Below are 57671 nucleotides of genomic sequence, written 5' to 3'. Positions count from 1 at the left end.
CGGTCAATCGGGTGCCTTTCGCGCCATGGCCCAGTAGTCGAGATTCCGGCCACCGCCCTGGCCGGGAGCAGGTTCGTTAACGGAACCTCGATCCCACACGTGCCGACCTGCAAGGCCGTCCGCTTACCCAGGCGGACGGCTGATTGCACACACACACACACACACACACACACACACACCGATGACGGTCACGTTCAATTTCACTGAATATTTGCGCGCTGCGAGATCCCTGCACATCATCCCGTTGCCTCTTGATATGACGCTATTTAGCGTCTATATTGGAGGCAAGGCAACGAAAGAAATGGCGATGGGACTGGTTCAATACTCGGACAACGGGTTCTTCGCGCCTCGTAAAATCGCCGAGGCGTTCCGCACGACCAGCGAAGAGGTCGCACGCACGGCAGGCCTTGGAAAAGACGCCGTACAACGCAAGGATCGCGTTCGTTCGGACAAGACACAAAAGCGGCTGCGGGAAATGATTGAAATCATCAACAAGACGGAGCCACGGTTTGGTTCCGGGCTGATGGCCTATGCATGGTTTCGGTCGGAGCCGCTTGCCGGATTTTCCGGCCAGACGGCCATGCAACTCGTTCGCAATGGTCGTGCAGAAGAAGTTCTCGACTACATCGACGCCGTCGATGCCGGCGTGCACGTCTGATCCCGGATGCGTTACGCCGGTCCAGTCTATCGGGCGCTCAACCCGGTCTTTGCACGCGAGCCTCTGTCAGGTCGTGGTGCCCAACTCTATGGCGGGCGCTTTAATCCGAAAGGAACGCCAGCGCTATACGCATCTCTCTCGATGATCACCGCATTGCGCGAAGTCAACCAAATCGGCAGCCTGCAACCAACCACGCTGGTTTCCTACGATGCAGAGATAGAGCGCATCTTTGACACCCGTGACACGGCAGCGCTCCAAGCGCGCGGCATGGACCATTCCATGCTCTCGGCCAACACCTGGCGCGATCAAATGAAAATCGAAGGTGAGGCGCGAACGCAGGCATTTTCGCGTGAACTGATTGCAGCCGGCTACTGTGCGCTGCTTGTCAGAAGCTTTGCTGCCGGCGCGGTCGAGGAGGACCTCAATCTGGTGCTCTGGCAATGGGGCGCGACCGCGCCATCCCGACTGACACTCATTGACGACGAAAACCGGCTTTCCAGGTAGCATCGGCAGCAGATGCCACTGCCGACAAATCAACATGTTCCATAATGCTGATTATGCCACAAATTCTTGTAGCCGCAAAGTTAGAATATCCTATTTTAGCAAAGTTAGAATGTCACACTCCCCGCATCTGATTGATGCGTGGGAGAATGCAGATGGGATTGATAGCGATGAGCGAGCGCGATCTGCAGCGGATTGAGGTTTTGTCGAAGGTAACGGCTGGCCGTATGACGATGGTCTCGGCAGCGCATGTGCTTGACCTGAGCGAGCGCCAGGTGCGCCGGGTGCTGCAACGGATGCGCACGGACGGCGCGGCGTCGATCCGACACAAGGCGATCGGCCGGCCGTCGAACAACCGGATCAGCGACGGCGTTCGGGATTACGCGGTGACCCTGGTTCGGGAATGTTATGAGGCTTACGGCGAGTTGGTGCAGATTGATGGCTCTGACCATCGTTGGTTCGAGGACCGTGGCGATCCATGTTCGTTATTGGTGTTCATCGACGATGCGACCGGCAAGTTGATGCTGTTGCGGTTTGTGCGGTCGGAAAGTGCGTTTTCGTACTTTGAAGCACTGGCACTGTATCTGCGCGAACATGGCGCCCCGATTGCGTTTTATTCAGACAAGCATTCGGTGTTCCGGGTGGCAAAGAAGGATGCCAAGGGCGGCCAGGCGATGACCCAGTTCGGGCGTGCGCTTTGCGAGCTAAACATCGAGATTCTCTGCGCAAATTCAAGCCAAGCGAAAGGCCGTGTCGAACGGATGAACCGGACATTGCAGGATCGTCTGGTCAAGGCACTACGACTTGCCGGGGTCGACAACATGACGGCTGGCAATGCATTTCTGTCGAGTTTCATGAGCCGGTACAATACTCGATTTTCGGTCGTCCCTGCCCGTTCTGATGATTTGCACCGGCCGCTGAATCTGGCGCCGGATCGATTGACCGAGATCCTGTGCAAACGCGAGCAGCGTTATGTCGGAACACAGCTGACGTTTTCGTTTGAACGCAAGCGGATCATGCTGAAAGAGACCGAGGTGACGCGTGGTCTGGTTGGTCGCTATGTCGAGACCTATGCCTATGCGGATGGTCGGCTGGATGTGCGTTGGAAAGGCTATTCCCTGCCCTACACAGTCTTCGACAAGGACCAGCGGGTGACGCATGCGGCAATCACCGAGAACAAGCGGCTTGGTGATATTCTGGCTTACGTCAAGGAGCGCCAGGACCAACAGGTGCCGCCGGTCGTCAAGACCAACAGCGAGAAGATTGGCTACCAATCACGGGGTCGAAAGCCGGGCAGGAAAACGGAAGAAGGCGCTCTCGCGGCAGGACGCCGCGGAGTGAGGCGTCGGTCCATCGTCTTAAAGCTAAAGCCGAAGGGCTGTGCCCCACCCGCCCCGATCTGATCTTGCAAGCGTATCTGCCGCTCAGATCGGGGCTGATCGTGGTGCCCGGTGGTGACCAAAAGGACATTTCTACTTTGCACCACCGCGGACATTTCAACCTTGCTGCCACAATTCTTGTAGCCGGGGCAGATTCCATTTCCAAGTGCGACATGCCCCATCACGTGAAAGCCGCCGACCGAAATCTCGGCGGCGGCCTTCTCAGATGACAACGATAGTTGCTCTATGCTGCAAGCCTTGCGGCATTCAACGGGATCTCGACATCGATCTCGAGGATGGAGACGTCGTCATCGCGGTCCATCTTGATCCGCACTTTGTCGCGATCGAACTCCACATGTTTGGCGATCACGGCGAGGATCTCCTCGCGCAGGATAGAGACCAGATCGGATTCCAGTGATGCGCGCTCATGTGCCAGCAGGACCTGGAGCCGCTCGCGGGCCATCGGTGCAGACCGTTGCTGTTTGCGAAACAGAGAGAAAATGCTCATGCGGCCCTCCGCGCGAAAATCTTGTCGAGGAAGCTGCGCTTCTCGCCCGGAATAGTGATCGGCAGGCTTTCGCCGGCGAGACGACGGGCCGCATCAAAATAGGCCTGTGCGGGAATGCTGCGGGCGTCGGCCAACGTGACCGGCGCACCGATATTGGATGCGCGCAGCACGTCCATGCTCTCCGGAATGATGCCGAGCAACGGGATCGACAGGATTTCCAGCACGTCTTCGACCTTCAGCATGTCGCCGCGCTGGGCGCGGTTGGCATCGTAGCGGGTCAAGAGAAGATGTTTCTCGATGCGCTCGCCGCGCTCCGCCTTCAGTGTCTTGGAATCCAACAGACCGATGATGCGGTCGGAATCGCGCACGGAAGAGACTTCCGGATTGGTCACGACCACAGCCATGTCGGCGTGGCGCATGGCAAGCGTCGCACCGCGCTCGATGCCTGCGGGGCTGTCGCAGATGATCCAGTCGAAATACTTCTTCAGCTCGGCAATGACCCGCTCGACGCCTTCGGCGGTCAGGTTGTCCTTGTCGCGGGTCTGCGAGGCCGGCAGCAGGAACAGGGTTTCGAGGCGCTTGTCGCGGATCAGCGCCTGCGGCAGCTTCGCATCGCCCTGGATCACGTTGACCAGATCATAAACGACCCGGCGCTCGGCACCCATGACGAGATCGAGATTGCGCAAGCCGACGTCGAAATCGACGACAACGACCTTCTCGTTTCTTTGCGCAAGAGCCGCTCCCAGTGCGGCAGTCGACGTGGTTTTACCCACCCCACCCTTGCCTGACGTTACAACAACAACCTTGCCCATATGTCTCTCCTGTAAAGCCCCGCTCGAATTCATCATCACATCATCTTCTCAACTTGGATCGCATCGCCCTCAAGCCACAGTTGAACCGGTTTGCCACGCAGGTCCGGGTCCATGTCTTCGGTCATCGCGTAGACACCGTCGATCGCGATCAGTTCGGATTCGAATTTACGGCAAAAGATCCGCGCCTCGCCATTGCCGAGACACCCGGCAAGGGCCCGTCCGCGCAAGGCGCCGTAGATATGCACGGACCCACCGGCGATCACCTCGGCACCGGACGCGACGGATCCGAGCACGGTGATGTCACCCTGTGCGAAGACGATCGACTGGCCGGATCGCACCGGTTCCCGCACCATCAGCGATGGTGCCGAAGCGGGCTGCTCGACCACGACCACGGGCTCGGCCGCCGGCTGTGCCACTGGCTTGGAACCTTCGACCGGTATTACCGTCTGCGGCACCTCGTAGTCGGCCGCAGCCCGCCCGCCTTTCAGCGCCGGCGGCATGCCGGGTTCGATCAGTGAAGCACGTCCGCCCTCGATGCCCATGATGCTGACATTGCGCGCCGAAAGCTCGGCGATCAGTCCCTTCAACTGGGAACGGTCGATCTCGATGTCTGACACATCCAGAACAACCGGCCGCCCGAGGAAGAAACCTGCGGAGCGCGCAGCCAGGTCGTCCAAGCGGATCAACCAGTCGTCAAACGGCAGGTCCGGCGCCAGTACGACTGCCAGGAAGGATCGACCTTTGATGCGGATGGAACGGGAATCGGTTAGCACTTTGGTCATCTACGTAAACAAATCGTTTACGATGACTAGCGCGGATTTGGTTAACAAATGGTTAACACGCGCGTCTTGCCGGCAGGAAAATTAACCGGCTCGCCGACGGCAGTCCGCCCGGCGGCACCCAGATTACCGCTATTCGAAGCGCGATTGCCGAATGATGCCGGCCATCACAGGCCCCTGAATTTATTGTCGGATGTCGTAGTCAGCGGAAGAATTTCGCCACCCACCTCGCCGTTTCGCATGCCGCCTCGAACCGTTGCGCCGGAAAGCGCTGAGCGACGCTTCAGATGGTCGGCGAGACGCAAAGCCAATGTCACGATCATCAGGGTCGGATTGGCATGGCCAGCCGTCGGAAACACCGAACTTCCGGCAATGAACAGACCGTCCACGCCATGCACCATGCTGTCGGCATCGACAACGCTGGTGGCCGGATCATCGCCCATCCGGGTAGTACCGGACGGATGTGCCATATCCATGAACGCACCCGCCTGATCGTCATCTGCCAGTATCCAGTCTGCCAGGCGTGGCTCCGGCAAGGCAGCCGTCTTGAATTCCGACTGCATCAGTCGTGCCAGTCGCTTGACGCTCTGCCGTTCCAGCGAACCGATACGCCAGTCAACCTGGGCCATGGGAATTCCAAGACGGTCGGTGGACGACGAAAGGGTGACCCTGCTTTCCGGGTTGGGCGGCTGCTCGACCATCACATCAAAGCGCAGTTCGTCCGACTTGCGCGGCAGGCCCCGTTGCAGGACCTGCCGTTCGTAGAGGCCGCGCGCCAGCATTGCCGGCGAGCGCAGCACGGTCAGCAGATCACGCCCCGGCGTCCTTGACCCTCGCGCCATGCGCTTCAGTGCAGCCCAGGGATCATCGGATGACAGGGTCTGGACGGGATAGGCTGCGCAATTGAGCAACCCTTCCCGCGCCTGAATGTCCGCACTCAGCGCCAGCCCATGCAGGTAGAAATGTGTATTGCCCTTGTGGGTCAAACCGAAAAAGCCGAACTGTCTTGCGACGGGCTCCAGAGTAGCGCGAGGGAAACGGGCAATCACCGTGCGCGGGTGATCGGCAAGATATCGTCCCACGACATCCCGGCCGTTTCCGATGCCGTGTGGCATGACGGCATTCGACGACAGAAGCAGCCTCGCATTTTCAACACCGCCGGAACAAAGAACAACGGTGCGCGCCTGGACCAGAACCCGGTGGTCGGTCAGGCTGCGAACCTCCAGCGAGGTCACGGCACGACCGGACGGTTCGACATTGATGCGTGTCACCGTTGAATGGGTCAGGATCTCGATATTCGGCGCGTTGAGGCTGCGGGCAATCTCGACGAACCGAAATGGCTCACGCTTGACCGCACTCTGATGGCTGAACTGCCAGAAGAAGGACCGCAGTTTTGTCTGGTCAAACTGCAAGTCTTCGGGTGGCGAACGAAGATGGTCGCGCAGCCGGGCATCGTAGAGATTAGGGCCAAGGTTGAGCAGATCGCCGGCACGGTCAAAGAACGGCTCCAGGCTGTCGCGCGTGACCGGCCAGCCCGAACCGGGGAGCCATGAACGCCGCTCGAAATCGATCTTGTCGAAGGCCGCGCATTTGCCAACCCAGGTGTGGCTACTGCCGCCGACACAACGATTGCGCAATTCGAAGGCCGGAATGTCGTTGAGCCAGGCAAGACTGCCGTCATATCCGCGCCCGGGCGAAACGACACCGTCTCTTAGATGGGGTTCGCCAATATTCTCGACGCGATTGAGGCTTTGGGCATCCTGTTCAAAATTAAATCCGCCACTTTCAACAATCAGCACGCGGATCTTCGAATTGGCCAATTCCCGCGCGATCGCAAGACCCGCCGGCCCCGCGCCGATGATGGCGACATCGGCGTGAAACAGGGTATCCTTTGCAGCGGTTCGCAGATCACGCACGCCCATGCCATCGTCCTCGGCCATCGCCTCGCAACTGCGGTTGTGCGGGCAGCCTGAGTGCTAACAAAACGGCTGAAACGTTGAAATTGTCCAATATGCTTAGCCCGAACTGCCATTCTACCCATTCAGGTCAGGCTGCTGGAGCGGCGCTGACGTAAACCTAAGCCGGATATCCATTTTGAATTGCACTCCGACAAATCCTAGACTTCCAGCCCGGACATAGATGGCCAGAGACATCGGCCAGGGGTTGGAGTTACGAATGGCAAAGGTAGGCTTGCGCGAGTGGTTGGCAATTGCTCCCGTCATTGCATCAGGACGGTTGTCGCGCTACGGCGGAAGTGCCGGTAGCCCGCTCAACCGCTTCGAAAGCGATTTCTCCGCTGCCTTCGGTGTCCAGCACACATTGGTGGTGAGCAGTGGCACAGGCGCCTTGATTGCAGCCCTTGCCGCCGCCGGCATCGGCCCGGGCGATGAGGTGCTGGTTCCTGCCTATACCTGGATCGCCACGGCCGCGGCCCCCCTCGCCGTCGGGGCCGTGCCGGTGCTTGTCGAAATCGACCAGAGCCTGACGATCGATCCGGCAGACATCCTGCGCAAGATCACGCCCAACACGCGCGCGATCATTCCAGTTCACATGGCCAATGTGGTCTGCGACATGGACGCCATCATGCAGATCGCCAGGGATCACAATCTGCTGGTCATCGAAGATGCCTGCCAGGCGGTCGGCCTGACCTACAAAGGCCGAAAAGTCGGCACGATCGGTGACGCTGGTGCTTACAGTTTCAACCAGTTCAAGAATATCAATGTCGGCGAAGGCGGCGCCATCGTCACCAATGACGACCAGCTGTTTGCCCGCGCGCGCATGTACCACGACATCGGCGCAGTCTTTCGGGGACATCTGGACAATGCCAATGCGCCGCTGATCCCCGGCATCAACCTGAAGGCCAGCCAGATCCAGGGGGCCATGCTCAATGTCCAGCTCAAGAAACTTACACCGATGCTGCGCCGCATGCGGCAACGCTATGAGGCCATGGCAGACATTCTGACTTCACGGGGTGGTTTACGTCTCATTCCCCAGCACGACGCGGCAAACGCCGCGGGGCTGCATGTGGTGTTCGACACAGAAGAAGAGGCCTGCGATTTTGCGGCCCGCAACAAGCGCGGCGTGCACCGGGTCTATGATTCAAGCCGGCATGTCTACACATTCTGGCAACCGATCCTGGAGCAGAGAACCGTACATCCGAAACTCAACCCATATGCCTGGGCGGCGCGCCCGATGGACTATTCGCCGAAAGCCTGTCCGCGCTCGCTCGACATTTTGAAGCGGACATGTCGCATCACGGTTGGAGAGAACTATCCGTTGGCTTTCATGCGATACATGGCACGACGCATGGTCAAGGACCGGAGCATGTCTCTCGCGCCGCTTGCTACCAGCCCGGGACTGTCCTGAAACATGCCTGTCGATGAGCCAGTGACCGGCATTCGCCAGGTCGATATCTGGAACTGGTCTCTCGATACCACGGCCAGCGACGATGCGCTGTCTGGCACAGGCCTTTCACAGGACGAACTGGAGCGGGCGCAGCGATTTGTAAAGCCACGTGATGCCCGGCGTTACATGGCAGGTCGAGCCGGCCTCAGATCCATATTAGGCGACTATCTCGGCATTGCGCCGAAGGATGTGCGTTTTTCCTACACCGAGTTCGGCAAACCGCACCTCGACACGACAGGTGAATGCCCGCTCGAATTCAATCTCAGCCATAGCGCCGATCAGGCCCTGCTCGCGGTATCCAGAAATTTTGCCCTCGGGGTCGATATCGAAGAAATCAAACCAATCGCGGAAGACGTGGCAGGCCATTTTTTCTCAGCCGCGGAATGCGCCGAGCTGAGGGCCTATCCGCCCGTTGAGCAAATGCCGGCCTTCTACCGCTGCTGGACCCGCAAGGAGGCCTTCGTCAAGGCGCATGGTGCGGGGCTGTCGCTTGCGCTGGACTGTTTTGATGTTTCGCTTTCAGCAAGGCCGCAACGGATCCTTCGCAGACTTGATCCGGCTGTGGGAACGGCAACGGATTGGACGATCACGAATGTCGGCGTGGCCGAAGGTTTTTGTGCCGCCGTTGCAATCTTGACCCACGGAAAGGCTGTTGAATTGCGCTATTGCGGCGAATGGCGCGAGCGCCCGCGCATCGCATCGATCACATAACGCCCGCCGGCCGCATCCAGATGGTGGCAGGCCACAAGACCTGGGCTGAAGTCGGGCGTGATGGTTCGCACACAGCGCTCCTGGAAGCTATCAAGATCCAGCTGCTCGATTTCCATGATGTTCAGGCCATAGCCATACACCCCGAACTCATTGCGCTGCGACGGCCGGTAGAGTTTGCCGTCTTCGACGAAGGGACGCCCGCCATTGCGCGCAGTGGTGCTGTCGATGACAACAGGGTTGTTCCTATGCGCCACTACGGACTTCAAGTCGGGTCCATCCACTTCAAATATGTGCAGCTCGCTGCAATGGTCCTCATAGGCATGAAAATCAGACAGGTTTGTCAGCAGCCACCACCTGCCATTGAACAGCGTGAGCGTGCTATCGGCAGAAGACAGGCCCTCAAGGGCAGTGGAGTGCAGTTCCCAGCGCAGCGGAAACTCAACGCAGCGCCAGATTTCCAGACGTCGTGCCTGGTTCGTCTCCGGCATCATGAACAACTGGCCGTCATGGCGAAAGATGAACGGATAGGACAGGTGATGTTCGCAGTTCAAGGCAATGCCCAGCCGTTCGACCTGGTTGCCAACGAGGCGGCTGACCGCAATATGGGCCTTGCCGTCTCCGGGCGCATAGGCCTCATAAAACAGGTAGATCTCACCTTCGTGCTCGAGCAGGAACGGATCGGCCCGGATCTCGTCCTTGTCCGGCGCAATCAGCACCGACTGGCGCGGATCGAAATCGCGCGGGCTCCCCTGCCCGACATAAAGCGCCCAGACGGCTGCGCCGCCGCCGAACTTTGCCTGCACAGCCTTGCTGCTGCGCACCAGAAGTTCCGACGCCAGACCCCATCCATAGCGCAAGAGCTGTGAACCAGACGGAGGTTCCTCAGGGGGATTCGAGCGGGCCTTTTGTGTGGGCAGGTCAGCAGAGGGCTCGATGCGACTTGTATCGGCAACGCGTCCAAGCTCCCTCATGACGAGGGTTACCGCACGTTCCTTGATGAAATCCGCGTTGCGTATTGCACTGAACTTGGTGTTGAACGCTGCAGCAACAAGATTGGCATCCCCCACCGGATCGCCGCGGCGGATGTCGATGCGCATCTCGGTTGCCGGCCTGTTCTCGATCACGCCGGCATAGCCGGACCAGTCTGTTCCCTCGCATGCCTCAGCGGAAAACGAAAACCGCCACTCTCCAAAACGAAGGCCCGCGACCAGGCGCTCAGGCAGTTTGCTGGAGGCGAGATTCAGCACAAGGTCAAGTTTCAGGTCGCTGATGTCAGCCAGCGCCGCCTTGCCGTCACTGACCCCGTCACCGCGCCCCAACGCGATCTGCCGGAACGGCAATGCTGCGGGGTCGAAATGCTGCGGCAGATAAGCGGACTGACGCGCAAGGGCTGCACGTTCAAGTGCCGCCGCAAGCCGCAACAGCCGTGACGGCTTGGCTGTTGCGCCCGAAGGCGGACACACCAGAACCGACACGAGTGCAAACCGGCTGTCAGCCAGGATCCGATCGACGATCCGCAACTGCCAGTTCTCCAAGCCCTGTTGCCGATTGACCAGAATTCCGATCCTCAGAAGCGAACGATCCGATCGCGAGAGCGTGTCAGCCGGCTTGGCAAAGCTGTCCATATCAGACGCGCTCCAGCAAAAGCGCGTCCTCGATCGACACGGCAAGCGTGTGCATGCCATCGACGGTCAGCGAGTCTTCGTGCCAGCCTTCGAGGTCGATCACCCGCGTATTGGCAGGTGCCGCCTGTCCCCAGCCGAACAGCAGCTTCTTGGCACGCGGATGATTGGCCTGGCTGCGGAAGAGCATAAGCTCGCCGCTCGGTCGGGCTCGATAGGCGCGTGCGGCGCGAACCAGGAAGTCGGTCACCCGCGAGTTTGCATTTTCCTCCGCCGTCGGCTGAGCGGCCCCGATGCCAAGTTTTTCCATCAGCCAAAGCGTCGCGTTGAACTCTTTCAGGAAAACGACCGGCTTGATGCGGCCCGACAGCAGCTTGTGGACAAAATAGCCGACCCGCTTGTAACGTCTTTCCATATTCCACAGACGTTGGCGCCACTTTGATTGCGCGCGGAAGTAGCCGGGTGCCCAGGCATCAATAATGGCGGTGAAAGCAACATCGACACCGGCTTTGCGCAATTGCCGTGCAACCTCCACGGCCAAAACGCCGTTGACGCACAATCCGACAATCGCAACAGGACCATGACGTTTGTCGATCTGCATGGCCTCGATAGCCTGTGCCGCAATCTCTTCGAGTGATGCGTCTGATGCCGTTTCATCGTCAGACGCGCCGAACATGTTGACGTTATGCACCGAGATCGCATCGTCCAGCGTATTGGCCAGCCGATAGTAGAGGAACGGATGGTTCAAGGTGTAGACCGTACCGGGACCGGTTCCGGTCTTGTAGGTGTTGACCTCCCAGGAAATGCCGGGTGAAGGCGCCGGCGGCAAGGCTTCGACCGCGATGCCGCCGAACAGCGTTTGTGTAAAACCCTTGAGAGTCGGCTCCTTGAACAGCAGCGCAAGCTCGGGCTTGATACCGAATGTGTCTCTGACGGTGGCGAGCATGCGCAAGGCAAGCAGGGAATGACCGCCCAGCGCAAAGAAATTTCCGTCCGGTTCAACCTTTTCGACATCAAGCACATCGGCCCAGATCTCGCCCATCCGCAAGATACGGTCAGACGCAGACAGAGCCGCCGGGTCTTCCGGTGCAAATGTCGTATCACCGCCAGCCGCAGGTTGCGGCTGTTTGCGGGCAATATTGATCACCGGAGCTTCAGCGCCGCGCGTTTCGATGTTGCCCCGCCGTTCAAATGCAGCCCCGGATGAGAGAGGCGCCATCGGATTGCTCAATGCCTGTTCATAGACATCCTGCCACAGCTGCAGCAGGCGCTCGATCGTGCTCTTCTCGAACAGGTCTGTGTTGTATTCGACCGACATGCGCCAGCCAGATGGGCGTCCGACCATGCCGAAGCTGATGTCGTAGATGACGCCGGGCGACTGTGACGGCGCGCTGATCAGCTCGAAGTCGCCGTAGTGGCGATCTTCCAGGAAAGCCTTGGACAGATTGAAGTTGACCGAGATCAGCGGGTTGCGGGAAGGATCGCGAACGGGATTGACGAATTCGACCAGCTTGTTGAACGGCATGCGCTGGTGATTGACTGCGGCCGTTACCGTTTCGGTCGACGTGCGAAGGTGATCCTCGAACGTCGATTGTGGCTGCACCGGCAGGCGCAGAACCATGTTATTGATGAAGACGCCGATCATCGGCTCGAGATCGGACTGCTCGCGCCCTGCTATCTGCGTGCCGAACAGGATGTCCTCGGCGCCGGTAAAGCGATGCAGCGCCGCACTGACCACGGCAACGCCGTAGGCATAGAGCGATACCTTATGATCGCGCGCCGCCTTTTCAATGCGCTCGCCAAACTCCAGTCCCTTGACCGCCGACAGGATATTGCCATTCGTGCTTTTGACCAGCGATCTTGGGTGATCGCTCACCAGTTCGAAATAGGGCGCGCCGACCAGTTTCTCTTTCCAGAAGGTCTTTTCCGCCTCGAAGCCATAACTCGACAGGTATTCCTGCTGCCACAGGGCAAAATCGCCATATTGCAAAGGCAGTTCCGGCAAGTCCGGCACCCGCCCGGCGTCGATGGCAGATGCGAACTCGCCAAGCTCGCGCCCCAGCACCCGAATTGACCAGCCATCGAAGCAGGTTTGATGGGCCGTGATCAGGATGAAGGCGCGATTGTTCTCGACCATCAACAGCGCGACGCGGAAGAGCCCGCCCTTGCCGAGGTCGAACGGGGCTGACGCCGTCTCTTCGCCGATCGACAAGATACGTTGCTCGCGTTGATCGGCCGGCATGTTGCGCAGGTCGATCACCGACATCTTGAAGTCGACGGCATCGAGGACCTGCTGATAGGGACTGCCGCGTCGTTCGACGAAGCGTGTCCGCAGGATTTCATGGCGCTGGATGATCTTACGGAAGGCCGCCTCGATCGTTGCCGTCTTGAACGCCCCGCGGATTTCCCACCTGATGGCGACATTAAGCGCCGGGTTTCCGGGCTGGAGCTGGTCGAGGACCCAGCATCTCAATTGGGTTTGCGTGCAGGGAAACTCGCCGATGACCTTTGCGTCTGTCGCTGGGAAAGCGGTCGTGTTTTCAATCTGGTTCATCACAGGCTCTCGATCCGGCGACGGGCGCCATTGCGGAAATCGGAAAGAGACGGGATCTGATAGGTGGTGGCGACAGCCGGAGTTTCCTCCTGCTCTTCCGCATAGGCTGCCAGTTCGGCAATGGAGGGATGGCGAAGTAGATGCTTGGCCTCCAGCGGCAGCCCGGCGTCCAGCATCCGGGCAGCGATGCGGAAGATTGTCAGCGAGTCTGCGCCCAGCGAATAGAGATTGTCCTCGACCCCCAGGGTCTCGACATCGAGTACGCCTTTCCAGATCCCCCACAGCTTTTCTTCCATAGGTGTGCGCGGCTTGATCTTGACAACGGCCTGTTCAACGTCGCTGCGACGGATATCGCGTGCTGTCAGGGTCTTACGGTCGAGCTTTCCATTTGCCGTCTGCGGCAATTCGGTTTCCAGTGACCAGATGCTTGGAACCATATAGGCCGGCAACTGCGCCCTGACCCCGGTGGCCAGTTGCAGGCTGTCTGCCGCCGGCGTGCCGGACTCGGCGACGAAATAGCAAACCAGGACAAGATCGCCCTTTCCGTTGCGCGCACCGATCACCGCGCATTGACGCATGCCTGGCACCTGGGAGATCACCGTTTCGATATCACCCAGCTCGATGCGGAAGCCGCGCAGCTTGATCTGGTTGTCTCGCCGTCCCAGCAGTTGCAGCGAGCCATCGGCCAGCCGCTTGCCAAGGTCACCGGTCTTGTAGAGGCGCTGCGCGCTGCCGGTGCCGATATCGCGTTCGACGAAAGCAGCCTCGGTCAGATCCGGGCGCTCGAAATAGCGTTGCGCCAGACCATCGCCGCCGATGTAAAGTTCGCCAGTGACACCTACCGGGCAAAGGCGGCCGTCGGCAGCCAGGATATGCAGTTGGGTATTGGCAATCGGGTGCCCGATTGTGATCGGTGCATCCTCATCGGCAATCTGGGCCACCGAAGACCAGATCGTCGTTTCGGTCGGACCATACATGTTCCACAACTCGCCCTGCATGCCGGCCAGCGTGCGCGCCAGAGCCTTCGGCAGGGCTTCGCCGCCGCAGAGTTTCTTCAGCGACATCGACCCGTCCAACCCGGCCTCGACCAGCATCTGCCAAAGCGTCGGCGTCGCCTGCAGAACCGTTGCCCCGCTCTCCTTGACCAGGCGAACCAGGCCGAAGCCGTCCTCCACCTGGGCGCGGTCGGCAATCACGACCTGTCCGCCGGCGATCAGAGGCAGATAGAGTTCAAGGCCGGCGATATCGAAGGATATTGTCGTGACGGCAACCAGAACGTCCTTGGCGGTGAAGCCCGGCTCGCGCGCCATCGATTGGAGAAAGTTCGTCAGAGCGCGGTGCGAGATCGCCACCCCCTTGGGCGTGCCCGTCGAACCCGAGGTAAAGATCACATAGGCAGTGGTCTCGGTATCGGACGGCAGCGCGTCGAGCGCCGAGCCGGAATGTGCCGCGATGGCGTCCGCATCCTTGTCGAGGCGGATGACAGTGACTGTATCGGCAGCGAGTCCCGCAGCAGCCACGCTATCGCAAACCATGGCCGTCGGCTGTGCCGTTGTCAGCGTCTGGCGCAGCCGTGTTTCGGGGTGGCCTGGGTCGAGCGGAACATAGGCATGCCCGGCCTTCATGATACCTATCAATGCGGCCAGCATATCGAGCGAACGATCGGCCAGAAGAGCGATACGTTGCCCCTGCCCCGGGACAAGCGAGCGGATATGACGCGCAAACTGGTTCGAGCGCTTCTCAAGCTCGCCATAGCTCATCGCATGGCCGCCGTGACGGGCCGCAACGGTGTCGGGAAACTGTCTGGCATTGTCCGAAAACAGCGAGAATGCGAACTGGTCGCGATCATAGTCCGCGGCACTCTGGTTGAGCCCGTCGGCCAGCCATGTGGTTTCATCCGCAGACAGCAGATCCAGCGACGCAACAGGTCGTTGCATGTCCTGCGCAAGGGCTGTGACGAGCGTGGCCAAATGGCCGATCCAACGATCCACGGTGGTGCGGTCCAGGACGTCGGCATTATAGTCGACATCGATCCGGATCCCGTCAGCCCCCTCGATCATGTTGAGGAACATGTCGAAATTGGAAAAGGCCTTAGGGTTCGGCACGATCTTCGCATCAAGGCCAGCAAACTCCGCATTGGCAGCAACCCGCTCCAGATTGAACTGGATCCCGGTCAGCGGCAAACGGCGCGGATCGCGCTTGACACCGAGTGTCTTGACCAGCGTGCCATAGGTGTAGTCCTGATGCTCGAAAGCCTTCAGGACAAGCTGTTGCGTCGCCTTCAGGTGGTCTTCGAACGAGACGGAGGCATCGACCATCTGGCGCAGCGGCAGGAGGTTGACGCAGTGGCCGACCAGGATCTTGTCTTCCAGCAGGCTCTGGCCGGCCGATGGAATGGCGATAACCACATCGGGTTCGCCCGACAGACGGGCCAGCATGACCTGAAGTGCGGCCAGCATGGTCGAGAAGAGCGTCGCACCAGAGCGGGCACCGCGCTTCTTGATCTGCTTGCACACATCCGCGGAAATCATCGCCGTGCAGGTGCCGCCGGCAAAGCTCTTGTGATCTGGATGGGGCCTGTCGAACGGCATGTCTGCAGGCTCGGGGAGAACCTTGTACTGCTCCTGCCAGAAGCGCGCGGTCTCGCGGCTGACATCGTCCTTCGGGGCAAATTTGGTCGCATAGTCGGCGAAGGACAGTGCGGGTTCGAACTCGGCTTTCTCACCGCGCAGCGCTGCTGAGTAGGCTGCGGACAGTTCATTGATGATCACGTTCAGCGACCAGCCATCGCAGATGATGTGATGTGCCGTGAAGACAAAGACATGCCTGTCTTCATCCAGGCGTACCAGATAGGCCCTGGCGAGCGGGCCTTGCACCAGATCGAACGGCGTGACCGCATCCCTTTCGATCAAGGCGTCGAGGATCTGAGCTGATTCCGTCTCCGCTGCCAGGTCGAGAACCTCGACGGGCAAAACAAAATCCGGTGTGAAGCGGAACCGTTCGCCGTTGCGATCGAAGCGGATGTGCAAAGCGTCATGGCGATCGACCACGGTCCTCAGCGCTGCCAGAAACGCCTGGCGGTCGAAGGTGCCGTTCAGCGCCAGCGACAGCGATTCATTGAAGGAGCAGGAGGCTTCTTCGCCAGCCTGCGCGGCCAACCAGATTTCCGATTGTGCCTCGGTCAGGGCAGCGCTTTCCGGCCGCTCGGTCTTGACCGGCGCAGCAATCGCTTTGGGTGTACCGGCAAGTTCTCCCTGACCTTTCGGCATGAGAATGCCGACGCATTGCAGGGCATCGATCGCATCGCGGAATGCCCGCGCAATGGTCTTGAAATCCTCTTCGGTATGCGCCGTTGTCAGGAAGCACGGATAGCCGTCCTGAATGTGGATGCCGTTCATCCGGAGATAGGGATAGAACAGGCCGCCAAGCGGATCCTGGCTGCTGAAATCCGTGACGAACCAGCTCTTGTAGCCGCGCAGGCTCGGCGCGATGCCGCGCTTGACCAGTTCGGCATTGATTTCTTCGACCAGCGCTTCAGTCCGGGGGGCAACGCGGCTGTAGAGTGCCGAGCCCTCGCCCTTGATGTGATGAAGAACCGCTTTTGCTGCAGCCAGGACAACCGGATGACGGACGAACGTTCCGGCAAAGAAGGTCGGAACGACATTCGGCACGGAATCATCGCCATAGGTCCAGTGGCCACCATCGAGCGCATCCATAAACCGGCTCGTACCGGTGAGCACGCCGATGGGCATCCCACCGCCAACGACCTTGCCGAACGTGGCCATGTCACCCTGGATGCCCCAGATCGCCTGCATACCGCCTGGATCGACGCGAAAACCGGTCACGACCTCATCGAACACCAGCGCAAATTCCGCATCGGTGGCGATCTGGCGAAGGCTGCGCACGAATTCCTGCGGGCGCAGTTCCGGATGGCGGCTCTGGATTGGCTCGATGATCACCGCGGCCAGATCCTGCGCATTGGCGCGGATCCAGTCGAGGCTTTCGTCACTGCCATAAGGCAGGACGACCATGTTGCCGACCGAGCCCGAGGGGATGCCGGCCGCAATCGGCAGCGCCACCGGCTCCTTCGTGCGGGCGCGTCCCTTGACCAGAACCTCGTCGAACTGGCCGTGATAATCGTTGGCAAACACCACGATCCGGTCGCGACCGGTGACGGCGCGTGCAAGGCGCATGGCCGCCATAACGGCCTCCGAGCCGGTATTGCAGAAGGTTACGCGCTCATGGCCGGTCATTTCGCTGATCAGTTCAGCAACCTCGCCGGCAAGCGGCGTCTGCGGGCCAATGGCGAAACCGGCGTCCATCTGTTCCTTCATCGCATCGACGACGAAGTCCGGCGCGTGACCGAATGCGGTCTGGCCGAAGCCATTGACCAGATCGATGTATTCGTGACCATCGATGTCCCAGATACGCGCGCCCTTGGAGCGGTCACTGACGACGGGGAAAGTCATCTCCTTCCACTCGGCGCGGAAGCCCGACGCTGTGCGTGGGTCGGCAAGACGCTTGCGGTTCTCCTGCGTATAGGCTTTCGATCCCTTGTTCCGGTTGGAATAGGCGAGGATCAAATCGTTGAGAAAAGCTTCTTTTGCCGGCGATAATTCGGTCTTGGTCGCCACGGAGCCCTGCTGGTAGCGCCGATAGCGCTCGCCACCGATCTCCGCCGCGCTTTCGCTGACCGATACGGCACTCGTAGACAGAGCCATTGCCGGGGTCGTGCTGGCCGAGGTCGTGCTGGCCGGCACAGTCGCGGTTGGCTGTTTGGCAACGGGGGCAGCAGCAGCGAGCAATGCCGGGGCCGCTGGCACCTGAATCGGCTGGCCTGTCCCCTGAAGCAACTGGAGTTGCTGGGCAAACAGCGTCTGGGCGAGTGCCAGCTGGGACTGCAGCACGGCTTCCAGACTGCCATCGACGGCTGCACCGCGCGCAATGATCGGCAGAGGCATCGGTGCAGCGACCGGAGCCGGCGCAATGGGGGCCGGTGTCATCGTGGCTGGTATCATGGAAACCGGAGGCGCAACCGGTGTCGCAATTTCCACAGGCGCTGTTTCAGGTGGCAGCGCATTGTCGAGGTACTTCGCGAGAGCGGCGATCGACGGAATGTTGCTCAACAGTTCCCGGAAGGAAATCTTCACGCCATACTGCTTGTCGATCTTTTGCGCGAACTGCCCGATGAACAGAGAATCAAAGCCGAGTTCGAGGAAACTGTCATTGCGGTTGCCGGCTTCAAGCACTTCACCAGACATGTCGCTCAACAGCGTCAGAAGCGACGTCTCAAGTCCGGGGACACGGTCTGCGATGGCGATTGTGCTGATAGCATTCATGGTTTCCACCTCACTGGTTACAGGTAACTCGCTTACGATTGTCTCAGATGTCGCCGTGACCCGGGCCGGCTGAGCCGCACGGGCGCGGCGAACCGAAGGTGGGGCATCAATCCAGTGCCGTTGACGCTGGAAAGGGTAAGTCGGCAGAGGCAGGGTGCGCTCGCGGCCGAGCGGAAGGTTCGGCCAGGGAAGGTCGCTTCCGGCCATCCACATCCGGCCATGCGCTTCCGCCATCACCCTGGGAGCCGCCTGGGCATTGTCGTGTTCCGGCAGCGATTGCACGATGGCACTCAGTTCGCTGCGGCCGATCGTCTGGGCGGCAAAGACCGACAGGGTCCGACCGGGGCCAACCTCGAGCAGGATCGGGCTCTGATCCTGGCACAGCGCGATCAGACCATCGGAAAAGCGCACCGGCTCCCGGCAATGTCTCGACCAGTAGTCCGGCGATGATCCAAGCTCATCGTTCTGCCAGCCACCCGTGACACAGGAAATATAGGGGATGGTTGCACGGCCATAGGTGACTTTCGCGGCAACGTCGCGCAGCTCGTCGATGCACGGCTCCATCATCGCAGAATGGAAGGCATGCGACGTATGCAGCCGGCTGAAGGCGATGCCGGCTTTTTCGAGCGCAAAACACAGTGCCTCGATGTCGTCCATCGGACCGGATGCGACGCAGAGTTTCGGCGCATTGATCGCCGCGATCTCGGCCCCTCCCCGCAGATAGCCCTGCAGGGTCTCTGGCGATGCGCGAACCGAGAGCATGGCGCCAGGCGCCTGATTCTGCATCAGCTGACCGCGGGACGCCACCAGCGTCAGAGCGTCTTCGAACGAAATCACATTGGCAAGCGTCGCCGCGACAAATTCGCCGACACTGTGCCCGATCATGGCATCGGGTTTCAGGCCGCGGCTCATCCAAAGCTGGGCCAAAGCGTATTCGACCAGATAGAGGCAGGGTTGCGCGATCCGCGTTTCACGCTGCTCTGCCGCCATGGCGGCGCTCACCGGTCCGGTGTGGCAGATATAATCGCGCACATCGACATTGAAGCGCATCTTCAACAGTTCGGTGCCTCGGTCTATCCAGCGCGCAAATTCGGGTTCGCTGTTATAAAGCGCGGCACCCATGCCGACATATTGCGAGCCCTGCCCCGGAAACATGAAAACGACCGGTGGCGGCCTGTCTTCGGCAACACCGCTCACCAGTGTTTCTGCGCGGAGCTGCTCGACGGCAGCCGCGACGGACGTCACCGCGACGGACGTCCGTGTCTTGAAATCGTGCCGCCCCTGCTGCAGCGTTCTTGCAACCTGCGACAACGACACAGTGCTGTTCTTTTCGAGATAGCCCGCGAGGTTCCTGCGCATATCCGACAGCGCCGCGTCCGACCGTGCGGACAGTGGCAGGATGAACGGGCCGGAGCTTTGCACAGCATCCGGACGGTGGGAGGCTGGCGCCTCTTCCAGGACGAGGTGGATATTCGTGCCTCCGACCCCGAAAGCGCTCACACCTGCCCGCCTTGGCGTATCGGTCTCGGGCCAGTCGCGGGTCTCGGTCGGAATGTAGAATGGCGTGTCCTGCAGGTCGATGCGCGGATTGGCGGACTTGAAATTCGGCATGGCTGGAATCTTGCGATGGTGCAACGCCATCGTCGCCTTGATCAGGCCCGACACGCCGGCTGCGGCATCCAGATGGCCGATACTGCCCTTCAGCGAACCCAGCGCGCAGATTTCGGCTTTTCCGGTGACTTCAGCAAAAGCCCCTTTCAAGCCGGAGAATTCGATCGGGTCCCCGAGAGGGGTCGCTGTTCCATGGCATTCGACATATCCGATTGTGGAGGGGTCGACACCGGCGCGCGCGATCGCTGCACCAATGGCCTCCGCCTGACCTTCGGCGCTGGGTGCGGTGAAGCCGATCTTGTCGGATCCATCATTGTTGATGCCGTAGCCACGGATCACCGAATAGATCAGGTCGCCGTCGTTGATGGCGTCCTCGAGGCGCTTCAGCAAGACGACCCCGGCACCGCTGCCAAACACGGTTCCTGAGGCATCCGCATCGAATGGCCGGCACACGCCATCGCGCGACACCATGCCGCCTTCCTGGTAGATGTAACCGCGCTTCTGCGGCATCGTGATCGATACACCGCCCGCCAGAGCCATGTCGCAGCTGTAGGTCAACAGGTTCTGGCACGCCTGGGAAACCGCAAGCAATGATGTCGAGCAGGCCGATTGCAGCGTGAAGGCAGGACCGCGCAAATTGAACTTGTAAGCGATGCGGGTGGCCAATGCGTCGCCGAGCGAGCCGATCAGCTGGTTGTAGCAGCCGATCTGGTAGTTGGAGGTTACCTCTTCGACCGCAGCGCGGTCCGCCATGACGTTGTTGAGCAGATAGGTCGGCATCGAGCAGCCGGCAAACACACCGACCACGCCGGGATTGCGATAGGGATCGTAGCCGGCAATCTCCAGTGCTTCCCAGCAAAGCTCCAGGAACATCCGGTGCTGGGGATCCGTGAGTGCCGCCTCGCGTGCGAACATGCCGAAGAATTCGGCGTCAAACTGGTCAACATCTTCAAGATGAGGACGACAAGCGACATAGTCCGGCGAAGCTCGTTCTTCGTCGGTAAAACTATCCTCGATCTCGTCGGCGGAAAAAATCCTGAAGGCATTGCCGCCGCGTTCGACAAGCTGCCAGAGCGCATCGACATCCGAAGCCCCCGGGAAGCGACCGGACATGCCGACGATTGCAATTCCATCGGGCAGGTTACCGTTGTCCTCGTCCGCGTCCCCCGACTGGTAACGCGCGGACCGATCATCCTCTATCATGGCGTGCTCCGCCGAAATTGCGACATGGTTTTTCGTTGAAGGGCTGCGCGCTGGTCGGCTGTCATAGAGCGGGGCGCATTCATGGTTCTACCATCAAGGAAGCTGGCCATTTCCCGAACCGTCGGATGTTTGAAAAGTGCGAGAACCTCGCAGCGCAGCCCCAATTCAACCTCAAGCCCGGCATGAACCCTCATCAGCTGCAGCGATGTGCCGCCGAGGTCGAAAAAATTCCTGTCGACGGGAATGGCCTCAAGGCCCAGGGCCTCCCGCCACAGACGGGTCAGAACCTCCTCGCTGCGGCTTTCGGGAACGATGGGTTTCACCCCTTCGGTCGGCGGCATGGGCAACCGCGACCGGTCAATCTTGCCGGCGCGCGTCAGGGGGAACTCGGCAAGGACCATTGCAGCACTCGGGATCATATAGGCCGGCAACGTGTTGCGCAGCCGTTCCATTACCGCAGGCACCAGATTGGAGTTGCCGAGGTCCTGCGGGTCGCGTGGCCGCAGATAGGCAATGATCCTTTTGATACCGCCCGGTTCACGGCATTCGACCACTGCCTCCAGCAACCGGGGATGGCGACGCAGTGCTGCTTCTATTTCTTCCAGTTCGATGCGTTTACCGTTGATCTTGACCTGCCGGTCGCGGCGACCCCTGAAGTGAAAGAGGCCGTCCTCGTCGGCGACACCAAGATCACCGGTGAGATAGCAGCGCAGCGGACCATTGGCGGTCTCAACCGTGACGAACCGCTCCTTGGTCAGATCAGGACGCTTGAAATAGCCGATGGCAAGGCCGTCTCCGGCAATTGCGATCTGGCCTTCGGTGCCGGCCGGCACGACCTGCATCTCCTCATCCAACAGGAAGACACCGGTATGGGCAATGGCGCGACCGATCGGCAGCTCAGTCGCCTCGAAGTCTCGCGGTACGGTGTAGGTCGTGGCGATGCAGGCTGCTTCCGTCGGGCCATAAACATTGGTCAAAACACAGTTCGGATAGGCGGCAAGGAAGCGTCGAACATGCGCGGCCGATGCAACTTCGCCGCCGAAGATCGCCTGGCGCAAACTCGGCAGGCCGCCGTCGGCATGATCGGCAAACAGGTTGAACAGGCCGGTGGTGAAATTGATGAAGGTAATGTCGTGCCTGCGCACCAGATCGCGTATATCCGTCAGCGAGAAGCTCGTCTTCGGCACGATCACGAGCGTGCTACCATTCAGCAAGGTGCCCCAGACATCCACCGTCGACGCATCGAAAGAAATCGTGGTGGCATGGAGAACCATGTCACCCGGACGGAAGTCGACGAAATTCTGTTCGAGCACCAGGCGTGTGATACCCCGGTGCGAGACAGCCACCCCTTTTGGCCGTCCGGTCGAGCCGGACGTGTACATGACATAGGCAAGGTCTCCGCCTTGAACGGAGGGCAGATTTTCGACATCGCCCGAGCCGAGCGTCGGAAGGAGGCTTGGCAGATCGACGACCCGGCCGCCTGTGGCTGACAGGGCATCGACATCCGGCCCCTGCCCCGCATCCGTGAAGATCACCTTGGGGCGGCATTCTTCCAGCACATATTGCAGATGGTCGGTCGGATAGGCCGGATCGACGGGCAGGTAACCGGCGCCGGCTTTCAGGATGGCGAGTTTGGCAACCACAGTCGTCAGCGCCCGCGGTACCAGCAGGCACACCACGTCACCTTTCTCGACGCCACGATCGATCAGATAGACCGCCAACGCATCCGACAGGCGATCCAGCTCGCGATAGGTCAATCTCGTGTCGTCGGAAATGACCGCAATCGTCTCCGGTGCGGAATTGGCATGCTGCCGGACGATCTCGGGGATGCCACGCGCCTTGTCGTAGCGGACCTTTCCCGGTCTGTTTTCCATTGGCGTCAAATTTGCACCGTTCTTGCCGTGGACGTCACTCATCGGATTCCCCTGCCTTGCCACTGCTTGCCTTGCCACTGCTTGCGCGACCCACGCGGAACCCCATGCCCGCCTGCATCAGCAAGGCTTTGAAAGCGGCCTTCCCTTGATGCTCAGAATTTCACGGGGCGATAAAATGGAAAGCTGGTCATTGGGTGGAAGTGGCCGACCGATCAGCGCATCGACCTAATCCATTTGGCTAGGCTCCGGATCGAATCGACGCAAGGTTGCATCAAGATTTCTAAACAACCACCGACCGCGACGAACAGTGTCACCGCAGGGATGTCGTGGATAGAACTTTAAGAAGGTGCGTCAGTCGATCGCATACGCGCGGACGTGATCGACAAACATATAGGAAGGATCGGCCGCCAGGTTTCGCGTCTCCTCGTCGACCAGGGCGAGGTTGAGCAGGACATACATCGGCTGGCGATGCTGCGGCTGGGTTTCCGTCTTCCAGACCATCTGTCCGTCGAAATACATTCGGATGAACATCGGATCGATCTTCACGCCATAGGTATGATAGGCGGTCGGATCCGCGTCCTTGAAGACATTGATCCGTTTGCCCTTCGAATTGGGCGGTGCGTCACGGTGCCAAACATGCGCAGCCGAAGAATAGCCGCCGGGCTTGTCGCCGTAATATTCCAGCACATCGACTTCCGCCGTCGCCTTGGAACGATCAAGACCGATCAACCAGAAGGCCGGCCAGACACCGGGGCCTGTCGGCAGCCGGGCTCGCATTTCAAAATAACCATACTGCTGGGCAAAGCCGTTACCCTTCGGATCTACCGAGGCCAGTAGCCCTGATCGCCATTTGTCGGCCTTGTCGCGGCTGGCCTCGATGCGCAATACGCCTTGCTCGATGGTGAAGGGAAAGCCCTCCATCGGGGCAGAAAACCGCGCACCACCAAAATCGCCCGACCAGGGCGTGTGGGCGATCCACCGCGTGCCAGGGCCCCATTCGGACACATCGAGCGTGTCGAACTCTTCCGCAAATGTCAGCGACAACATCGCCGGATCGACCGCATCACCGGTATCGCCTTCGACAACCGGATCACTCCACGCCGGATTGACCAGCAGGGACAACAGAACGAGCGCAACACAAGACTTGGCGAAATACGCATCAAGGATTGTGTTTTCGCGCACGCGGACAGATCGGTGGACAAAACTGGACATATCAATTGAATAGCCGTGTCACATCGGAAAAATGAGAGCCGAATTTGGCCCGCCAGCTACCCAATTAGGCTTAGACAAGGCGTAAATACACCAGAACTGGCCATGTGATATTTTCCCAAGGTGTTGGACAGACTGCTCTTTGGCATATGGAAACCGGTACCGTGCAAGGTAGAAATGCGGTCGATCTGGGATGGCTGGATTTTCCGACAAAACGCAGATACAATCTGTACGGGAATTTGTGAAGCGGGAAGCGGATCGAAATGAGCCTTGAGTTGATGGGACTGGTCACAGCGCTTGCCGGACTGTTCATCCTGGCAGCTCCTTTGGCGTGGGCCTTTCCATTTATGGTCTTTTCAACGCTATTCGGTGCGGCAGCTGCCATCAGCCTTCCCATGCTGGGCGGCGCATCAATACTCGTACCCAATCTTCTGCTGGTGTTCTTCACGCTGCGGGTCTTCATGGCCACAGGAGAAGGTTACATGATGGCGGCGCTGCGGCCACAAAGTCCGGGCTTCTGGCTGCTGATCCTGACCTTGCTTGGAATTTTCAGCGCGATCTATTTTCCTCGCGTGTTCGAGGGGGTGACCGAGACGATGAAGGTCGAGCGGGTCACGAGCTCCAGAAATGTGATTGCCCTGTCACCGCTGCGGTTTTCGGCAAGCAACATAACCCAGGCTGTCTATGCGCTCGGTGGCTTGATCACATTTGCCGTCAGTTTTGCCTATTTCCGTCATCTCGGAAAGCCGGCCTATCTGGTCACGGCGATCATCATCGTTGCTGCGGCCGATATCGGCTTTGCGATCGCCGACGTGGTCACCTATTTCACCGGCACCGAATTTCTACTCAGCTTTGTTCGAACCGCCAATTATGCACTTTTGACCGCGGCGGAAAAAGGTGGGCTGAAGCGGATCTCGGGCACATTCGCGGAAGCCTCGGCATTTTCAGAATACACGCTTGTGCTGTTTGCCATCATCACCAGCCTTTGGCTCGACCGGGTCCGTTCGTGGGCGACCGGCATCCTGACGGCGCTCCTGCTTCTGGCCCTGCTTCTGTCGACATCCGCGACGGCCCTTGTCGGCCTTGCCATCGTGATCCCTTTTCTGTGGATCCGATCCTGGATCAGTTCAGCCTCTCCAATCACGAGCGGCCGCCCCGTGTTTCTCGCTGGTTGCCTGCTGGTTATTCCCGTAGCTTTGGTGTCGATCTTCATCCTGTTCCCAAGCGTCGGTGACCAGGTTCATGAATTTCTCGACATGATGCTTTTGTCGAAGGCAGACAGCCAATCGGGCAAGGAGCGTTTTCTCTGGAATGCCATGGCTTATGAGGCCTTTGTCAATACTTTTGGCATCGGAGCTGGCCTCGGTAGCGCGCGCGCTTCCAGCTTCATACTTGTCCTGCTCTCGAATGTCGGCCTGCCGGGTTTCATCCTTTTCGTTGTCTTCACCGGTTCCATCTTGTCTGCGCGACAACCGGACCCGACCGAAAATGAAGCCTATATGGCGAACGCAGCCATGCGCGCCGGAAAATGCGGTCTGATTGCCCTCCTGATCGGCGCCTGTACCTCCGGTACAGTCTATGACCTCGGTCTGCTGTTCTATCTGATTGCCGGCAGCATCGCTGCCATCAGCCTGGGCAAGGTGCCGGACCATGCACCCAAGGTCGCTCATCGCGATGTCCGACCGCTCATCGATAATATCGCGGAGCCATCATGAGAGTGCTCATTTTCAATGTAAAATACAGCGAGAATCTCGGAGACGGGCTTCTGGCGGAATGCCTGGAGACGGCCTTGTCGGAATATCCCGACATGCAGGTGGAAACCATCGACCTTGCCGGACGCACGGGTTACGGCACAACACATTCTCGTCGCCAGCTGGCGATCCGCGCCCTGCATGTGCTGCCGGCTTTCGCCCGTCGGCTGGCGGTCAAGGCCATGCTTCGATCCAAGCTGGAAAAACTCGCGCAGGATTGGTCAGCCAAGATCCAGAATGCCGATGCCGTGGTCGTGGGCGGCGGCAACCTGTTTCAGGATGACGACCTCAACTTTCCGCTGAAGATTGGCACATTGCTCGACTGCATCCGCAAAAGCGGCAAGCCTCTGGCCATCTATGCAGTGGGCGTCAGTGGAAACTGGTCGCCGGAAGCCCATCAGCTTTTCGGAAGGCTCAACGCGACCAGCCTGATCCATCTTTCGGTTCGCGACGACCTGGCGCTTCAACACTGGAAGCGGCATTTTCCCTCGGGAGTATCACCCATCGTGCTGCCGGATCCAGGTCTCTTGACCCGCAGCTTGCCGCATGCCTCGCTTGGCGGCGAGAACCGCAGCCTGCCTGCCATGGCCGGAATCTGCGTCACGGATCCCGTCATCCTTCAACGGCATGCAGGTGGACCGGCGTCAGACATCGCGCTCAAGTCCGTCGACGAGTACAGGGTTCTGATACGGCAGTTGATCGCGGACGGCTATCGCGTTCGACTTTTCTGCAATGGCGCCCGAGAAGACCAGGCGTTTGCCGAACGGTTGCTGAACGAAAAGACAATGCTGGCCTACAAGGCCAAAAACTGGCTCGACCTGGCTGAGCGCCCTGAAAAACCCGAGGAACTCATCGACATTCTCCGATCGGTCTCCGTCGTGCTGGCGCACCGGCTGCACGCCTGTATTGCCGCCTACTCGCTGGCAATCCCCCATGTGGGGCTGGGATGGGATCCCAAAGTCGCGAGCTTTTTCCGCGCCGTCGGACGCGAAACGTTTTTTGCCGCCGGCCCCTCGGCGACGCCTGCGCAAATAGCATCCCTGATCAAAATGGCGGAAGACAACAGTGTCGGCGATGTCCGCCGCGACACGACTCTAGCGGCCGCGGCGGCCGGCATCGAGACGTTGTATGCGGCCCTTAGTGTCACACACCCACGGACAAGCAGAACAAAACTGCTTGTCGACAGTTCAGGTTAACCTCGATGGGTAACCAAGATGACAGTTCACTACCGAAAGTGATTATGATGGCCAAGTATTTTGTGGTAAAAATTCCATTAGTCCTTGGGGGTCTTGGACGGGTGGGCTAATAAATGGGGCTAGAACATCATTTAGACAGCAGACCAGCACTCAGCTTCGACTATCAAAAAGATAGCCCGAAGCTGACAGGCGCCGTATTGCGCACTTACGCTGCCGGAACAACCATCTTCGATCCCGAATGCGAAGTGTCCCGAATTCTGTTTATCAACAGCGGCTGGGTGGTCTCCAGTAAAACCATGGCGAACGGTACCCGTATCGTCACGGACTTTTCTTTGCATGGAGATGTCCTGTCATCGGCATCTGCCTCGATCGCCCAGGAGACCGTGCAAACTATCTCCAACGTCAAATGCTACGAGTTTGTCGGACATCTGTCAGCCAAGGCCGGCGAGGCTTCGACACAACTGCCCCTGATCATGACCATCGAGATGATGAAGCGACATGCCCGCATCGTCGAACGCCTTGCAAGCATTGGCCGCCGTGATGCCTTCGGCAGAACGGGCCATCTGCTGCTGGAACTCGCGGTTCGTGCGGGCGCTGCATCGCGTCCCGATCTCGACGGGTTCGAGTGCCCGCTGAAGCAATCAGAAATCGGCGATGCGCTCGGCTTGTCCACCGTGCATATAAACCGCGTTCTCAAGGAAATGAGACTGGCGGGCCTGCTTTCGTTCCGTAACGGAATCGTTGAATTCCTCAATCGTCGCAAGCTGATAGAGATCGTTGACTTCGACTCCAGCTACCTGACCGGTCACATCTCTGAAAATGTTCCATCACAAAGATGATGGAACAATAATAACAAGAACAGAGCAGTACCAAAACTCTCATCGCACTTTAATTGGTGAAGTTAACCACGCCACTCACAATATTGCGGCCATTTTTGGTCGAAATACGACTTTTGACGTACGGACTTAACTTAGGTTAATGCAACGCTAATAAAACTGTGAAAAAATCACCTGTATAAATTGACAGTAATCGTCAAAGCAGATCGTCGTTACTCGACCGGGTAACGAAGGGGATTCTTTTGCGCCGCAGCAACGGCAAAGCCAAACGAATTGAGGGGTTTAAAATGAGTGCATATGCGTCGACCTCACACAATATCGATACAGTATCGAAGGCCGATATAGATTTCATAAGCTCGCTTGCCACCAGCCCGGCGCTGGATGCCAAGACCGATGAATATGTTCTAATCCTTGACAGCCGCGTGCTGGATCGCGAGTGCCTCTCCCGCAGCCTCTCGACCTATGATCCCGCGATGCGGATCGTCACCGCAGGAACTATCGAGGATTGGCGCAAGCGGCAAATGCAGAGCGAGCCATCCGCCGTCCTTCTTGTGGTGGCTGGCGGCAAAACCAACGAGCCCAGCGCCAGCGACAAGATCGAGCGTGCGGCGGCTGCGTTCAAGCTCAGCCCGGTGATCGTCATCGCAGAATCGGATGACCTTGGAGATATCCTCAAGGCGATCGATTGTGGGGCACGCGGTTACATTCCGACGAGCGTCAACATCAGCGTGGCGGCGGAGGCAATCTCGCTGGCTCGCGCCGGCGGCGTGTTCATTCCCGTCAGCAGCCTTCTTGCCAATCGGGAAGCACTGAACTCGGTGGTCAAGGGATCAAGCTATCTCAACGAGAGCTTCACGCCGCGTGAGATCGAAGTTGCCGAAGCCCTGAGACGTGGCAAAGCCAACAAGATCATCGCGTATGAAATGAACCTTTGCGAAAGCACGGTGAAGGTCCATATCCGAAACATCATGAAAAAACTGAATGTTACCAACCGGACCCAGGTTGCTTTCAAGCTGAAGTAAAGCTGCGGCGACAATCCGCGTTTGACTATGTTTGGGAACCGAGCAGACGTTATCTTGGCTGGGCTAGAGCATTGTCGGCGAAAACGGAGTCGCGTTCAATGCTCTAGCTCTTTGTTTTCACGCAGCTCCGGACGCAAAAGCGGTTCCCACTTTTGCTGGAATTGCTCTAGTGCAGAGGCACATGCCCAGCTTCATCAAACAGCGATGACATGGATGCACCGAACGTGGTGGGTTCGACCAAGGAAACGCGCCTCGCAATCTCTTGGTCGATCACTTTTTTCATGCCTGACTTGAAGTTCAGAACGCTGAACTGCGACGCGTGCATCTGAATGGCCTCCGGCCGGAACCGATGTTCCATAGCCTCGAAGATCTCGACCGCATCAACCAGTGATTCAACCGACTGGTCCTTGAACAGTATGCCGGTGTGACCGTGAACCACAGTATCCATGGCACCGCCGCGACCATAGGCGATCACGGGCCTGCCGCTTGCCATGGCTTCGACCGGCACAATACCGAAATCCTCTTCACCCGGAAAGATCAAGGCGCGGCAACGGGCGAGATGCGACCGGAGATCCGCGAACGAAGCCTGGCCGACAAAGCGGATGGTCGGCCCCGCCTCGCGCTTCAGCGCCTCGATCTCCCGATCGTCTCCGCCGCCCAGAACCACCAGGTTACGCTTCATGCTGGTGAAAGCACGGACAGCAAGATCGATCCGCTTGTAGGGGACGATCTGCCCGGCGCAGAGGTAAAAATCACCCAGGTCGGCGCTCGGTGCAAACTCGTCGACCGCGACGGGTGGATAGACGACCACGGAAGACCGCCGGTAATATTTTCCAATGCGATTTGCCACATGGTGCGAGTTGGCAACGAAACGATCGACCCGGAGGCTGGAATTCGCGTCCCATGCGCGCAGGACCGGGGCCAGCAGCGGCATCATGATCCGTGCAGCCAGACCCGCATTGCCGCGATAGAAGTGGTAGTGATCCCACAGATAACGCATCGGCGAATGGCAATAGCAGACATGCACTGCATGTGGCGGAGGGATAATGCCTTTTGCAGGCCCGGATTCGCTCGAGATGATCAGATCGTATTCCCGCAGATCAAAGCTCTCCAGAGCAAATGGCATCAGTGGCAGCAGCGACTGATAGTATTTTTTGGCGCCGGGAATGCGCTGCAGAAACGAGGTGAAGATCCGATGGCGCCGGATCTTCTCGGACAGCTTGTCACGATCGCATACCAGCGTGAATATGTCCGCATCCGGGTACATATCGCACAAGGCCTCGATCACTTTTTCGCCGCCACGCATCGATACGAGCCAATAGTGAATGATCGCCACCCGCATGGGCTGTTCCCTTCCTCGACTTTGGCGCGACGCTACGCGCTCGCCATGCCGCCCGCCCAGAACCCACTTAGGCCTGCCGACCTGATCAAACGGGCGGATCTGAAAGCGAAGAACCCAAACTCCTGGCCAAACGAAGCACGCTTTGCCTACCCGAGAGGTCCCGATCTCATCCAATCGGGGTGGAGGCGTAGTTCCTCCTACCAAAAGTGACTAGTCACGAACCGACGGCAAGAGAATTTACTCAGCGCGGATCGAAGCGATGATGGAGCGATACGGAACCGTCATGTCTTTCAGCATCCATCAGGATACTTCCGGCTGCGGCTCCACCCATCATGAGGCTGAGTCATGGCATATCGGAATTCAGGGCCATATATCGATCCGGCATCACAACGGCTGGCAGGATCTCGCCGCTGGCCGATTCCACGCTTCGCCCTCGCTGCCTTGCTCGTCCTTCCTGCCATGATTGTTCTTCCCGCAACATCCGGCACGGCAATCGCAGAAGAGCGCCTGAGGCCGCAGACCCGGATCAAGGTGACGATCGTAGAATGGGTCGCCTCCACAGGTGAATACAAGGAATGGACCGCACTCAACGGAGAATATGCGGTGTCGCCGGCTGGAACCGTCGCCGTGCCCCTGCTTGGGGAGTTTCCCGTTGGGGATGACACGCCAAGCACCGTGGCGCTCAGGATCGGCGAACTGCTGAAAAACAAGACGGGGCTCTCCGCGCCACCGGTGGCGACCGTCGAAGTCGTTCGATATCCGATGTTCTACGTCTCCGGCGTGGTCGCCAAGCCGGGAGAGCTGGAATACCGCCCGGGCCTGACGATTACCCAGGCTGTCGCCATGGCGGGCGGGCGCGAGCGCCGGGCCAATCCCAACGGATCGTGGGATCTGGAACAGGTCAAGTATGCCGGTGAACTGAACCGATACGATCTTGCACTGAAGCAGCTGATGGCAAAGCGTGCCAGGCTGGAAGCAGAACTCAAGGATAGCCTCAAGGTTGATTTTCCAGCCGAGCTCGTCAATGCCCGCGATGGCAGTGCCGGCAAGCTCGTCATGGACAGCGAAGGTGCCTTGTTTGTTGCCCGTGCGGAAGCGTTGAAGCGCCAACTCGCATCCCTGACCGAACTTCAGGTCCTGCTGCAGAACGAAATCAGCGTCCTGGACGAAAAGACCGCGGTCCAGGACCGCCAGATCAAGATCGCCCAGGATGAGCTGGAAAGCATTGCTTCGCTGGTTGATTCCGGAACCTTGGCGAAATCGCGAGAGACCGCACTTGAACGGGTAGTCGCCGATCTGAGCAGCAACAAGCTCGATCTGGTGATCGCGGCAATGCGTGCAAAACAGAAGCTGAGTGAAACGCAAAGGGATGCGATCACCTTGAGAGGCCAGCGGCGAACCGAAGCCGGGCGCGACCTTCAGGAGGTGCTTGCCGAACTCGAAGATACCAAGCTGAAGCGCAATACCGTGATCGATCTCCTCCAAGCAACCGGTGCCTCGGTGTCGCGTGATGCGGCAATGGCAGCCGGAGATCTGCAACCGCTGGAATATTGGGTAACCCGCCTGGAAGGCGCGGGCGTGGCGGAAAAGCTGCCGCAAACGGCGAGCCTCGCTCCGGGCGATGTGCTCGATGTACGCTACGACATCTCGTCAAGCATGACGGTGGCGCAGCAGACGGCCCCTGCAATGGGGCCATCCCAATAGCCATGAACGCAAGCGCTCAGACAAAACAGGGAGAAACCCATGGGGCTCCATGAGTTCGGAACGATCGAGACCTACCCTCCGATCGAGAGAAAGGAAGATATTCGGAAAGAATATCTTTCCTTCCGAGACATTTTCAACTTCCTGAAGAAGAATACCCCGATCATCGTACTGTCGACGATTGGCGGTGTTGTTCTGGGTATTCTCTACACAATCAACACACCGTCCAGTTATGAGGCGACCGCACGTCTCGTCATCGACCCCGAACAGGGTCGGATCGTCTCCCAGGATGCAACGACCGGCACCGTGATCATCGAGGCGGCAGAAATTGCCAGCCAGGTCGAAATCGTCAAATCGGAAGCGATCGCCGAAGACGTTATCCGCAAGCTCGGCCTGATGACGGATCCGGAAATCGTCGACAATCGCTCCTGGCAGTCAGCCCTGCGTGGCATCGTCATATCGGCAATCGAGACGGTCGCCGGCTCGGAAGATGAAGAGCAGGGTCCCCCCACCGACGAAGAGCGGATGAGACGCACGATGGACGGTTTTCTGTCGCGGGTCTCCGTCCGCCGTGTAGGCCAGTCCTATGTTCTGGAGATCGGATACCGTTCCGGCGATCCGCAAAAGGCAGCGAGAACAGCCAATGCCCTCGCCGGGGCCTATATTCGCAATGGCATGAACGATCGCGCCGCCGCTGCCAAACAGGGTGCGCAGTGGCTCGAGGGTCGCCTGATCGATGTCGGTCGCAAGGCGCGCGAGGCAGCGCTCGCGGCCGAAGAATATCGCAATGAGCATGATATCACGGCGATGGCAAATGCGACTTCGCTCGATCAGCAGCAGCTGGCCGAAGTCAGCAGCCAGATGCTTGCCGCTAGGGCAGCAACGGCCGACGCATCGGCCAAGCTGACCACCTTGAGCAAGTTGATCGAGAACAATTCTACCGATGCGAACCTTCCCGAGATCGCCAACAATCCGCAGATCCAGAAACTGCGTGACGACATGCGCCTGGCGCAAACCCGTCTTGAGGGCCTCAAGGACCGCTACAGCACCGGCAATCCGGCAATTACCGCCGCCGAAGCCGACATATCGCGCATACAAGCCTCCGTCCGCAGTGAGCTTCGCCAGGTCGAAGGCCTCTATCGCTCCAATCTCGAGATTGCGCGGACAAGAGAAACCTTGGCCGAACAGCAGTTTTCCTCCGCCAACAGCCAGGGCGCCGACAAGAATATCGCGCGCGTCGAGCTTGCAGAGATCGAAAGCCGGGCAAACACTTATAGGCGCCTTTACGAGAGCATCCTCCAGCAGTTCGTCGGTGCCTTCCAGACCCAGTCATTTCCGCTCGGCAAGGCCCGTATTGTCGCCGCAGCCACAGAGCCTTTCGGTCGGGACTGGCCGAAGCCGTCCGTGATCCTGCCGTTTTCGCTGATGCTGGGCCTATCATTCGGATTGTTGGCGGCTGTCGTGCGGAGCGGCTTGGACCGCAGAGCCGGAACGAGCGAGCGCCTGCAGCGCGAACTTGGCATCGCCTCCCTTGGACATGTGCCGGTATACAAGCCGCAGCTTTCGGGCAAAAATCAACTAAACGGTCTCCCGGCATCGGTCCTGCCGTTGAGATCGATTTTGGACATGCCGTATTCGCCATTCTCCGAGGCGCTGCGCGGCGTGAAGAATTCGCTGGATTCGATCGTGCCGGCCAACGGATCCGTGGTGATCGGCATCACATCGGTCGGATCCGGCGAGGGCAAAACGACAATTGCCACGAACCTGGCGCAGCTCTATCAGAACGAGGGCCAATCGGTGCTGCTGGTGGACGCGGATTTTGTCGCAGCGCGATTGACCCGACTTGCGGTGAATGCGGCCGCCGATTTCGCCCTCAAGCCGATCCACCCCGCGGCACTCGGCGATCCCGCAGATGGGCTTGGCGGTTCGCGGCTGATGCGTAGCGCGCGCTACAGCGAGCGCACCTATCTCGAACATGATCCCGAAGATGCGACCACGGACGCGGCCATTCCAGTGCCGCTACTGACCGTGGAGCAGACCAGACGATCAGCCGCAACGCCATATCGGTATGGTCATCTTTCCGCGCTGAAAGAGGCTCTGGCGAAGCTACGGCGACAATATAAGGTGATCATCGTCGATATGTCCGGATTTGAAGATTCAGCCGACACACGCGCGATCTGCTCTTATGTGGACGGCATCATCCTTGTCATCGGCAACACCAGAAAGCTGACAATCGAACGTCTCTCGGATGCGCTGAAGGCCTTTGGTCGCTCACGCATTGCGCTTCTCGGCGTGATCTCAAACCGAAGCGAGACGAAGCCGAAGCGGAATTTGGCGCTCCTGGGAGGACCGTCCCGATGACAGTTGAAACAGCACAAGCCCTTGCACGAAACAACACTGCCACGCCGGTCTCCGGAATGGCGATCGTGGTCGGCATCCCAAGCGCCGGACGCCGTGACATCATCACCGCAGTCATTCCCCACATTGCCCGGCAGACACGGCAGCCGGATGAAATCGTCATCTGCGTTCCAACGGCAGACGACGTCGATACAAAGGCCCTGTCCCGCCTGCCCTGTCCCGTTCGGGTTCTGGTGTCGCAACGCGGCAGCTGCAGACAGCGCAATGCGATCCTCGACGCCGTTCCGGATGCGGATGTCGTTCTGTTTCTCGACGATGATTTCCTGCTGGCACCAAGTTATCTCGCAGAGATGGAACAGCTTTTCCTGAAAAACCCGGACGTCGACATCTCAACAGGAACCGTGATTGCAGATGGCATAACCGGGCCAGGCATATCCGTGACGAAGGGTCTGGAATTGCTGCGCAACACTCCTGAACCGAGCGACGCGATACCGGCTTGCACGACCTATAGCGGCTATGGCTGCAATCTGGCGGTCCGCATGTCGGCCGTGCATATCGGCGGCTTGCGCTTCGATGAAAACCTGCCGCTTTATGGCTGGCTGGAAGACGTCGATTTCAGCCGGATTGCCGCACGCTACGGCCGCGTCGTCAGTTCCCCGCGATTGCTCGGCGTGCATCTGGGAACGAAGGTCGGCAGAACGTCGAGCCTGCGGTTCGGCTATTCACAGATCGCCAATCCGATTTACCTGATGCGCAAGGAGACCATGAGCTTGCGCCATGCCGCCCATCAGATGGGCCGAAACTTGCTCGCCAATCTCTTCAAGGTCTGGCGGCCCGAACCGTGGATTGATCGCAAGGGTCGGCTCAATGGCAATCTGCTGGCCTTGCGCCATCTCGTTACCGGACAGTTGGCGCCACAAAACATCGAGAACATGGATTAGTCATGACACAGCGACGACCCGACCGTGTCGTGATCATCAACGACCGCTCGGCTATGGTCGGAGGTGCATCCAACCTTGCAATTCTGTCTGCGAGACTGTTCCGGCAACAGGGGCTGAACGTCACCTATCTCTGTGGTGACCAGCCGGAAACCGACATGCCCGTCCCCGACACGATCGGGCTTGCCGGCAAGCCTCTCGTGCAACAGGGCAAGCTTTCTGCCTTCGCCACCGGCCTTTACAATGCAAAGGCCTTCACGGCGCTCCACGAGCTCATTCGGGAAAAAGACACGCCGTCCACGATCTATCACGTGCATGGTTGGTCGAAGATCCTGTCCCCTTCCATTTTTCGCGCTCTGTCGGGTGTGCGGGACAGGACGATACTTCACGCCCATGACTATTTTCTCGCCTGCCCCAATGGCGGCTTCACCAATTACAGGACGGACCACATCTGTCAGCTTCGTCCCATGTCGGCGCAATGTGTGATGAGCCAATGCGACAAGCGGGGATATCAGCAAAAGCTGTGGCGCACCGCACGTCACCTGCTGAGGGAACATTTCTATGCGATCCAGACCATGCCAGCCAATATCGTGGTGGTGCATGAGCGCATGCGGACGCGTTTCGAGCAATCCGGTATGAACACCGACCGGATAGCCACCATTCGAAATCCGGTGGAGCCGTTCTTCAGCGTCCCTCAGAATCCGTCGGAACAAGACACCTTCTTTTTCGTCGGCCGTCTTGAGCCGGAAAAAGGCTTTGAAGAGGCCGCCCGCGCAGCGCGCATGGCGAATGTCAAACTCGAGGTCATTGGCGACGGTCCAGGGCGGACAGTACTGGAGCGCGAGTATCCGGAAGTGGTGATCCATGGCTGGCAATCACGCGAGGGTCTGCGCCGCATCATGCAGCGCGCGCGCGCCCTGGTGATTTCATCGCGCGTCCCGGAGCCTTTCAGCCTTGCCGCTCTGGAGGCCGTATCGAGCGGCATCCCGGTGATCATGCCGGATTCGGCCTTGTTGAGCACCGAGATTGCAGAGTTTGATTGCGGATTTTCCTTTGCGCATGGCAATCCGGATGCCCTTGCCGCGCGCCTGCGCCAGATGGCAGGTGATGATGATGTTGTCCGAACATTTGCCGACAATTGCCGCAGGCATGCACCTGCGCTGGCCTCGACCCATACGTCCTGGATCGAGGCCCTGCTGGTGCTGTATGGCGAAGTTCTCGACCGTGCCGATGATCCGGCACAACACGGTGCGGTTCCCGACGGTCAGTCCCCGGCGGTCGATGCCGGCAGCTTCGCCGGCCAAAGACTTTAGAGGTTACTTCGGCTCGAGGCGGAAGTAGAAGCCGGCATTGTCGCTTGCGCCCAATTCCGGATGCGTCTCAATGACATGCGACAACGCCCCAATGCTCCAGCGGTCGATCTGGCGATAGCCAAGCTGCTCGAGATCGCGAACGAAGTCGCCTTCATCCCGCATCTGGTATGGCACATAGGCCTTGCCGATCCGCTCAAGCGTGACGATCGGGCCGCCTTTGCGAAAGGCAACCTTGTTGAGCAGCAGGTGCTGCGGCAGATGCGGCAGGCTGGTCAGGACAGACGACAGCGGAACATCGAGATACTGCATCAGGCCGGAGCCGAGAAATACCGACATGCCCGGCGCATTCTCAAGCCGATCGACAAAATGCAGCTGATCGAGACCGTCCCTCTCGGCGCGCCGACGCCCCGCCTCGGCAATGGCCGGCAGTTCGTAGACAACCCATTGAAAGCTCTTCGGCAGATCCAGCATGCTGCGGAATGCGCGGTACTTGGTGCCCATATGCCCACCGGCATCAAGCAGGCCGTCAACCCTGTCTCCCAGCCTGCTCAACCAGAACAGCACCGGATAATCCCAAGGCGCCACCCTGCACATCTGCTCGAAGGCGACATGGGCAATCTCGTCATGATTGTAACCGGCAAGCGGCCCGGCTTTTGCTGCTGCCGTGATCGCTTCGTCGAACGAGCGGTAGGCGCCGGTAAAACGACGCGGCAGCGGCGACAGATAGCGCAACCGACCGCCGAGCGCGCGCAGGGGCACCAGCGATTGACCAACGCCCGACCCCATGGTCTGCAGCAAGGCCTGGACCGTCTTCTTCATCTTCGCCGTGCCTCCGGCAATCTCTTCGACCTGTGCTCTGATGTTCACGTCCCTACCCCTGTTCCTTGATCGTGACGGGCAGCAGACCACCGGCCACCTTGTGGAGCACCGCAAGCGTGCCGATATAGACGATGCCGCCCGCCAGGACCTGCAGGAAGGTGGTGGTGAACCCATTCATCACGGACTGTCCCGCGACATCGCCAAGCAGGAAAATCGTCAGCGCCATCGCAATCACGGCCACTGCCGGATGGGCGCAACCGCGCAGGATCCGCGACCAGTTCACCGCACCATAGAGGCTTTGAAGCCAGGCGGAGACGGCGAAGGAAAACAGGGCGGCAGCGCATTGGCCCGCCGCCGCCGCCACCATGCCGAATGGCGACAGCGCGACAATCAGACCAACGGAAACGAGGCTGTTGACCAATATCGCCGCCGGCATCTTGCGGATCGTGCCGGTCAGAGAGAGCAGAGGTTCGGTGACATAGCCCGGCACCAGCAGGATCTGCTTGACCGACAGCAAGCTGACCAGAATGGCAGCCGGCGCCCATCCATCCCCCAGCGCGAGATGGATCAACATGCCCGACATCAAGGCAAGACCGATATAGATCGGCGCCGAGATGGCCATCAGGACAACGACGAATGTGGTGGCCTTGGCGCCGATCTCCGGCGAGGCTCCACGTGAATTGGAGCCAGAAACCGCCCCCTTCCGCAGCACGACCCAGGCCAGCTGCCTTGCCGGCTCGCCGACAACTTCTGAGAACGCCGAAACAATACGTTCGGCAGCCCGGTAGTAACCCGCCTCCGTCAGGCCAAGGACGCTGCCGACTACCAGAGTCCCTGAATAGGAGCGCAGGAAGACGATCAGGCGATTGGAAACGATGTGCCTTGAAAATTCGAAGAGTTCGCGCAGGAACCTGGACCGGACGCCAAGCTTGGGCAGCCAGCGCAGGACGAGCGCATAGGCGATGACACTGACCACCTGGCTCGCGAGCCGTCCCGCCACCAGGGCAAAGATGTTCAGTCCGTGGAGCAACCCCAGAATGGCGACTGCCGTCCCGCAGAGTTCGGCAACGATCTTGATCATGCTCAGATCCCGCAGACGCCCGTCGGCAATAAAGACACCTTCGCAGACCGAGCCGAAGGGCGTGGGCAGCAGCCAGATGCTGAACATGGCGACAAGCAGGCCGACATGCGTCAGTTGAAAATAGAGGCCCAGCACCAGCGCAACACACAGGCCTGTTGCCATGGCAGTCACGCCTGAGACGATGGCGACAGTCGCGATCTGATCCAGCCGGTCTCCGTCGTGATGCGTTTTCATGACGAATTCGCTCCAGCCGCCCTCGGCTAGGATGACGAGCAGGGCAACGATCGCAGCAACATAGGCAAAAAGCCCGAACTCGGCTGACTCCAGCGTGCGGGCTGCAACGATGAATGTCGCCAGCTGGGTGAACTGCACGACGACCTTTGCCCAGAGCGACCACATGGCGTTGCCGAGCAGCGATCGCAGGATCGAACCCGTACGCAACGCTTCGGTGCGACGGGTAAGCCACATGCAAGTTTTCGAAAGTAAGTCTGGCATCAGCATTCCTGCCTTATTCCATGTCTATGATCATCGCTGAACTGCACAAGTATCCACCAACTGTTGCGGGCAGACCGGAACAGGAATGACTTCAAACTTTGTTGACCTTTCATCGATAGATTCATGGCATCCAGATCGAACTGCAAACAAAACCGCCCGCTTTCAGCGCCACGTTCAGAGTTCTTTGAAGCCGCGCGGTCGATGAGAGGCCTATCCATGAGCGAGATAGCTTTGAAATTCCAACTTCGATGGCTCGTCATCATTTTCTGCCTGAGTGTCTGGGCCGCCATCGCCTGCTGGCTTGTTTGAAGCACATCACCGTTCGTTCTGCGCAAACAGAACGACGCCGATCGTCTTGATGATGATGGCGATATCGGTTCGAAGCGACCAATTGTTGTAATAGTCGACATCGAACTGGACGCGCTGCTCGTAGGACGTATCCGCGCGCCGAGACACCTGCCAAAGCCCCGTCAGCCCCGGTGTCAGCGTCAGATAACAGTGAACGTGCTGACCGTAGTGCTCGAGCTCTTCCGCAATAATCGGTCTTGGACCGACGATGCTCATCTCGCCCTTTAATATGTTCAACAGTTGCGGCAGTTCGTCGAGGCTGGTGATGCGCAGATATTTGCCCAGCCAATGAACGCGCGGATCGCTTTTCAGCTTCTGTGTTTCCCGCCACTCCTGCAGTCGCGCCGGATCGCTGGAGAGCAATTCGTTGAGCACCCTGTCGGCATCCTTGCGCATGGTGCGGAACTTCAGGCAGAAAAATGGGCGGCCGTCGCGCCCGATCCGCTTGTGGCGGAAAATGATATGACGGCCATCAACGAACAGCAGCGCGATGGCGATCAGGATCAGTGCCGGCGACAGGAAGACAAGCGCAAGTAGCGAAAAGACGATGTCGAAGGCGCGCTTGAGACCACGCCGGCCGACATGTCTTGCCGACAAGTCCCGTGCATGACGCTGCGCAAAATTATCCGAATACAAAGACATCACCCGCCCCTTCCAGCCAACTTAAAGCTGCCTGCCAAAGAGGGACGAAGCAATTGATCCTGATAGCCAGCGGTTCCACTGATAGAGGTAGGTGCCTGCCCCTTTTTCGGCCTAAAAGCCGGTTGATGCTTGTGGCATGTCAGGCACTTTTGCGTATATGCGGATCCTTGAGTGTATTCGTACGACCTTTGGCAATCGGCTCGGCAGGTTCGCGCTCAAGCTGCAAGGTCCGGGTCCAGGAGCAGCCATTGGCATTGATCTGTCGAGCGGATCGGGATTTCTGGGTATCCAACCAGTAGCGCGCACTAATAAATGCTCTGAAACAAGGCCCTATGGACATTCCCGAGACCCATATTTCTGCAGGCCACGGGATTTTTTCGCAAACTTTTTTCAACGGGAAGGCGCTTGCCGGGCGTCTACATGGCGCTGGCGAGAGCAGCTTCCATGCGCTCATGCGCCTTCTTCGGCAATTTCGCAGCCTTGAAAGCCTCGACATTGACTGCCGGATCGTTGACCACGATGGCCGCAACCATGCCCATTCCGACATGCGGTGCGCATTTGATGCCATAAACACCCGGCACGTCGAATGTGACCTTGATCGTCTCGTTCATCTTGCCCTTGAACTCGGTAGCGCCATCAGGGCTCATGCCCTTGATACTTTCGGCATTGTGACCCTTGTCCGTCGGGATGAATGTCACCGTATCACCGGCCGCAATCTTCAAGCCTGCGGGTTCGAAGACCATCGCCTGGCCATCGGCGCCCTTGTTCAACATATGCACTTCAAAATCGGCAGCCCCTGCGGAGACCGTAAGGGTTGCGATGAAAAGGCTGGCGGCGGTGAAATGCTTGAGCGCATAAAACATGTCTATTCCATCTCCATTGACGGGATCCATTGCGATCCGTTGGCAACGGGAGTTACGCGCCTTCCAGGATTGCTTCTTTGACATAGAGCAAATTGGAAAAATGAACCCGAGAGATCAATGACGACGGCAAGTCACCTTCCATGAAGGGATAAACTCTCCTAGGCTTTGCACAGAGATTGCCGACCACGATCTGTACCCGAACCACGGACAGCCAAACCTGAAGGACTGCAAGAGAGATGATGGAACGAGGCCACGACACGAGCCAGCTCGAAATGGTGGTGCTGATGACGCCAGACATGGCGAATTTTTCCGGCAAGGTTCATGGCGGTGCCTTGCTCAATCTGCTCGACCGCGTCGCCTATTCCTGCGCCTCGCGCTATTCGCAGCAATATGCCGTGACCCTTTCCGTCGACCAGGTGGTATTTCGCCAGCCCATTCATGTCGGCGAACTCGTCACTTTCCGCGCCTCGATCAATCATGCCGGCCGGACCTCGATGGAAATCGGCATCCGCGTCGAAGCCGAAGACATCCGCAGCGGCGAACGCCGCCATACCAACTCCTGTTATTTCACTATGGTGGCCGTCGATGCCAACGCCCGCCCCATTGCCGTTCCACCGTATGAACCGAAGACCCCTGCCCGCAAGCGGCGCCAACGCGCGGCCGAGATCCGCCGCAGCCTGCGGCTGGAATTCGAGGCCCGGTTCAAGCAGGCAAGCGCACTTGCCGATGAGAAGACGGGTGATGGAGAGTTCGAGCCGACATCTTGAGAATGAGTTCGGCTGACATCCCCGGTCGGTTCCAACCTCGCGAAGATCTCATAGTGCGAACACCACGAAGGATGCGGTCGCGCCATTCGATCACCCTCCGGGCCGAGGATTGCGGCATGGGACCGGCAGGAGCGCCTACCACTTTCGAAGTAGTTATACCCTGTCCGTAAGCATAGTATTGCTTCTCTTTGAATAGGATCGAGAGAGATGCGTATACCTTTCGAATCGAAATCCGCCGATCGCGCCCGATCACACAGGAATTCGGTGAAATACACCCAAATTAGGTCTGATCCGCCATTCATTCACTGCAGAAAATCAGCAAAAACACCTATTTCAATCGTTTGAAATTGCCAGTCGAAACATTTTCTGCAGCAAGCGTCGAAGACAATCAGTAAAGTTACATACGGCACGATATAATCTGATATGCTATTCTGTTAACCAAGCAATAAGAACTATACGGCTTAGCATATTCCTTTATATTAACTAGACACTAACCGATGAAGTTAATATTGCGTTAATTATTACTCCATGGTTCATTCCGCCTCAAACGTAGGAGGAATGTTTCATGGTCGAGCGCGACGTTAATTTTTCGGATGCCCAGAACGATGCTATCGAGTTCGGCGCTGATCAGCAGCCAACTGCAGCAACACCGATTGAAATTGCTCAGGCAACGAATGACCCCGTCTTCGTCGACCCGGCCACGGGCCAGGACATCCAGCAGCCGGCACCCTCCGCCCAGACGATTGGCGCCACGGTTATTCAGGTGGCGGCCGACAACAGAGCCGTTCTGCCCGAGGGCGCATCGATCGAGAACATTGTTGTCGAAGGCGACAACCTGGTTCTGGTTCAGCCGGACGGTACACGCATCATCATCGAGGGTGCTTCTCTCAATGTTCCCACCTTCCTGATCGGTCAGGTCGAGGTGCCCTCCCAGGTTCTCATTGCAGCACTGCAGGCTAACGGCATCAACGTCGCCGCGGGACCCGATGGTACAGTCGCCGTGGTCAGTGCCGGAAGCTCGGGCGGCGACCTGTCGGACGGCGACGGCAACATCGGCGAGGCAGGCCCGGTGATCGACCTGCTCGGCGACACCGATTTCGGTTTCGACACACCGACATTCGAAACGTTTGAAGATGCGGGCAATGTCGATCCGGAACTCGAGGACTTCCTTGCCGGTGGCATCTCAGAGGAAGACCTGTCGACAGGCCTCAAGGAAGGTGACGACGGTTCTGATTCCTCGACCATAACCGGCACCTTTGCCGGCACCGACTTCGAAAACACAGCCCTCACCTATACATTCGGCCTGCCGGCAACAGCGCTCAGCTCAGGCGGCACGCTGCTCGTCTGGTCTATCGACGCCAACGGCGTGCTCGAAGGCCGGGCCGGAGAAGACGGCCCGGTGATCATCCGCGCAGAGATCAGCGGCAATACCTACACCATCACATTGCTCGGCCCGATCGATCACCCCGACACGACACAGGAAGACAGCATCGACCTGCAGATCCCGGTCACTGTGACCGATGTCGACAATGGCACAGACACCGCGATAATGACCGTGCGCATTGAGGACGACAGCCCCGAGGCCAGCGACAACAATAATATCCAGCTCGACGACGATGCCCTTCAATCCGGCCAGACGGAAGGTGAAGGCAGCGACGAGCCCGTGCTGCTGCGCAGCCAGCTGGTCAGCGTCTCGTTCGCAGGCAATCCCGGTGGCGAAGGCGATGATGTGGATTCCGCCAACATATCCGGCATCCTCGCCCATAATTACGGCGCCGATGGCGCCGGATCCCTGCTGCTGACTGCAGACGGCATCGTGTTGCCGGCCGGGTTCACCGCGATCGTGTCGGAGGACGGCCTCGTCCTGACCATCCTGCAAGGTGACGTGCCTGTTCTGGAAGTTGCGCTGCAAGACAGCACGAGCGGTGCCTATGTGGTGCGCCAGCTCAACCCGATCGATCATCCGTCGACGGGCAGCGGGTCGGAAGAACCGGGCGATGATGATCTGCCCCAGTTCGAACTTCTGGCCGTCGAAAAAACACAGACGGCATTCGAGGACAATCTGTTCTTCGACCTGAAATATGTCGTCACCGACGGCGATGGCGACACCGCCATCGGATCGTTCAGCATCGATGTCGACGACGATACGCCGGCCATCGGCGAATCCAGCCTGATCCAGCTGGATGACGATGCCCTGGAAGGCGGCAATGGCGACACCGCCATCGGTGACCAACAGGAAACCGAGGGTGCTCCGCAGGTTGCAGGCGTACTTGCCCATAGCTACGGCGCAGACGGCGCAGGCTCTATCATCCTGACCGGTGTTGCCGGTGCGACCTTCGGCGCGCCCGATTCCGAGGCAAGCGAAGGCACGTTTTTCTACAGCCTCAGCGAAAACGGCCTGACCATCGTCGTCACACAGATCCAGTCCGGCGAACCGGTGGATGTGCTGGAACTGACCCTTTCCGACACGACCAGCGGCAGCTACACCCTGACCCAGCTGAATGCCATCCGGCATCCCGATGGTACAACAGAAGACAATGTCGGCTTCTCGTTCCAGTACAAGGTAACCGATGGTGACGGCGATAGCGTCGATGGCGCGCTTGAGGTCGATGTCGATGACGACGGCCCGGTGCTCGATGTGTCCGCGCCGCAAGCCGTCGGCAGCGGTCTCTTCCTCGAAGGCTTCACGCCGAACAACAACGCATGGGGTACTGGCAGCGGCGTTGCCGCGGGCACGACAGCCGGGGCGTGGACAGTCGGTGCTTCATCCGAAGGCGGCGCTTCGCAGATACAGCTGGAAAAAGTCGGCGACGGTTACCGAGGCGCCGACAGTCTCGGCAACAACACCATGGTCGACATGGAAGCGTCTCCGGGCAACCTGCAGATCAGCCAGTCCGTTTCAGGGCTTGTTGCCAACGAGACATATGAACTGACGTTCGAGATCGGCAAGGCATCTGATGCTTCCGAAGGCAGCGCCAAGCTTGAAGTGTTCTGGAACGGTGTCTCTGTCGGCGTTTTCGATCCGTCGTCAGGAACCCTCCAGACGATATCGATCGTCGTCACGGCCGCGAATGACGGCAACGAGGTGACCTTCCGCGAAATTGGCGCCGCTGGCGACAATACCGGCACATACCTGTCCAACATCTCGCTCAGCGATGCGATCATCATCGACGAGACTGTCGGTATCGATGCCGGCTCCGATGAGTTGACTGGCGTTCAATCGCTGTTTGCCGGCGTCAATGCCGGGATCGATGCCGATATGCCAGAGGCGCAATATGCCCAGGGCACAGGATCTGTCGTCAGGGTGGATGTCGATTTCGGCGCCGATGGTGCCGCAGCCGGTGGTGGCCTTGCCTATGCCTTCACCCTGTCTGCCGATGGCATCGACTCCGGCCTGAAGACCACCGACGGTCAGAGCATCCACCTCTACAAGAATGTCGATGGCCTGGTGATCGGCGTCTACGACGCAGACAATAACGGTGTGTCGTCCAGCGACCCGGTTGCCTTTGCCCTGCATATCGACGGCAGCGGCGTCGTCACAGTGGCGCAGTATGTTTCGCTCTTCAATCCCGATGCAACCACTGCGGACGACGCGGTTCACCTGACGTCTGGAACTCTGTCGGCGATGGTCACTGCGACGGATGCCGACAATGACTCGGCGACCAAATCCGTCGATATCTCGGGACGGATCCGCTTCGAGGACGACGGCCCGATCGTCACGTTGACCGTCAGCGACGAGACAGCGATCACGCTGACAACCCAGGATGCCGATACGATCGGTGAACTGAGCGACACAGCCGTATCGACGGCAAACTTTGGCTCTGTCTTCACCTCCGCCATCGCCTATGGCGCTGATGGCAAGGCGTCTTCCAGCACCGTCTATGTCCTTGGTCTGAACGGCGCCGACGGCGCGGACTCCGGCCTCGACAGCAAGGGGCTGCAGGTCAATCTGTTCGAAATCAATGGGGTGATCTACGGTTCGACAACCAGTTCGGAAGCACAGGCCATCAATACGGCCGTGTTCTCGCTGGCCGTCGATGGCAATGGTGTTGTGACCCTTACACAATTCCAGTCGATCGATCATCCGCTGCCTGGAACCGGTTCCAGCTACGACGAGCAGCTTGCTTCGCTTGCAAACAATCTCGTCTCCCTGACTGCGACCGTGTCCGCGACCGACAAGGACGGAGACACGGACGTCAAGACGGCAAGCATCGATCTTGGCGGCAACATCCACTTTGCCGATGACGGCCCGCGACTGACCGGCACGAAGATCTCGACGATCGTCAATGAAGACGACATCGATACAAGCTGGTCCGACGGCTCGTCGCCGCATGGCGCAAATCAGGCTGACCCGGACAACGATGGCGACAATTCCCACACCGAGGCTGCGTCAGGCCAGGACGATCCGGCCATCGTCACCGGCAGCCTGGCAACGCTTGTGCAGGGCGCCGATACGCCATTCACCTACGGCTTTACCGCCAATGCGCTCACCTATCTGAAGGGCCTCGGGCTGAGCACCAATGAAATGGTAAACGGCCAGAACACCGCTCTCGCACTGACATACCAACAATCCACATCCGGCAGCTGGGTAATCATCAAGGGCATCGAGCCTGACGCACCCGGCAATGGCAGCATCAACAGCTCCAACATCGTCTTTGAACTCAGGATCAATTCGACGACCGGCGCATATGAATTCCGCCTGTTCGATGAGCTCTATCATCAGGCTCCGGCAAATGGTGCCGACGAGAACACCGCGCTGATGTCGGGCGCGGGAACCATCGACGCCATTGTCTTCGGCCAGATCATCCAGGTAACCGATAGCGATGGAGACAGCGTCACCCTCGGCGACAGCTTCGAGATCGAGGTCATCGACGATGTTCCCGTCGCAAAGCTTGAGACACGAGCTGGCGAATATGTGACGATCGACGAAAGCAACGGCAATCAGGCCGACGATATCAATTCGTCCCTGCTGCCAAGCGAAGTCCGCAACCTGTTCAAGGCTCTGGAGCAGAGCAATGCCACCGGCGACGACCCGCATTCGGATGCGGTCAGTGCACTCTCCGGCAAACCGGTCATCGGCTACGCCTACAGCGAAGACCATATCGTCACCAACCTGGGTTCCGGCGTCGGCGCCGATGCTCCGGCCGATGCCTATAAACTGACACTGGAAGTCACAGACGGCACGCCATCCGGCCTCTCCACCACTGAGGGCATGGCCATCCTACTCTACAAGGTCGGCGATCTCGTCGTCGGTCGTGTCGGCGGCCCAAGCGGCACTGTTGCCTTTGCCATTGCCATCGACCAGAACGGCCATGCCGCCATCGCGCAGTACCTGTCGATCAAGCATGATGACGCCGGTGACTTCAACGAAAGCAACGACAACGGCTCGGGCGCCAATGATGCAGCACCGGACAACGATCCGAACCCGGCGCAGGAAACCATTGCCAGCGGCGCCATCAAGGCGGTCCTGACAATTACCGATTCCGATGGCGACACGGTTCGCTCCGAGGCCGTCGATATCTCGCACCAGATCCGCTTCCTGGACGATGGCCCGTCGGTCAGCGTCGATAGCGCCTGGAACGCCGATCTTTCGACAGTTGTTCTCGATGAAACCACTCCGGGCGGCAACCCGAACGACAATACCGGCACCAGCACCTGGACCGCCACCACCGATATCAACGCTGCGCAGGCCATCGGCATCCAGTCCACAGCAGCGTCCGGCCCCGGCAGTGGCACGTCCATCGCCGAACTGTTCAGCGTCTCCGTCAGCCAGGGCGCCGATGGCGCTGTGGTCACAAAGGCCTTCAGCTTCGATTTGCGCGATGCGAGCGGCAACCTTGTCAGCAACGGATCTTCCATCGGCGTCCAGACGACGCTGCGTGTCTCCGATGTCCTGGGGTCCGCCTTCGACAACCTCAGTGCTGCAGGCCAGACCATCTGGCTCTACAAAGTCAGCGACACCCTGATCATCGGGCGTATCGGCGTCGGCAATGCCGACACCAGCGACGATTTCATCGCACTGAAGATCGAACTGACGGGCTCGACCAGCGATCCGCAATTCGTCGTCAGCCAGTACTTGCCGATCGCCCATACCAACAGCAACGATGATGACGAAAGTGCATCGCTCAACCTCAGCGACAAAGACGCAAGCCTGTCGGTGAAACTTACGGTCACTGCCACAGATGGCGATGGCGACGTGGCAAGCGATAGCCAGACGATCAAGCTGATCGACAAAAATGAAACCGTCATCAGGATCGAAGATGACGCACCAACGGTCGATGTGACGGCAAACGCCAATGCCGCCGCGCAGCTGGGTGCAGAGCTCGACGAGACGCAGGGCGCCGATCGTTACAATGGCGCTGAAACCGAAGATGCCAGCGGCAATGCCAATATCGACGACGCAGGTGACGGCCTCGCCCAAGTGACCACCAGCATTGCCGGCGGCCTTGCCAACCTGTTCACCGTCAGTGGCAGCTACGGCACCGACGGGCCGGGCACCACAACCGGTACGCTCAGCTTTGTGACTTCGAGCTGGAGCAACAATGGCTACGCCACGAACCTGCAGGCCATCGATGGTGGCAATATCCGGCTTTTCGTCAATGGTTCGACGATCACAGGTGTCGACACCCAGAACAATACCGTCTTCAAGATCGAGATCATCGGCTCCGGCGCCTCGGCGCAGTTGCAGACGACGCTGTACGAGGCGATCAAGCACACGGACGGCAACCTCTTCGATGCCGAGACCATTCTGAAGGTCACGGGCAATTTGACGATCGGCCTCAAATACGAAGTCGAGCGGACCGATTCCGATGGCGACGACAAGGACGATTCGGCGACAGTCACGCTGATCAACGCCAACACTTCGATCATATCCTTTGACGACGATGGCCCGAAACTGGACGTGTCGGCGCCGCAGGCCGTCAGCAACGGCCTGTTCTTTGACGGCTTCACACCGAACAACAACGAATGGGGCACGGGCAGCGGCGTTGTCGCCGGCACGACTGCCGGCGCCTGGGCTATCGCTGCATCACCTGTTGGCGGCGCAACCCAGATCCAGCTCGAAAAGGTTGGCGACGGCTATCGTGGCGCCGACAGCCCGACCAACAATGCCATGGTCGATCTGGAAGCGTCTCCGGGCAACCTGCAGATCACCCAGGCCGTGACTGGCCTGACATCGGGAGAAACCTACGAACTCACCTTCGAAATCGGCAAGGCCAGTGACGGATCGGCGGGCACCGCCAAGCTCGAAGTGCTGTGGAACGGCGTTTCCGTCGGCACCTACGATCCGCAAAGCGGCCTGATGCAGACGATCTCGGTCGTTGTGACGGCGGCAGGTGGCAACAACACTGTCACCTTCCGGGAAATCGGAACCACCGGTGACAACACAGGCACTTACCTGTCCAACATCTCGCTCAGCGACGCGATCATCATCGACGAGACCGCTGGCGATGATACAGGCTCCGACGAACTGACCGGCGTCCAGTTGCTGTTTAATGGCGTCAATGCCGGTATCGATCCGGAAATGGCGGTGCAATATGCGCAAGGGTCCGGCTCCATCGTCAATGTCACCGCCGATTTTGGCGCCGACGGTGCTGCCATTGGTGGCGGGCTTGCCTATGCACTGACGCTGTCTGCCAATGGTGTCGCCTCGGGCCTGAAAACCACCGAAGGCAAGGATATCTATCTCTTCAAGGATGCTTCGGGCCGGATCGTCGGTGTCTACGATGAAAACAACGACGGCGTTCAAGCGACCGATACAGCTGCCTTTGCGCTGCATATCAATGGCAGCGGCGTGGTCACGATCGCGCAGTTTGTCTCGCTCTACAATCCGAACCCCAACAATGCCGACGATGCAGTACATCTGAATACTGGCGTTCTCTCGGCAAGCGTGACGGCAACCGATGGCGACGGCGACAACGTCACCAAGTCTGCCGACATCTCCGGGCGCGTTCGCTTCGAAGATGACGGCCCGATCGTCACGCTGACGGTCGCCTCGGAAGCAACGGTCCTGTTGACGACGCAGGACGCACAGACGATTGGTAACCTGAGCGACACAGACGTATCGACAGCCGATTTCGGCAGTGCATTCGTCTCGACCGTCAATCTCGGCGCCGATGGCGGCACATCCGTCAAGGCCTTCGTCCTCTCGCTCATGGTCGGCGAAGGCACGGATTCCGGCCTCGACAGCAATGGCAAGCAGGTCAATCTGTTCGAGATCAACGGCGTCATCTATGGATCGACGACGTCGGTTGAAAGCGAAGCGATTGCCAAGGCTGTGTTCTCCTTGTCGGTCAACGGTTCCGGTCAGGTCACCCTGACCCAGATGGAGACCATCGACCACGACCAGCCCGGCTCAAGCTCCGGCTTCGACACGCAGTTTGCCACACTGGCCACCAACCTGGTTTCGCTGACAGCGACTGTCACCGCGACGGACAAGGATGGCGACACAGACTCGAAAACCGCCTCGATCGATCTGGGCGGCAATGTCCGGTTCGCCGATGACGGCCCGCGACTGACCGGCAATACGATCTCGGTCAAGGTCAACGAAGACGACATCGACACCGACTGGTCGGAAGGCACATCACCACACGGCCAATACGGCAACGATCCAGAGAATGACGGCGATGCCTCTTACACGGAGAACGCGTCCGGCGGCGCGGTCGTCAAGGGCAGCCTGGCAGCTCTGGTGAATTCCGGCGCCGATGATGTGGCAACCTTCCACTTTACCAGCAATGCCGTCGCCTATCTTGAGGCGCTCAACCTGACATCCAACCAGCCGGTGAATGGCCACCCTTCAGCCCTGCCTTTGACTTATGTGCAGACCAGCGCAAACGGATGGCTGATCATTACGGCAAGTGAAGCGGATGCTGCGACACCGGGCAATTCCGCCAATCCGGTCTTCGAAATTCGCATCAACACCACAAACGGCGCCTATGAATTCCGGCTGTTCGACGAACTGTATCACAAGGCGCCGGCCAGTGGCGCGGACGAGAACACACAGCTGCGCTCCGGTGAAACCGTCATCGAAGCCATTCGCTTCGGCGATATCATCGAAGCCAGGGACAGCGATGGCGACACCGTCAACCTTGGCAGCAGCTTCGAAATCAAGATCATCGACGACGTGCCGGAAGCCGTGCTTAGGGTCGACTCTGGTGAATATGTCATCCATGACGAAACCGCCGCAATCCAGACGGCTGGCGGTGCCGACGACAAACTCGGTTCGGAACTGAATGCTGAAGTCCGTCAGCTCTTCGCGTCGATCGAGAACACCAATCCACGTGTGACCGGTGACGATCCGGATGCCTCCGGCACCAGCAGCATCTCGAATGCGCCAGTTATCGGCTATGCCTATAGTGCAGACAACATCGTCTCGACATCAGGCTCGGACGTCGGAGCGGATGCCTCTGCGGCAGTGTTCAAGCTGTCGCTGACGATTGTTGAAGGCGCCCTCTCCGGCCTCAAGACAACCGATGGAACCGATATCAAGCTCTACACGCTCGGTGGCGTGGTCGTCGGCCGCGTTGGCGGCGCAACAGGTGCCGTCGCATTCGCGATCGCTGTCGACCAGAATGGTCACCTGGCGCTCGCGCAATATCTGTCGATCAAGCATGACGACCGCGGCGACAACAACGAAAGCAACGACAACGGTTCCGGTTCGAATGATGCGTCGCCGAATGACAATCCAAATCCGCAACAGGAAACCCTGCTTACCAACAGCGTCAAGGTAACCCTGACGATCACAGATTCGGACGGCGACACCGACACTGCGACGGTCGATGTATCGCAGCAGATCCGCTTCCTGGATGATGGCCCCTCGGTCAGCGTCAATGACGTCGACAATGTCTCGCTATCGCTGATCAGGCTCGACGAAACGACCCCTGGCGATCTGCCGAATGACAATACGCCGAACACCGAATGGGTCGCGACGACTGACCTGGCTCAGGCCGTGGCGATCGGCAGCATGGCAACGCCGACGGTTGCAGCCGGAACCTCGGTGTCGGAACTCTTCGCCGTCGATGCCTCGACCGGCGTGGATGGTGGCACGATTACATCCGCCTTCAGCTTTGTCCTCAAGGGCTCTTATGGGCAAACGCTCAACAGCGGCTCAACCACGGGCGTTGAAACCAACCTCAAGGTGGCCAATACCGTCGGATCGCCCTGGTACAATGCCAATGGCCTTGCTGACTCCGGCCAGACGATCTGGCTTTACAAGATCAGCGACACTGTCCTCATCGGCAAGATCGGCCACGATACCAACACGACCAGCGACGATTATATCGTTCTCAAGATCGAGCTGACCGGTAGTGCGAGCACGACGCAGTTCGTGGTCACGCAATATCTGCCGATTGCCCATCCCGATGGCAGCAATCCCGACGATGCCCGCACGTTGACACTGGCTGATCATGACGCCGGTCTGTCGATCAACCTCACCGTCACGGCAACAGACGGCGATGGCGACACCGCGTACGACAGCGAGACGATCGAGATCATCGACCACGACAGCACGGTCGTGACCTTCGAAGACGATGGTCCGCAGATCACGGTTACTTCTACTGCCAACGCCGCAGCCAGCCTTTCGACCGAACTCGACGAGACCGTCGGGGCTGATCGTTACAATGGCGGCGAAATCGAAGCCGGCAGCAATGCCAACACGGATGATGCATCTGGCGTCCTGGCTCAGGTGACGACAAGCGTTACCGGCGGCCTGGCAAGCCTGTTCAATGTGACATCGGATTTCGGTACCGATGGCGCCGGCAGCGTTACGGGTTCGTTCAGCCTGACAAGCACCGGCGGAAACGGTCCGTTTGTCACCAACCTCACGGCGACGAATGGCGGCGCAATCACGCTTTCCTTCGAGAGCGGCGTTCTTGTCGGGCGCGATGCGTCAAACACTCTTGTGTTCAAGATCGAGATTGTCGGCACTGGGGCTTCGGCACAGCTGAAGACGACGCTCTACGAAGCCATCGACCATGGTTCCGACAGCAACCAGTTCGATGCAACGGCAGTGCTGCGTCTTGCAACGCAGGACGCCTCGATCGGGCTGACCTACACGGCGACCATCAAGGATGCCGATGGAGACAGCCGCACCTCGTCCGCAACCGTAACATTGATCGACACGTCAACTTCGCAGTTCGCGTTCGATGACGATGGCCCGATTGCTACAAACGACCTCGCCCAGGCGGCTATCGAAGCCGGCGCCCAGATCGGCGGCAATGTCCTGACCAATGACCAGGCAGGGTCCGATCTTGGCACGCTGACGTCGGTGACAATCGGCGATCAGGCTTATGCAATTGCGGCGAGCGGCACGACGCCGATCAACACAGCTTACGGCACGTATAGCTTCAACAGCAACGGCAGCTGGACTTTCCAGGCGGCCAGCAACCTGAACAACGCCCAGGCGGTCGATGCCTCGTTCACCTACACGCTGACCGATGGCGATGGTGATACAGCGACTGCCGTACAGTCGATTTCTGTTGAAGACGGCGCGCTCCCGACAACATCGAATGGTGTGAACAATCCGCTCGCCCTGACCGTCGACGAAGAAGGTCTCGGCACCGCCGGCGCAACCGGCACCGCTTCGGCCACCGATGTCGAAACATCGGCCGGCACGGTCGGCTTCACCGCGGGCTCCGACAATCTGGTGAGCTACGCCTTCGGTTCCACCGCCGGCATCACCGTCGAGGTCGACGGTGTGGGCAGTGCCGATATCGTCTGGACCGCCAATGGCGCCACCCAGCTGATCGGTTCGATCAACGGCGCCCAGGCGATCATCGTCACCCTGACCGCCCCAGCGTCGGCTATTGCCGCCGGCACCAGCGGCACAGCATCGGTCAATGTCGAGCTGACGGACAACTTCCCGCATGCCAATGCCAATGGTGAAAACAATGTCACGCTGACGGGTATCACGGTTGTCGCAACCGACACCGATGGCGATACGGCGACGGCCTCCGTGTCGGTGACCGTGGTTGACGACGTGCCGACCACGACCGGCAGCGATGCTCAGGGCGCAGAACTGATCGTCAATGGCGGCTTCGAGATCAATCCCGGCGTCACGGCTGGCAATTTCACCACAACCACCGGCGTTACCGGATGGTCTTCGGCCAATAGCATTCCGTTCGAACTGCAAAATGGCAATGTCGGCGGGCTCACCGCCCATTCCGGCGACATCAAGGTCGAACTGGATAGCGACCCGAACACCGGCAACAGCAATGCGACCATCCAGCAGACGGTCAGCGGGCTTGAAGCCGGCAAGACCTATGAGCTGACCTTCTGGTACTCGGAACGTCCGGATGGCAACAATACCAGCGGTGTGAAGGTTTATTTCGACGGCAATCCGGTCTACCAGATCGATCCGCAGTCGGCCGAGCCCGGCTGGCAGAAGATCACGATCTCGGTTACCGCAACCGGTCCGTCGGCTGTGCTCGCCTTCCAAGGTACCGGCGCATCGGATACACTGGGTGCCTATATTGACGATGTCAGCCTGAAAGCCGCCATCATCGACGACGAGGTGCTGTCCGGCGGGATTGACGGAGGACAGGGCGACGCGGCGGGTGCGATCAACAGCGTCAGCGGTAAGATCTCGATCACCGCAGGCGCTGATGGTCTGAAGACCATCGCCGTGACCGGTGCTACCGCCAAGGACGAAACCGGCGCGAGCCAGACCTTGCAGGCGCTATACCAGGGCAAGGCCTATGCGGTCACCTCGACCTGGACGGCCAACGGCCAGGGCGGCGCCTATGTCGGCACCATTGCGACCGATACCGGCCCGAAGACCGTCTATACCCTGACGATGGCCTCCAATGGCAGCTACACCATGGTTCTGCTGCTGCCGCTGGTGCACGCCTTGATCAACGATCCGTCGACGGCCGCAGCAGAGACGAGCTACGAGGACAACCTCACGCTCAGCTTCGGCTATGATGTCACCGACAATGATGGCGATGTGGCATCGGCCGCGATCGTCATCCAGGTCGACGACGACAGCCCGAAGATCGTCCACTCCGATGATCTGTCACTTGCCGAAGATGCATCGCTGTTTAGCGGCACTGTCATCCAGTTGAACGAACTGGGCGCTGACGGCGGCAGCCTGACCTCTGTCACGGTAGGCGATGGCAATGGCACCCAGACCGTTGCGATCCCGGTCGATGGTACTGCGGCAACCGTGGTCACCTCGTTCGGCACCTATACGTTCAAGGCCGACGGCAGCTGGACCTTCGACCCGAGTGCGCAGGTGAACAACGCGGCGGCCGCGACGACATCCTTCAGCTACACGCTGACCGATGGTGACGGCGACCAGGCGACCGGCACGCAGCAGATCTCGATCACGGACGGCGCCAATCCGACAGGACTTGGCAATGCGATCACCTTCCTGCAGGTCGATGACTCGGGCCTAACAAGCAATGCGACGACATCAGACAGCGAGACGATCACCTTCGGGGCCGGCTCCGACGCCTTTGTCTCTGCGGCCTTCTCGACAGACCTCAGCCAGCTCAGCAATGCGCTGACCTGGAACCGCGTGTCCGACACCGAAATCACCGGCAAGATCGGCGGGATCCTGATCGCCACGCTGACGTTGATGACGACGGATCTTGCAGCACAGAACAAGGTGGAAGTGAAGCTGACGCTCAGCGACAACTACCCTCTGCATCCGACACAGGGCGACGACCTTGCCCAGTTCGGCAAGATCAACGTGATCGCGACGGATACCGACGGCGACACGGCCAGCGCGGTCATCTCGGCCGAAGTCTCCGACGATACGCCGAGCCTCAACTTCGCAACCGGTCTCGCAGACATCAACGAAGGCGGCACAATCAACGGCAGCTATAACTTCCATCCCGGCGCCGACGGCGTCAATCAGCTGGAAGTTATCTTCGACGGCGTGTCGAAATTCATCGATCTGACGGATATCGCCACCAATGGCTCGGTCGACTTCACGACAAGTTCGGGAACGTTGACGGTCAACGAAAACAAGACCTGGTCCTTTACCGCCTCCACCGTCTCCGCCGACACGCCGGTCAGCATCAAGCTCAAGGCCGTCGATGGTGACAACGATACCCAGGAAACGACCTATAACTTCACGATCAAGAATGTCAGCGCACCATTCGTTATCAACGGCGCAGTCACCGGCACGGTCGAGGAAGAACATGGGCTGCCGGGTGGTCGCGACGATACGGCAAGCCTGGCTGGCGGCGATCTCGACACCAGCGGCGATCTGAACCTGACGACCAATATCTCGACAGGTTCCTACGGGGATCTGGTGACCGGCGGCAAGGACGGCGTGATCTCCTACGCCTTCCAACTGCCCGCTGACAAGGCGGTCTTCACATCGGCAAATCAGCCGCTGACGTCGGATGACAAGCCGGTCTATTTCGCCCTCGAGGGCGGCAACCTGATCGGTTATGTCAACAGCGACGGCGGCAATTCACCGTATGAAGCTGGCGACACCAAGATCTTCACCATGACGCTCAATCCGTCGACCGGCGCCTATGTCTTCACACTGAATGCGCCGATCGATCATCCGATCAACTCGACGGAGGACGCGATCACCATCAAGCTCGATGACCTGGTACGGGTCACGGATGCAGGCGGCCCGATCGCGGATACATCCGTTGGGCTCGACGCATCGATCACCGTGATCGACGACGCGCCGGTTGCCGGCAATGACACCGCCAGTGTCATCGCAGTGCCGCCGGCAAACTACAATGTCGCCTTCGTGCTCGATTTCAGCGGCAGCATTGGCGACGCAGAACTGACCCAGATGCTCAATGGGGTGAAGGCTGCGGCACAGCAGATTTTCAACAGCACGACGGGCGACGTGAAGATTGAGTTGGTGGCGTTTGGCGACGATGCCGAGGCGCAATCGGTCACAAGCTATGCTGAGCTGGTAACCGTTCTCAACGGCTGGTCAACGGACAGACCGGTCGATGACGACGCCACCAATTTCACGGATGCAATCAAGGCAGTCCTGGCAAATTACTCGGCTCTTCCGGGCTACAATAACCAGGTCTTTTTCCTGAGCGATGGCAATCCGACAGTGAACCTGGGCTCTGGCAGCAATGTCCTGACCTCCACTGTCGCCAGCAGCTGGAACGCATTCGTTGATACAAACAACGTCAAGGTGACTGCGATCGGGGTCGGAGACGGCATCTCGCAAAGCTCGCTGGCACAGATCGACGTCGACGGCAACGTCAACGTCATCCAGCTCGCGAACTTCTCGGATATCGTCACCGCCCTGGTCGACCTCGTCAGCACACCCGCCGTCACCGGCAATGTCCTGACCGGTGGAAGCGCCGCGTCGAACGATTTCTTCGGCGCAGATGGCGGCGCGATCGTCGCGATTTCGAGCGGCAATGTCACAAACCCTGTCGGAGCTTTGGGGGCAACGATTGCTGGCACCTACGGTTCGCTCGTTCTTCAGGCGAACGGCTCCTATGCCTACACCCTTAACAGCACGAGTGCCGCCGTGCGCGGGCTCAAGGGCAACCAGAGCGACGTCGATGTCTTCACCTACAAGGTGATCGACGGCGACGGCGATGTTGCGACCGCAACAATCACCATCACCGTGCAAGGCACCAACGAGGCACCGGCCGGCATCAACGCCACCGTTGCGACGGACGAAGATACGTCGGTCACGCTGACAGCTGCCCAGTTCGGTTTCACCGACATCGAGAATGACGGCCTCAGCGGCATCTTCATCAAGGCGCTGCCAGGCGTAGGCGCTTTGACCTTGAACGGCTCGGCAGTCGCATTGAACACCTTCGTATCGGCTACCGATCTAGCGGCCGGCAAGCTGGTCTTTACGCCGGCGACCAACGCAAGTGGAACCGGCTATGCCTCGATCCAGTTTGCGGTCAAGGACAATGGTGGCACCGCCAATGGCGGCCAGGATACCGATCAGACGCCGAATACGCTGACGATCAATGTGACGGCGGTCAACGATGCGCCGAGCGCGGTGATCAATAACCTTGCCTACACTGCAACGGAGCAAAACGCGCTCGCACTGCATGGCCCCGGTCTCAGTGTCGGCGACATCGACG

At 59.2% G+C, this 57671-nt stretch carries 30 protein-coding genes (2 of these 30 only partly in view); 16 read left to right on the top strand and 14 right to left on the bottom strand.

Features of this window, described 5'->3' with window-relative positions; genetic code table 11:
• The 4 genes from GVK95_RS10370 to GVK95_RS10355 all read left to right on the top strand — a co-directional run.
• Window positions 1-37, top strand: the end of a protein-coding gene (locus GVK95_RS10370; protein ID WP_159949177.1) for an SDR family oxidoreductase. The gene continues 863 nt to the left of window position 1, outside the view; only the last 37 of its 900 coding nucleotides appear in the window; its start codon lies beyond the left edge, outside the window; it ends in the stop codon at window positions 35-37.
• 270 nt (window positions 38-307) lie between these two features.
• Complete coding sequence (locus GVK95_RS10365; RefSeq protein WP_159949525.1) at window positions 308-658, top strand: MbcA/ParS/Xre antitoxin family protein; 351 nt, start codon at window positions 308-310, stop codon at window positions 656-658.
• A gap of 6 nt (window positions 659-664) precedes the next feature.
• Complete coding sequence (locus tag GVK95_RS10360; protein ID WP_159949176.1) at window positions 665-1162, top strand: RES family NAD+ phosphorylase; 498 nt, start codon at window positions 665-667, stop codon at window positions 1160-1162.
• 152 nt (window positions 1163-1314) lie between these two features.
• Complete coding sequence (locus GVK95_RS10355) at window positions 1315-2562, top strand: ISNCY family transposase (protein WP_159949175.1); 1248 nt, start codon at window positions 1315-1317, stop codon at window positions 2560-2562.
• 220 nt (window positions 2563-2782) lie between these two features.
• Here GVK95_RS10355 and minE read toward each other — a convergent pair whose 3' ends face one another.
• From minE to GVK95_RS10335, 4 genes are all read right to left on the bottom strand, one after another.
• The gene (gene minE, locus GVK95_RS10350) at window positions 2783-3046 is read right to left on the bottom strand and encodes a cell division topological specificity factor MinE (RefSeq protein ID WP_159949174.1); all 264 of its coding nucleotides are present in this window, start codon (window positions 3044-3046) and stop codon (window positions 2783-2785) included.
• Window positions 3043-3858: a septum site-determining protein MinD gene (gene minD, locus GVK95_RS10345; protein ID WP_159949172.1), complete on the bottom strand. Its 816-nt coding sequence runs from the start codon at window positions 3856-3858 to the stop codon at window positions 3043-3045. The genes minE and minD overlap by 4 nt, the downstream gene beginning before the upstream one ends.
• A gap of 35 nt (window positions 3859-3893) precedes the next feature.
• Window positions 3894-4640 carry a septum site-determining protein MinC gene (gene minC / locus GVK95_RS10340; RefSeq protein ID WP_159949170.1) on the bottom strand — a complete coding sequence of 249 codons (747 nt, stop codon included), beginning with the start codon at window positions 4638-4640 and terminating at the stop codon, window positions 3894-3896.
• A gap of 164 nt (window positions 4641-4804) precedes the next feature.
• Window positions 4805-6577, bottom strand: coding sequence for a GMC family oxidoreductase (locus GVK95_RS10335; protein WP_244618730.1), 1773 nt, complete (start codon window positions 6575-6577; stop codon window positions 4805-4807).
• A gap of 235 nt (window positions 6578-6812) precedes the next feature.
• Here GVK95_RS10335 and GVK95_RS10330 point away from each other — a divergent pair, with 235 nt between their 5' ends.
• Window positions 6813-8003: a DegT/DnrJ/EryC1/StrS family aminotransferase gene (locus GVK95_RS10330; protein ID WP_159949168.1), complete on the top strand. Its 1191-nt coding sequence runs from the start codon at window positions 6813-6815 to the stop codon at window positions 8001-8003.
• A 3-nt stretch (window positions 8004-8006) separates the two neighbouring features.
• Window positions 8007-8753: a 4'-phosphopantetheinyl transferase superfamily protein gene (locus GVK95_RS10325; RefSeq protein WP_159949166.1), complete on the top strand. Its 747-nt coding sequence runs from the start codon at window positions 8007-8009 to the stop codon at window positions 8751-8753.
• On the opposite strand, the gene GVK95_RS10320 is transcribed toward GVK95_RS10325, so the two are convergent.
• From GVK95_RS10320 to GVK95_RS10300, 5 genes are all read right to left on the bottom strand, one after another.
• The gene (locus GVK95_RS10320; protein ID WP_159949164.1) at window positions 8705-10378 is read right to left on the bottom strand and encodes a hypothetical protein; all 1674 of its coding nucleotides are present in this window, start codon (window positions 10376-10378) and stop codon (window positions 8705-8707) included. The two genes, GVK95_RS10325 and GVK95_RS10320, sit on opposite strands and share 49 nt — an antisense overlap.
• 1 nt (window position 10379) lies before the next feature.
• Window positions 10380-12929, bottom strand: coding sequence for a condensation domain-containing protein (locus GVK95_RS10315; RefSeq protein WP_159949162.1), 2550 nt, complete (start codon window positions 12927-12929; stop codon window positions 10380-10382).
• Window positions 12929-21082, bottom strand: a complete 8154-nt coding sequence (locus GVK95_RS10310; protein WP_159949160.1) for a non-ribosomal peptide synthetase/type I polyketide synthase — start codon at window positions 21080-21082, stop codon at window positions 12929-12931. The genes GVK95_RS10315 and GVK95_RS10310 overlap by 1 nt, the downstream gene beginning before the upstream one ends.
• Window positions 21079-22998: a non-ribosomal peptide synthetase gene (locus GVK95_RS10305; RefSeq protein ID WP_159949158.1), complete on the bottom strand. Its 1920-nt coding sequence runs from the start codon at window positions 22996-22998 to the stop codon at window positions 21079-21081. The genes GVK95_RS10310 and GVK95_RS10305 overlap by 4 nt, the downstream gene beginning before the upstream one ends.
• A 309-nt stretch (window positions 22999-23307) precedes the next feature.
• Window positions 23308-24138, bottom strand: a complete 831-nt coding sequence (locus tag GVK95_RS10300) for a glycoside hydrolase family 16 protein (protein ID WP_244618729.1) — start codon at window positions 24136-24138, stop codon at window positions 23308-23310.
• Between the two features lie 290 nt (window positions 24139-24428).
• On the opposite strand from GVK95_RS10300, the gene GVK95_RS10295 reads away from it, so the two are divergent.
• From GVK95_RS10295 to GVK95_RS10280, 4 genes are all read left to right on the top strand, one after another.
• Window positions 24429-25880: a hypothetical protein gene (locus GVK95_RS10295; RefSeq protein WP_159949154.1), complete on the top strand. Its 1452-nt coding sequence runs from the start codon at window positions 24429-24431 to the stop codon at window positions 25878-25880.
• Window positions 25877-27112: a polysaccharide pyruvyl transferase family protein gene (locus tag GVK95_RS10290; protein WP_159949152.1), complete on the top strand. Its 1236-nt coding sequence runs from the start codon at window positions 25877-25879 to the stop codon at window positions 27110-27112. The genes GVK95_RS10295 and GVK95_RS10290 overlap by 4 nt, the downstream gene beginning before the upstream one ends.
• A gap of 113 nt (window positions 27113-27225) precedes the next feature.
• Complete coding sequence (locus GVK95_RS10285; RefSeq protein WP_007607287.1) at window positions 27226-27951, top strand: Crp/Fnr family transcriptional regulator; 726 nt, start codon at window positions 27226-27228, stop codon at window positions 27949-27951.
• Between the two features lie 284 nt (window positions 27952-28235).
• Window positions 28236-28970: a response regulator transcription factor gene (locus tag GVK95_RS10280; protein ID WP_159949150.1), complete on the top strand. Its 735-nt coding sequence runs from the start codon at window positions 28236-28238 to the stop codon at window positions 28968-28970.
• Between the two features lie 166 nt (window positions 28971-29136).
• Here GVK95_RS10280 and GVK95_RS10275 read toward each other — a convergent pair whose 3' ends face one another.
• On the bottom strand, window positions 29137-30312 hold the full coding sequence (locus GVK95_RS10275; RefSeq protein ID WP_159949522.1) for a glycosyltransferase: 1176 nt from the start codon (window positions 30310-30312) through the stop codon (window positions 29137-29139).
• Between the two features lie 345 nt (window positions 30313-30657).
• On the opposite strand from GVK95_RS10275, the gene GVK95_RS10270 reads away from it, so the two are divergent.
• Genes GVK95_RS10270 through GVK95_RS10255 form a run of 4 tightly spaced genes read left to right on the top strand, consistent with a single transcriptional unit; the run spans window position 30658 to window position 36622 of the window.
• Complete coding sequence (locus GVK95_RS10270; protein WP_159949148.1) at window positions 30658-32016, top strand: polysaccharide biosynthesis/export family protein; 1359 nt, start codon at window positions 30658-30660, stop codon at window positions 32014-32016.
• 39 nt (window positions 32017-32055) lie between these two features.
• Window positions 32056-34374 (top strand): exopolysaccharide transport family protein, encoded by a 2319-nt coding sequence (locus tag GVK95_RS10265; RefSeq protein WP_159949146.1) that lies wholly within the window; start codon window positions 32056-32058, stop codon window positions 34372-34374.
• The gene (locus GVK95_RS10260) at window positions 34371-35312 is read left to right on the top strand and encodes a glycosyltransferase family 2 protein (protein ID WP_159949144.1); all 942 of its coding nucleotides are present in this window, start codon (window positions 34371-34373) and stop codon (window positions 35310-35312) included. Before GVK95_RS10265 ends, GVK95_RS10260 begins: the two co-directional genes overlap by 4 nt.
• 2 nt (window positions 35313-35314) lie before the next feature.
• Window positions 35315-36622: a glycosyltransferase family 4 protein gene (locus GVK95_RS10255; protein ID WP_244618728.1), complete on the top strand. Its 1308-nt coding sequence runs from the start codon at window positions 35315-35317 to the stop codon at window positions 36620-36622.
• Window positions 36623-36625: 3 nt separating this feature from the next.
• Here GVK95_RS10255 and GVK95_RS10250 read toward each other — a convergent pair whose 3' ends face one another.
• From GVK95_RS10250 to GVK95_RS10235, 4 genes are all read right to left on the bottom strand, one after another.
• Entirely contained in the window at window positions 36626-37489 is an 864-nt protein-coding gene (locus tag GVK95_RS10250; protein WP_244618727.1) for a methyltransferase, TIGR04325 family, read from the bottom strand.
• Window positions 37490-37493: 4 nt separating this feature from the next.
• A complete protein-coding gene (locus tag GVK95_RS10245) occupies window positions 37494-38990 on the bottom strand; it encodes an oligosaccharide flippase family protein (protein ID WP_244618726.1) in 1497 nt (498 codons plus the stop codon).
• Between the two features lie 342 nt (window positions 38991-39332).
• A complete protein-coding gene (locus GVK95_RS10240; protein WP_159949140.1) occupies window positions 39333-40007 on the bottom strand; it encodes a sugar transferase in 675 nt (224 codons plus the stop codon).
• Between the two features lie 416 nt (window positions 40008-40423).
• Complete coding sequence (locus tag GVK95_RS10235; protein WP_159949138.1) at window positions 40424-40870, bottom strand: pseudoazurin; 447 nt, start codon at window positions 40868-40870, stop codon at window positions 40424-40426.
• Between the two features lie 239 nt (window positions 40871-41109).
• On the opposite strand from GVK95_RS10235, the gene GVK95_RS10230 reads away from it, so the two are divergent.
• Complete coding sequence (locus tag GVK95_RS10230; protein ID WP_159949136.1) at window positions 41110-41637, top strand: acyl-CoA thioesterase; 528 nt, start codon at window positions 41110-41112, stop codon at window positions 41635-41637.
• Between the two features lie 565 nt (window positions 41638-42202).
• Window positions 42203-57671 carry the 5' portion of a DUF5801 repeats-in-toxin domain-containing protein gene (locus GVK95_RS10225; protein ID WP_159949134.1) on the top strand. The gene runs 1877 nt beyond the window's last position, so 15469 of the gene's 17346 nt are visible here — the first part of the coding sequence; it begins with the start codon at window positions 42203-42205; its stop codon lies beyond the right edge, outside the window.

The sequence above is a fragment of the Rhizobium sp. 18065 genome (assembly GCF_902706095.1).
Classification (GTDB): domain Bacteria; phylum Pseudomonadota; class Alphaproteobacteria; order Rhizobiales; family Rhizobiaceae; genus Allorhizobium.
Note: the sequence above shows the minus strand (reverse complement) of the source record. Positions and strands in the feature narration are given on the sequence as shown.

Coding starts and splice junctions, on each gene's coding strand:
- GVK95_RS10365 (WP_159949525.1), top strand. CDS start 308: ATGGGACTGGTTCAATACTCGGACAACGGGTTCTTCGCGCCTCGTAAA.
- GVK95_RS10360 (WP_159949176.1), top strand. CDS start 665: ATGCGTTACGCCGGTCCAGTCTATCGGGCGCTCAACCCGGTCTTTGCA.
- GVK95_RS10355 (WP_159949175.1), top strand. CDS start 1,315: ATGGGATTGATAGCGATGAGCGAGCGCGATCTGCAGCGGATTGAGGTT.
- minE (WP_159949174.1), bottom strand. CDS start 3,046: ATGAGCATTTTCTCTCTGTTTCGCAAACAGCAACGGTCTGCACCGATG.
- minD (WP_159949172.1), bottom strand. CDS start 3,858: ATGGGCAAGGTTGTTGTTGTAACGTCAGGCAAGGGTGGGGTGGGTAAA.
- minC (WP_159949170.1), bottom strand. CDS start 4,640: ATGACCAAAGTGCTAACCGATTCCCGTTCCATCCGCATCAAAGGTCGA.
- GVK95_RS10335 (WP_244618730.1), bottom strand. CDS start 6,577: ATGGCCGAGGACGATGGCATGGGCGTGCGTGATCTGCGAACCGCTGCA.
- GVK95_RS10330 (WP_159949168.1), top strand. CDS start 6,813: ATGGCAAAGGTAGGCTTGCGCGAGTGGTTGGCAATTGCTCCCGTCATT.
- GVK95_RS10325 (WP_159949166.1), top strand. CDS start 8,007: ATGCCTGTCGATGAGCCAGTGACCGGCATTCGCCAGGTCGATATCTGG.
- GVK95_RS10320 (WP_159949164.1), bottom strand. CDS start 10,378: ATGGACAGCTTTGCCAAGCCGGCTGACACGCTCTCGCGATCGGATCGT.
- GVK95_RS10315 (WP_159949162.1), bottom strand. CDS start 12,929: ATGAACCAGATTGAAAACACGACCGCTTTCCCAGCGACAGACGCAAAG.
- GVK95_RS10310 (WP_159949160.1), bottom strand. CDS start 21,082: ATGATAGAGGATGATCGGTCCGCGCGTTACCAGTCGGGGGACGCGGAC.
- GVK95_RS10305 (WP_159949158.1), bottom strand. CDS start 22,998: ATGAGTGACGTCCACGGCAAGAACGGTGCAAATTTGACGCCAATGGAA.
- GVK95_RS10295 (WP_159949154.1), top strand. CDS start 24,429: ATGAGCCTTGAGTTGATGGGACTGGTCACAGCGCTTGCCGGACTGTTC.
- GVK95_RS10290 (WP_159949152.1), top strand. CDS start 25,877: ATGAGAGTGCTCATTTTCAATGTAAAATACAGCGAGAATCTCGGAGAC.
- GVK95_RS10285 (WP_007607287.1), top strand. CDS start 27,226: ATGGGGCTAGAACATCATTTAGACAGCAGACCAGCACTCAGCTTCGAC.
- GVK95_RS10280 (WP_159949150.1), top strand. CDS start 28,236: ATGAGTGCATATGCGTCGACCTCACACAATATCGATACAGTATCGAAG.
- GVK95_RS10275 (WP_159949522.1), bottom strand. CDS start 30,312: ATGCGGGTGGCGATCATTCACTATTGGCTCGTATCGATGCGTGGCGGC.
- GVK95_RS10270 (WP_159949148.1), top strand. CDS start 30,658: ATGGCATATCGGAATTCAGGGCCATATATCGATCCGGCATCACAACGG.
- GVK95_RS10265 (WP_159949146.1), top strand. CDS start 32,056: ATGGGGCTCCATGAGTTCGGAACGATCGAGACCTACCCTCCGATCGAG.
- GVK95_RS10260 (WP_159949144.1), top strand. CDS start 34,371: ATGACAGTTGAAACAGCACAAGCCCTTGCACGAAACAACACTGCCACG.
- GVK95_RS10255 (WP_244618728.1), top strand. CDS start 35,315: ATGACACAGCGACGACCCGACCGTGTCGTGATCATCAACGACCGCTCG.
- GVK95_RS10245 (WP_244618726.1), bottom strand. CDS start 38,990: ATGTGGCTTACCCGTCGCACCGAAGCGTTGCGTACGGGTTCGATCCTG.
- GVK95_RS10240 (WP_159949140.1), bottom strand. CDS start 40,007: ATGTCTTTGTATTCGGATAATTTTGCGCAGCGTCATGCACGGGACTTG.
- GVK95_RS10235 (WP_159949138.1), bottom strand. CDS start 40,870: ATGTTTTATGCGCTCAAGCATTTCACCGCCGCCAGCCTTTTCATCGCA.
- GVK95_RS10230 (WP_159949136.1), top strand. CDS start 41,110: ATGGAACGAGGCCACGACACGAGCCAGCTCGAAATGGTGGTGCTGATG.